The organism is Trinickia violacea (assembly GCF_005280735.1).
In the GTDB taxonomy this organism is placed as follows: Bacteria; Pseudomonadota; Gammaproteobacteria; order Burkholderiales; family Burkholderiaceae; genus Trinickia_A; species Trinickia_A violacea.
On record NZ_CP040077.1, the window covers coordinates 3943161 to 3999547 of the forward strand.

The window sequence follows — 56387 nt, forward strand, 5'->3', positions numbered from 1 at the left end:
GTGCGCTGCAGCGCGGCGACGTCGCCCGCCGTGAACGCATAGCCGCTCTCGCCATCGACGATCAGCTCGGGCACGCAGCCGCAGCTCTCGCTGACCACCGCGGGGCAGCCGTGGCTCAGCGCCTCGTTGACGACGAGACCCCACGGCTCGCTGAGGCTCGGCAGCACCATGCAGGTCGCGCCGTAGTATTCGCGCGATAGCGGCTCGTCCTGCAGGCTGCCCACGAAATGCACGGCATCGTCGAGCCCGAGTTCGCTCACCCGCGCGAGCAAGGCGTCGTGCATCGGCCCGGTGCCGACGATGCGCAGTGTCGCATCGGGCATCCTGGCGCGAATCCCCACGAAGGCTTCGAGCAGCGTGCCGATGCCTTTCTCCTCCGACAGACGGCCGACAAAAAGAAACACCGGCTTATGGTCGGCGCGATAGTGCGTGCGTTCTTCGAGCACGCGCTCCGGCGAGAACGAACGCGGCATCGCGGCGGCCTGGCACGGAATGAAGATCTTTTCCTTCTTCGCGCCGAGCGACATCAGGTAGTCCCGGCTGCGCTCGCCGAAGCCGAAGTAGCCGTCGCACAGCGAAAAGAACACGCGTTTCGGAATCGACGTGACGAGCTTGCGCGGCCGGTCGCGCCCGGTCGAATCGCAGAACACCGCGCGGCGCTTGCCGGTCACGATGCAGGCGGCGAGCATCGCCCAATACTCCGGACGGTGGTAGCCCGGAAGCACGATCAGATCGGACTTCGCCCTGAGCACTTCCCATGTGAGGCGCGTGATCATCTTCCAGGTGGGCACGTCTTCGTAGCAGCCGTCGAAGAGCTTTTGCATCGGATAGCGATGGTACGAATAGTCGACGTCGGAGAAGCCGATCCGGTAGACCTCGGTATCGGCGATCTGTACCACCGAGTACTTGATCGCACCCGCGGCGGAGATGTTGTGCAACGCCGAAAACACGACCCCCTTGTGCCGCGACCACACGACGTTATGAAAAATCGTGACCGAAGCTGTCATGTCCGTTTGTCCCCTAAGTGTCGATGGAATCTCAAGCATGCGCAGGCACCCGAACCGCTTGCGCGCCGTAGCCCGCCACGAAGTCCTGATACGTTTGCCGGATTCCGTCCTCGAGTCCGATCTGAGCGCACCATCCCATCTCTGTCAGCCGCGACACGTCGAGCAGCTTTTGCGGCGTGCCGTCCGGCTTCGACGTATCGAAAACGAGTTGGCCGCGATAGCCGACGATGCCGGCAATGCATTCGGCGAGCTCGCGGATCGAGAGATCCACGCCCACGCCGACGTTGTAGAGCCCTTCCGTCACGTCGCGCTCGAGGATGAAGCGCGTCGCGGCCGCCAGATCGTCCACGTGCAGGAACTCGCGGCGCGGCGTGCCGGTGCCCCATACCGTCAGCGTTTCGTCGCCGTTCAGCTTCGCCTCGTGGGCTTTGCGGATCAGCGCGGGCAGCACGTGGCTGCTCTTCAAGTCGTAGTTGTCGTTCGGGCCGTAGAGGTTGGTCGGCATCACCGCGACGTACTTCGTCCCGTACTGCCGGTTGTACGACTCGCAGAGCTTCAAGCCCGCGATCTTCGCGATCGCATAAGCGTCGTTGGTCGGCTCGAGGGCGGAGGTCAGCAGGTACTCCTCGCGAATCGGCTGCGGGCACGCCTTCGGATAGATGCACGACGAACCGAAGAACACGAGCCGCTGCACGCCTGCTTGATACGCCGCGTGGATCACGTTGGTCTCGATCGCGAGGTTCTCGTAGATGAACGAAGCCGGCTGCGATGCATTCGCGAAGATGCCGCCGACGCGCGCCGCTGCCAGCAGCACCACGTCGACTTTCGCTTCGTCGAAAAAGCGCTCCACGGCGGACTGATTCGTAAGATCGAGTTCCGCGTGCGTGCGCGTCACGAGGTTGCCGTAGCCGTGCGCGAGAAGCTCGCGCACGAGCGCGGAGCCGACCATGCCGCGATGGCCCGCCACATAGATGCGTGCGTTCTTGTCCATGGCGCTCACTCGTGATGTTCGAGCGCCGTGAAGCCGGCGAGGGTCACGAGCGCATCGCGCCGCGCGATCTGATAATCGGAGCGCACCATCTCCTTGACGAGCGAGATGAACGGCGTGCGCGGCTGCCATCCGAGCTTCGCGTGCGCTTTCGACGGGTCGCCGAGCAGCGTCTCGACTTCGGTCGGCCGGAAGTAGCGCGGATCGACACGCACGATCACCTGCCCCGGCATCAGGCGCGTCTCGCGGCTTTCCACCTTTTCGACGACGCCGACCTCATCGACACCGCTGCCTTCGAAGCGGATCGTCACGCCCAATTCGGCCGCCGCGTATTGCACGAATTCGCGCACGCTGTACTGCACGCCCGTGGCGATCACGTAGTCTTCGGGCGTCTGCTGCTGGAGCATGAGCCACTGCATCTCGACGTAATCGCGCGCATGGCCCCAGTCGCGCAGCGCGGACAGATTGCCGAGGTACAGCTCGTCCTGCAGGCCCACCGCCATGCGGGCGATCGCGCGCGTGATCTTGCGCGTGACGAAGGTCTCCCCGCGCACGGGCGATTCGTGATTGAACAAGATGCCGTTGCACGCGTAGATGCCGTAGGCTTCGCGATAGTTGACGGTCGTCCAATACGCGAAGAGCTTCGCGACCGCATACGGGCTGCGCGGATAGAACGGCGTCGTCTCGCGCTGCGGCACTTCCTGCACGAGACCATAGAGCTCCGAGGTCGACGCCTGATAGAAGCGCGTCTTCTTCTCCATGCCGAGAATGCGGATCGCCTCGAGGATGCGCAGCGCGCCGAGACCGTCGGCATTCGCCGTGTACTCGGGCTCCTCGAACGACACCGCCACATGGCTTTGCGCGGCGAGGTTGTAGATCTCGTCGGGCTCGACGCGCTGAATGATGCGCAGCATGCTCGTCGAGTCGGTCAGGTCGCCATGATGCAAAAAGAGCCGTTGGTCCGGCTCGTGCGGATCGTGATACAGGTGATCGATCCGGTCGGTGTTGAACAGCGAGGTGCGGCGTTTGATGCCGTGTACTTCGTAGCCTTTATCGAGCAGCAATTCGGCGAGATACGAGCCGTCCTGCCCGGTGATGCCGGTGATCAAAGCGACCTTTCGATTCATCTTCCATTCCCCCAGTTGTGTCGATCGTCCGGCAGCGAGTTGCGCCACCCGCTGCCACGGCGTTGTCGATTACGTCTTAACTTCCACTGCGTTCATTGCGTTCATTGCTCGGCGATGCTGTCGTATCCGTAGTAGCCGCCACGATAGGCGCCGCCGATCAGCGGCGTCGCTTGCGGCACGTCGGTGAGCAGCACGCCCTTCAGGTTCACGCCGCCCGTTTGCAGGCGCTTCACCGTCTCGCTGATCTCGCCGATCGGATGACGCCCGTAGCGCACGACGAGCAGCGTCGTGCCCGCGTGCTTGCCGATCACGGTCGAGTCCGTGACCGCGAGCACCGGCGGCGTATCGATGATCACGAGGTCGTACTTGCTCTTGAGGTCGTCGAGCATTTCGCGGAAGCGGTCGCTCATCAGGAGTTCGGACGGATGCGTCGGCAGCGAGCCCTTGGCGAGCACGTCGAGACCCGGCAGCACGTCGTGCTGGATCACCGGCCCGGCATCGCCACCGCGCAGCACGTCGGAGAGGCCCGGCTGATGGCGCACGCCGAAGTGCGAGTGCACTTCGCCGCGCCGCATGTCGCCGTCGATCACGAGCACCCGCTTGCCCGCCGATGCGACGAGCGCCGCGAGATTGACCGACAGGAACGACTTGCCGGCGTCGGGGCGCGAGCCCGTCACCATCACGATGTTGTTGCGCGCATGATCGAGCGAGAGCTGCAGCGAGGTGCGCAGGCTGCGCACGCCTTCCACCGCGACGTCCTGCGGCGCTTGCGCGGCGAGCACGTGCAGGCCCTGGCGGCGCATCATCACGTTCTGTTGCAGACGCAACTGCTGGCCGGAGCGCGGCACAACCGCGAATACCGGCACGCCGAGCGCGTTCTCGATCTCGTCCGGACGCTCGACGCCGCCATAGAGCGACTTGCGGATAAACGCCACCACGACGCCGACGAAGAGGCCGCCGCCGAGGCTGAAGATCACGACGAGGAAACGCTTCGGCCACACCGGCTGATCGGGGGTTTCGGCGAAGTCGACGACGCGCACGTTGCCGACCTGCCCCGCCTTCACGATGCGCAACTGCTGCGCGCTGTTGAGCAGATTCGTATAGAGCTCGGTATCGACACGCACGTCGCGCAACAGACGCAGCGCGGTTTGCTCGGTATCGGGCAGCGTCGCGACGTTCTTTGTCATATCGCCTTGCTGGCCCTGCAGCTCGGCGATCTGCGCATCGAGCGCCGCAACCGCCGGGTGGTTCGCCGTAAAGCGTTGCGAGAGCTCCGCGCGTTGCTGCTGGAGGTCGGCGAGCTTGGTCTTGTTCGCGACGATCTGCTGCAGCAGCAGACGGCTTTCTTCGGAGAGATCGACCGTGCCGTGGTTGTTACGGAACGTGTTGTAGCGCTGCTCAGCGTTATCGAGCTCCTTGCGCAGTTGCGGCAGTTGCTGATCGAGGAACGCGAGCGTGTGCTCGGCTTCGGCCGAGCGCCGGTCGACGTCCTGCTGGATAAACTGGCGCGCGACGTTGTTGACGATGTTGGCGGTGAGCTTCGGGTCGCTGCCTTCGAGGCTCACGCTGATGATGCCGGACTGCAGCGTCATCTCTTGCACGAGCATCGCCTTTTGCAGCCGCTGGACGGTATCGAGCGTCGAGAAGCGCTGCAATTCGAACTGCGTGCCCGGACGGCCCGAGATCTGGTCGACATGCACGGTCACCGGCCCGGCCGAAGTCGTGCCGGTCACGTCCTGGCCGACCTTGCCGCTCGCGATTGCGATGCCGTCGGAGTTGTTCAGCGTAAAGGCGCCGTTCGGCCCCGCCGTCACCGTGAACTTCTTGCCGTACAGGTCGCTCGGCGTATCGAAGCGCGACACGCTGATCGTCTCGTTGCCCCATGCGTAGCCCGCGAGGTTCATGAACGGCGGCAGCGTGAAGCCCCACCGGCCGTTCACGAGGTCACCGACGAACCCGCCTACGAGCGGCAGCGCCTTCGGCGACGCCGAAATGTCGAGATGGAGGCGCTTGACCGTTTCCTCGGTGACGAGCCGCGACTTCAGCAGCTCGATTTCGGCCGCCGTCGTCGCCTTCGTCGCGAACATGCCGGCCAGCGGCTCGATCTGCTGACGGTTGTTGTTATTGTTGTTCTCGTTGTTCGAGTCCTCGACCTGGATCATCACGTCGGCCTTATAGACCGCGGGCGCAAGGAACGCATAGGCGAGCCCCAGCGTCAGCACGGCGAGCGTGATGAACAGGATCGTGCGCCAGCTCGCGGCGATTGCCGCCAGATAATCGGCAAGTCTTAGCTCATCGCCGGCCGCCACGTCGGTGTAGCGGTTGTCGAAGTTCATAGCCATGTCAGTCACTTACTCCAATCTCGTCACGTCGCGAGGGGCCGCCCAAAGGGCAAGGTGGGCGGCGTCACACTCATTTCGTCACGATGGCTGCGGTCAGCCCCGCGTTGATCGCAGGCAGGAACAGATTCAGCACGCGGTTGAATTTCACGAGCGCCCCGTTGTCGACGTAGACGACATCCTTCGGCTGCAGATAGAACTGGTTCGCGAGCACCATCGAAACCGGTGACGTCGCATCCAGGTGGTAGATCTGCGGGTTATCGCCGGTCGAGTCGCGAATCACGAACAGCTGCTGCGCCTCCGCCGTGTTCGGATTCAGGCTGCCCGCCTGCGAGAGCGCTTCGGCGAGCGTCAGCGTGCCGTTGCGCATCGGCATGATGGTGGCCGGCTTGTTCACTTCGCCCATCAGGTAGACGCCGTGCTCGTCACGCGAGCTCACGCGCACGAGGTCGCCGTTCTTCAGGACGATTTCATTCGGGCTGTGGCCGGTGCGGATCATCTCGGCGACGTTGAGCGGATACGTCTTGTCGCCGCGCACGAGTTCCACCTGGCTCTGGTCGGCGTTCGCCGTATAGCCGCCCGCGCGGCCCACCGCCTGCGTGAGCGTCATCGGGATGTCGTTCATCGTGAGCGCGCCGGGCAGACGCACTTCGCCGTCCACATACACCGTTCCCGAGCGGAACGACGACACGCGCACCGTCACTTCCGGGCTCTTGTAGACCTTGCTGATGCGCGAGACGACGATGCGCTGGATCTGCTCGACGTTCAGCCCGCCCACGTGCACGGTGCCCGCGTACGGGAACTGCACGTTGCCTTTCTCGTCGACGAGAAAGCCGGGCACGGCATCGCTCGTCGAGGTCGACTGGTTCGGCTGCCCAAGCGCGGCAGCGAGTTCGGGGTGATCCCAGACGGTGATCTGCAGCACGTCGCCGGGGCCGATCTGATACGGGCCGGCCTTGCCGAACAGGGTCTGCGTTTCCGTGGACACCTGCTGCATCGAAGACGCTTTCATCTGATGGATCAGGTTGAGGTTGATGTCGGTGATCGGCACCGGCACACCCTGCTCCTTCTCGGCGCTGTATTCCCCGCCGCTTTGCGCGACGGTCGGCGGCGTAATCATGCGCTGCCCCGGCACAATCGAGCAGGCCGACAGGACAGCGGTGATCATCATCAACATCCACAGGCGATAGCGCATATTCCGCATACTCATTAGGTTCATGGTCCGTCCCTCCGTACCGCTGTTGTTAGGTTCTTCATTTGGCTCACCTCTTCGCGTCAGTACGCGTTGCTGTGTACCAATCCCTTGACAATGGTCGCTGCGATGATCCGCATGTCGAGTCCGAACGACCAGTTCCCCAGGTAGTACAAATCGTGCGCGACACGCCGCTCCATCTTTTCGATGCGATCGGTTTCGCCCCGATACCCGTTGACTTGCGCCCAGCCGGTAATGCCGGGTTTGATGCGATAGCGGTGGATGTACCCAGCAACCACCTTTTGATAGAGATCGTCGTGTTCGATCGCGTGAGGCCGCGGCCCCACCACCGACATGTCGCCGCGCAGCACATTGAAGAATTGCGGCAGCTCGTCGAGGCTCGTCCGGCGCAGGAACGCGCCGAGCTTCGTGATGCGCGGATCGTTGCGCGTAGCCTGCTTCACGACGCCCTTTTCTTCTGTGTGCAGGCGCATAGAACGGAACTTGTAGATGGTGAAGACTCGGCCGTCGGCGCCCTTTCGCTTCTGCTTGAAGAACACCGGACCGGGCGACGAGAGCTTCACGGCGATCGCGATCGCAATGAGCAGCGGCGCCAGGCCGGTCAGCGCGCACAGTGCGAACACGCGATCGAACAAATCCTTCTTGAAGAGGGCGGACGGCGACAGCGGCGACGCGATGAGGTTGATCGCCGGCACGCCGAGCAAGTCGATGACGCCGCTGTTCTCGAACAGCGCAATGCTGCGCACGTCGGGCATGAAGCGGATGTTGACGAGGTCGTTGCGGAACTCGCCGACGAGCCTGAACATGACGCGTTCTTCGGACAACGGCAGCGCGAGCCATAGTTCGTGCACGTCGTTGCCGCGGATGTAGTTTGCGAACGCTTCGAGGTCGTCGAACGTGCTGACACGCGGATTGGAGGGCAGGTGCTGCTCCGGATGCGTGTTGTAGACCGCTGTCGCGCGAAAACCGGTGGCGGGCGCGCGTTCGATGCGGCGCAGGATCGCGTCGCAATGCGCGCCGCAGCCGACGATCGCCACTTGGTGCAAGTTCAAGCCGGCGTTGCGCAAGCGCGCAAGCACGGCATGGATCATGATCCGGTACGCGATCAAGAGGCCAGCCGCCATCGCGGTCCAATACGCGAACCACAGGCGCGAGACCATATCGATCTGCCGCACCGAGAACATCGCCATCATCGCGCACGCCTGCACGACCAAGAAGGCCAGCGAGACTTGTCCCGCCAACACGAGCTTCGAGCGGCCGCGCCACGACTCGTAGACGCCGAACACCGGAAACAACACCAGCGCGAACGCCGCCGAAAAAATGACGAATGCGGAATAAAAGCCGCTTTTTTCCCAATCTTCGAAGCGAATTTGCGACGCCACGGCCGCGCCCGTGATGATGAGCGCCACGTCGACAATCCTCGCCAAAAAACCTTGCAAGTCACGCATTTTCTTACCCCGCACTTCCGTCTTTCACTACTTGAGCGGTACGACCGCCACGACGTTATCGATGCGACGCCCCGAGCCACGCCCACCGGCACAATTGTTCTCAGCCGGTGGAGCATTCCGCAGACTTTTAGGCCTACGGATTACGGCTTAGCCGCGTCTTTTCCGCAACGTCCATAGGTGTCGTCGAAACGCACGATGTCGTCTTCACCCAGATAAGCTCCCGATTGCACTTCGATGATTTCGAGCGGCACCTTCCCCGGGTTTTCGAGGCGGTGACGCGTGCCGAGCGGAATGTAGGTGGACTCGTTTTCACTCAGCAAGAACTGCTCCTCGCCGCGCGTGACGAGCGCCGTGCCGCGCACGACGACCCAATGCTCGGCGCGGTGGTGATGCAGTTGCAGCGAGAGGCGCGCACCGGGCGTGACGACGATGCGCTTTACCTGGAAGCGCTCGCCGTGATCGATGGAATCGTAGAAACCCCACGGACGGCGCACCTTGCGATGCGTATCCGCTTCGGGTGCGTGCTGCGCCTTGATGCGCGCCACGAGCCCCTTCACGTCCTGCACATGCGAGCGGTCCGCGACGAGCACCGCATCGGCCGTCTCGACGACGACGACATTCGTCGTACCTACACAGGCGACGAGCCGGCCGTCGGAGTGCGCGTACGTCGACGTGGCGCCTTCGAACACGACGCGTCCGCGCGCGACGTTGCCGCAATCGTCCTTATCGAGCGCGTCCCACACGGCATCCCACGAGCCGAGATCGGACCAGCCCGCCACCAGCGGCACGACGACGCCCTCGCACGGCGCCTCGGCGCCGCCCAGGCGTTCCATCACGGCATAGTCGATCGAGTCGGACGGCGCATGCGTGAAGGCTTCGGAATCGGGCTTGAAAATCTTACCGTCGGCTTCGCCTTGCACGATGGCCGCGAGGCAGGCGGCGTGCATGTCGGGCTGCAGGCGCTGCAATGCGTCCAGCCATACCGACGCACGCACAATGAAGATCCCGCTGTTCCACCAGTACGTGCCCGCAGCGACGTACTGCGCCGCGAGTTCGGCGGCGGGCTTCTCGACGAAGCGGTCGATCAGATGCGCGCCGTCGTCGAGCGCGCTGCCGATGCGGATATAACCGAAGCCCGTGTCGGGGCGCGTCGGCGGCACGCCGAGCGTCGCGATCGCACCACGTTCCGCGTGACGCGCCGCGGCTTCGATCGCGCGCTGCAACGCGGGCACGTCGGCAATCGAATGGTCTGAAGGCATCGCGACGAGAATCGCATCGTCGCCGGCCGCGCAAGCGAGCGCCGCGGCGAGCGTCAGCGCCGGCGCGGTATCGCGCCGCGCGGGTTCGACGATCAGGCGCGCTTCCACACCGCTCGCGCGCAACTGCTCGTCGATGACGAAGCGGTGCTCGTCGCCGCACACGATCATCGGCGACGCCGCGACTTGCCAGCCGGAAGGAAAGCCTTCCATACGGCGCACGGTGGCTTGCAGGAGCGAATCCGAGCCGACCACGCCGATCAGTTGCTTCGGATAGTGCTCGCGCGACATCGGCCACAGCCGCGTGCCGGAGCCGCCCGCGAGCACGACGGGCAGGAGCCGCGTACAAGGCGTTGCCGCCAGCGCAGCCAGGTCGGGAATGTCAGACGAATGAGCCGGCCCGTTCCGAGCCGACGCATCACGTGCCGCCGTCGCTTCCGGCGACGGCACAGCAGGTGCCGCCTTCATCGCGGCCACTGCTCCATGTCCATGACCCCCATCGTTCTGTTGTTCGTGAAACGCCATATCGTGACTCCCCTATATGTGCATCTCGTAGATCTGAGCCTGCGCCCGGCCTCGCGCCGAGCGGCAATCAACGAGTTAACGTATCGCGGTCCTCGTTCGGGACCGCTGTCGCGCGTTCGTGCCGAACGCGTCGAAAGAGGCGCGACGGGCGCTAACCGCCGGCTTCGCGGCGGCTTTGTATGCGGAATTCCGTCGGCGAAATCATCATTCGCTTGCGAAAGATCTTCGCGAGCCGGTCGCCGTTGCCCATGCCGCTGCGTCGCGCGATCTTGTCGACGGGCAATTCGGAGTCGGTCAGGAGACTGCAGGTGATCGCAAGTCGCGCCTGCAATAGATAGTCCGAGGGCGTGATGCCCAGCTCGAGCTTGAAGCGGCGCAGGAAGTTGCGCTCGCTCATCGCCGCGACCTGTGCCGCATCCGCAATCGAAATCGGCCGTTCGCAGTTGTCCTGCAACCAGCGTGCCGCGGCGCGAATCTTGTCGCCCGCGCTCGCCGCCCCGGCGTCGCCGAGCAACGGCACAAGCCTTGCGCTCGAGCCCGGCATCAACCGTTCGGCCACGCCGCGCGCGACATCGAGGCCGAGGTCGCGCTTGACCATCGTGAGGGCGCTTTTCATCGATTCGAGACGATCGCCCGTATCGGCCGCGTGTTCTTCGTGACCCGCGTGGATCATGTAGGAACTGAAGTGACGCTGCAGCTCGTGGCTGCCGATGCCGGCCGCGTCGAGCAGCACGCAGCCTTCCGCGATCGAGCGCACGGAGGTCGTCTTCGTATGCACGCGGCGCAGCCAGCCGATCAGCCGCTCGTCGTTGGCCGCGGCGCGCGCGCCCTTGCCGCCGGCGACGAATAAAGCATCGAACCCCATGTAATGACGTGCGTCGAGGCCATCGGTCCACACGCGCACCGACGACGAGCACGTCACATTGCCGCCCTCGGCGGAGAGGAAGCAGACGTCATAGACCCAGTCGTCATTCGCGCCTGTCGACGCGAGTTCGTTGGCGACATGGAACACCTCTGCGACGAGCCCCGCTCCCAAAAGAGAGAAACCGTCGAAGAGCAGGATTGCGATCCGGCGCGTCACACACTTCGTGCTTTTGTTCGAAGCATGTAACCAGCCCATTAGTGCGGGCTCGATACTCGCATAAGGCATGGCCTTCCCCTCTAATTGTTGGAGACGCAATTGGCCGATCTAGCAATCTATTTGCAGTGCATCATAGTTATCTCCAAATCGGTTTGCGGACTCGCTGACGGAAATCAACGAGATGTTGGCGGAATAAATCCGCACTTGCCGCGCCGATTTTGGCAAACACTTATTTCGCCCGACGCATAAGCCAGACAAATCGGACAAATCCAGTCCTATGACGCAAAATCCATGCATTAATTAGCTAAAAATCGCCAATCCAACTTGGCAAAAAAGATGCCAAGACCGATCGACCCGATACGGCAGCCGACCCCGTTTTTGATTACCACTTATTATTCATACGAAAACCGGCTGCTCACTCGAGCCGGCCCGTTTGTCGATATCGCGCTCAAGCAAAAACGAATGAAAACGCGAAATATTCAGAGCGCGAGGGGATTCCCCGATACGACGTTCACCGCCTCGCGAGCCGCATGCCGGAAGGACGGACTTCGAAGCGCCCGCGTGAAGCCATGCGCCTTCGACGATCTCGCCTGCTTACGGCCGGGCATGTGCCCGTCAACTGCCTTTTGCTCGGTTCCAAACACAGCAGTTGCTGAATGCAAGGTAAACCCGAACCGAAAAATCGAGTGTGGCCCGGCCCACATTGAATGGCAGGTCGAACGCCTATCTGCGCCGACCCCAAATGAATCGAATTCCGATATTTGTCTTTAGTATTACGAGCGGCACCAGCAAATTACACCGCGACGTTACTAATTTGATTCATTTTCCTTAATCCGCATTTTCTAATATTTGAGATTGAGCGTTCCATATTATGAATGCCATATTTTCGCGAAATTGTCTAAAGAATAGCCGCTAATAGGCAAGATCGTGCAGTCCATTTCCCGATCGGCAATTGTGCAGCGCACCGAAATAGCCAATTCACCATGCCGAGAAATTCCGGATTTCCTCATTCGAATCTTTGCCGCAACGTTTCAGAGCGGAAACGTCTGCGCTCCGAAGCAATGAGGGCCAGCTCTGTAAGGCTTTCGCGACAGGCATCACGGCCCGCACGGTGAAAGTTCGCAGGTCTTACCGAAGAAAATGGCGAAAATCGGCTGGCGGAAAAAACCGATCCGTATTGGTGCGCCCCTCGCAAACCCAAGCAGGCACAGGCTTTGCGGATGCCCCGTTCGAATCCGCCAAAAAACTTGCGTAAAAAGACTAGATTGAACGCTCCCGGATTTTTCCGAAGGCCTGTAGTCTCTCGCCTGCGATTCGACCGGAATCAGGGTGTCGTCCGATGTTTACAGTCGCACGCCCTATCCTTCGCTCGTCTCTTCTGCTGATCCGGTGCGCCGTGGCCGCTGCCCGCCGCGCCGGAAATCTCGCTTGGCTCGACCGCCTGGCATCGCTTTGGGACTAGTGTCCGCCACGATGCACGCCGGCCCTGGGCGACCCAGCTGCCCGGTCCAGGCACGCGCCAATCCTTTTCACCGTCGCCGTAGGGCGACGCGCGCATCGTCGTTGTCTCGATGCGCAGCGCTAGCTATTGCCTGGCGCTCCAACACAACATGCGATGAACACAACGTTTCCGTTCCTAAAGGACCTCAAGGACTTCAAGGACTTCAACACAAGAAAACTGGCGCGCGCAGCGCGCGCGCGCAGCACCGGCGTCTTGCTGATCGCCTCGGCGGCCACGCTTGCCGCATGCGGCGGCGGTGGCGGCTCCGGCGGCGCCGGCGGCTCCGCCAACAGCGCGGCCGGACAATCGGCCTCGTCCAACTCGTCGTCGGGCGTGGCGGGCACGCAAGCGGTCGCATCCGCCGGCAAGTCGATGACTTGCGGCACGCCGTCCGCCGCCTCGAGCGCGGCCTCCTCCAGCAATCTGATTCAAGCCGACACCCCGGGCAGCGACGGCACGCGCCTGTTCGCGGTCAACAGCACCTTCAACATCGCGCTCACGACGCAAGCCGCGCAAAGCGACACGCTCAACTGGCAAGTGCTCGACAACTGGAACGTCGTCCGCGCGAGCGGCTCGTTCCCGGTGCAAAGCGGCGCGCAGACGGTGACGCTCTCGTGCTCGTCGTCGCTGGCGGGCTACTTCGCGGTCTCGGCGACGCTCTCCAACGAAGGCGGCCAGCTTCCGAACGCCGGCACGCGCCCGCAAGGCATCGCGACCTTCGGCATCCTGCCGGACGTGTCCGCGACGCTGCCCGCCGTGAGCTACGCGCGCCAGGACCAGCACCGCTTCGGCGGCCAGGGCACGGACTTCATCACGGCCGGCGGCAACGACGGCTACCACCCGGTCTACACGGATCTCGGCCTCTCGTGGGGGAACGACGACCGCAGCATGGGCACGGAAGAGCCGAACGGCCCGAACACCTTCACGCCGGGCACCAGTTCGCTCGCGTCGGAGCCGTACTTCCAGAAGGGCGACGTCATGCGGCTGATCACGCTCAACGGCATCCCTGCCTGGGCGAGCCCGACGGGCGCCGCGACGCAAAGCTATGCGCCGAGCTCCGAATCCGCGCTGCAGACCTATATGAGTCTCGTCGGCACGGATTCCGCGCAGATCCGCTCGGCCTACTTCCCGCACCAGTCGAAGAACTACTACCAGGTGACCTGGGAGCCGGACGGCGGCGGCCCGACGCAATGGCTCGACACGCAGGCGAACTTCGTGGCGATGTATCAGGCGGCCTACAACGGCCTTCACTCGACTGACCCGAACGCGGTCGTGATGGGCGTGACCGCCTCGCTCGTGCGCAACAACACGACGTGGCTGCGGAACTACGCATCGCTCGGCCTCGCGCAGTACCTGGACGGCCTGTCGATCCACGGCTACTACGACGCTGGCACCTACCCGTCGCATCCGCCCGAGCGCCTCGCGACCGATCCGAGCGCGGCCAACGCCGCCAACGCGCTGCCCGCATCGATGCGCGAACTGCGCGGTGCGATGAACACGTACCTCAAGCCGGCTTCGAAGCTCTTCGTGACAGAAACCGGCATCAGCTACGACTCGGGCACGTCGTATGGCGCGAACTATCCGACGCAGAACGAGCTCTTCGCGCACGGCGCGGTGGTCGCGCGTACGCACCTGATCCTGCTCGGCGAAGGCGCGGACATGAGCTACGTGTTCTACATGGCCGATCCGCCCGTCTCCCCGCCCGGCTACGGCATCTTCTTCGACCTCGCGGATGCGCAGGGCAACTATGGCGCGGGCAACATCAGCCCGAAGCCGGCCGCGATGGAAGTCGCCGCGATGACGCGGATCATCGACGGCACGAACACGCTCGGCTACGTCAACAACGTGCCGGCCGGCGTCTATGCGTACGCGTTCCAGCGCCTGGGCGGCGGCAAGATCGTCACCGCGCTGTGGACGCATAACAACGCCAACTGGAGCCAGACGGGCGGCTACAGCGCGACGTATAGCGCGCCGTACACGCTGACGGTCGATTCGCCGGGCACGTCGGGCAACGTGACCGTGCTCGACGTGATGGGCAACGCCTCGACGCTGCCGTACAGCAACGGCCAGGTGGCGCTCACGCTGACCGAATCGCCGATCTACGTCGTGTCGACGAATGCATCGGTGATGCAGGCCAATGTGACGACGCCGACGGGGTACGTGGCGAATTAAGCGCGTGATGTGAAGTAACGGGCGATCGATGCACCGCCCGGGGATTGAGCGGCCATGAGGGTCTTGATGACATCATGGCCGTTTTCACATTCACCGCGGAAAAGCATCGAGGGATTCACTCCTGATCGACCTCGGGCCAGAGCCTTGGGAACAGTTGTCGTCATGGCGGGCTGTCGGGTGCTATGTAGTGTTCCGTGTCCGCGATTACATCTTTCAATTTATTGATTTATATGGATTTTTATAAAATCGACCAGTGTTCCATGTAGGGTTTCCTGTTGCGTTGCGGCCAGCCCTCGTATTCGTTCTCAGTGTTCGCTAAAACACAGTCAACACCCCTGTCGCCGTGCTTCAGTTAAAGGTCTGAAATCCGCCGGCAACGCTGTCCATGCGCGCTACCCACAAGGAAACCTGCGCGGAGGCTGCCCGCTTCGCCTCCGTCACGCTCTGCGTCGCGTGCCTGCTGCTCGTCACCTGCAGCCGCAGCAACGGCAACGATGCGCCCGCTGCCGCACCCAACGCCGCCGCGGCCACGGCGCCCGAATCGGCATCGCTCGCGATGAAATGCGGCGTGCCCTCCGCGCCCTCGCCGGCCGCATCGGCCAACGGCGATCCAATCGAAGCCGACACGCCCGGCGGCGACGGCACACGCATGTTCGCTCCAGGCAGCACGTTCAACCTCACCTTCACGACCCGCGTCACCCAAGAGGACACCGTTCGCTGGCAAGTGCTCGACAACTGGAACATCGTGCGCGCGAGCGGGCAGTTCCCCGTCGCAACCGGCGCGCGGACGGTCACGCTCAGTTGCACCTCTTCACGCGCGGGCTACTTCGCGATTCAAGCGTCGCTCGCTCAAGCCGGCGCTCGACTGCCATCGCGCGGCACGCGTCCGGATGGCATCGCAACGTTCGGCGTGCTGCCCGACGTCAGCGCCACGCTGCTCGCCGCGAACTACGCGCATCAGGATCAGCACCGCTTCGGCGGCCAGGGCACCGCCTATCTCGCGCCGGGCCAACACTGCTGCGACGGCGACGGCTACCGCCCGCTTTACCCCGTCCTCGGTCTCTCATGGGCGAACGACAATCGCAACTGGTATATGGAGGAGCCCAAAGCGCCGGACACGTTCAAGCCGTCGCCCGACACGCTCGCCTCGTACTTCAGGAAGGGCGACATCCTGCGGCTGATCCAGCTCGACGGCATCCCCGGCTGGGCGAGCCCCGACGGCAAAGAGACCCATAGCTATGCGCCGGTTTCGCTCGATGCCTATCGGGACTACATGAGCCGCGTCGGTGCCGATTCCGCGCAGATCCGCGCGACGTACTTCCCGAACCAGTCGAGCAACTACTATCAGGTGACCTGGGAGCCCGACTACGAAGGCGGCCAGCCGTGGAAAGACACGGACGCGCACTTCATCGACATGTACCGCGCGACCTATCAAGGCATCCACGCGACCGATCCGAACGCCGTCGTGATGGGCACCGCCAACAACTCGGTGCGAACCAACATTCAATGGCTCGACCGGCTCGCGCCGCTCGGCATCGGCCGCTACCTCGACGGCGTCACGATCCACGGCTACTACGACATCGGCTGCTCGCCGTCGCATCCGCCCGAGCGGCTCGTCGGCGACAGCGACTCCGCCAAGGCCGCGCAATCGCTGCCTGCATCGATGCGCGAATTGAGGCAGCGCATGGTCAAGTACTTGAAGCCAGACGCCAAACTGTTCGCGACCGAAACCGGTGTCAGCTACGACATCGACACCGCGTACGGCCCGAACTATCCGACACAGAACGTGCTCTACGCGCAAGGCGCGGTCGTGGCGCGCACGCATTTGATTCTGCTCGGCGAGGGCGCGGACATGACCTACCTCTTCTACATGGCCGATACGCCCGACAAGCCGCCGGGCTACGGCGTCTTCTTCGATCTCGCCGACAGCCAAGGCGGGTACGGCCCGAGCCTCGTCAGCCCGAAACCCGCCGCGATGGCAGTGGCCGCGATGACGCGCATCATCGACGGCACGGTCACGCTTGGGCATCTGAACGACGTGCCGGGCGGCGTGTACGCCTACGCGTTCCAGCGCTTGAACGGCGGCAAGATCGTGACTGCGCTATGGACGCACGACAACGCGCACTGGAACGCAAAGGACGGCTTCAACGCGGGCTACGACGTGACCTATCGCTTGCACGTCGACGCGCCGCAAACGCAAGGGCAAGTCGCTGTGCTCGACGCCATGGGCAACGCCTGGACCCAGCCCTACACCGACGGGCAAGTCACCCTGACGCTGACCGAATCGCCGATCTACGTCGTCTCGGCGAACGCATCCGCAATGCGAGCCCATGTCACACCGCCGGCCGGCTACGCGGCACATTGACTGCGACACGGATAGCGCGACACCGAATAGCGCCTCGCCTGCATTTGACTGCACAAAGCGATATTTCGGCGCTTGGCGCCAGCGCCGTTGCGCGATTCTTGCGAGTACGCCGCGCTGGATTCGCAACACGCCGCGCTGACAACTTTGAGAGCCCCAATGCTTACCGAACTCGACTTCCTCGACGTGGTTCGCCTGACGCCGCTCGTGTCGATCGATTTGATCGCCACCGATGTTCACGGGCGCATTCTGGTGGGACAGCGCCGCAACCGTCCGGCGCGCGGCACGTGGTTCGTGCCGGGCGGGCGCGTGCAGAAAGACGAGACGCTCGACCATGCGTTTACGCGCATCGTCGAGAGCGAGCTCGGCATCTCGGGCATGGAACGCTCGGCCGCGCGCTTTTACGGCGTCTTCGAGCATAACTACCCGGACGACAACTTCGCGGGCGAGCCCGGTGTCTCGACGCACTACGTGGTGCTCGCCTACGCGATGACGATGACGGGCAGCGCGCCGATCGGCCGCTTCGACCAGCACAGCCGATACGAGTGGCTCACGCCGGATCAACTGCTCGCGCGCCGGGACGTGCATGAGAATACGAAGGCGTATTGCCGGTAACTCCGGTCGACTCACTGTGGGCCTGAAGTAAGCGCTAAAGCGCCAACATCAGGCAACCACAGCGTGGGACCCAAGTAAGCGCTGAAGCGCTAACTTGGGTCGCAAAAAAACGCCCGCTTCATTGGCGGGCGAAAGGACCATTTAGAGCGCCACAGGGGTAGCGCCGATTCCATTGAAGGCGACGGCTCGTGTCGATTCAATGTGCGCGCGCCGAACTGCCGGATGCGGAATGGATATTGTCGGAATTGGCGGCAAACCGAGCGCTGGCGCGAGTTTTGAATGAGCCACGGCAGGCCCGCGCGGCAGACGCCGCACGCACCGCCCGCCGCCCTCTCACGCAGCGAGCGTCGAAAGCCCCACCGGCGCATCGACCGGCCCGAACTGCGTGCGCAAATACGCTTCGAACGACGCCTTCAACTCCGGATGCCGCAAGGCGAACTCGACCGTCGCCTTCAAGTAGCCGAGCTTGCTGCCGCAGTCGAACCGCTGCCCCTGGTAGCGAAACGCGAGCACCTGCTCGTCGGAAAGCAGCGACTGGATCGCGTCGGTGAGCTGGATCTCGCCGCCCGCGCCCGGCTCCACGCGTCGCAAGTGCTCGAAGATGCCCGGCATCAGCACGTAGCGCCCCACCACGCCGAAATTCGACGGCGCCTCCTCCGGCGCCGGCTTTTCGACGACGCCATGCATCTTGATCACGCGCTCGTCCCACGCGCGGCCGTCGATCACGCCATACGAGCGCGATGCCTCGGGCCGGATCTGCTCCACGCCGACCACCGAGCAGTGGTAATGATTGAACACCTGCACCATCTGCGCGAGCACGGGCGGCGCGCCGTCGAGCAAGTCGTCGGCGAGCATCACGGCGAACGGGTCGTCGCCCACGAGCTTCTCCGCGCACAGCACGGCATGTCCGAGCCCGAGCGGTTCGGGCTGCCGCACATAGAAGCAGTCGACGTGGCTCGGCTTGATGCCGCGCACGAGCTCGAGCAAGTCGAGCTTGCCACGCGCCTGCAACTCCGCCTCGATCTCATAGGACTTGTCGAAGTGGTCCTCGATTGCGCGCTTGCTGCGCCCCGTGACGAAGATCATCTGCGTGATGCCCGCGGCCATCGCCTCTTCGACCGCATACTGGATCAGCGGCTTGTCGACGACGGGCAGCATTTCCTTCGGGCTCGCCTTCGTTGCAGGTAAAAAACGCGTGCCGAGACCCGCGACCGGAAATACCGCTTTGTTGACGCTAAGCATGGGTCCCCCCTTGCCTACCTCACGTTAAAAAACTTATTGGCCCAGCGTATTCCCCAGGTACCGATGGCATCTGCCAACATCTCGCCCTTTTCAGACGATAGGCCCATGGTGCCTGGGCCGCCGCGTATGATGCGACGCATCAGGCACCCGTTCCATTCCTGTCGCCTTGCTGTACGCCGAAGCGCTTTCGAAGACCACGAAGCGTCGATGCCTCATGGGCGAACGACGCGGCCGGGATTCCATCGGCGCGCAGATGTTCGTCCGCTCAACGACATCGTCAGAGCCGCTCACATGGCCAAACGCATCGCTATCCTGATCTTCGACGGGTTCTCGCTCGTCGAGGTCAGCTCGATTGCCGAGGTGTTCCGCCTCGCCAACGAAATGGAGATCGAGCGGGCGAGCGAAGCCGAACCGTATACGCTGGTCGTGTTCTCGAGCGCGGGCGGCAGCGTCGCGAGCAGCTGCTCGATGCGGGTCTGGTCGGAAAACCTCGATGCGCCGCTCCTGACCGGGTTCGACGCGCTCTTCATCGCAGGCGGCCCGGGCGCGCAGCAAGCGAAAGACGACGAGCACCTGGTGCGGCGCTTGCGCGCGATGCTGCAGAAGACGCGCGTCGTCAAAGCGATCGGCGAAGGCGCGGCGGTTCTCGCCGTGGCCAATCTCGCGCATGAGCGAAGCGGTGTCGAGTTTCCGTCCGGTGCGGCGTTCGCGGCGCGCGATTCCCACGCTTCGCACGCGCCGCTGCATGGACAACCGCATGCGCTCGTCGCCGTCGAACAGCCCGCCGCCCTCGACGATCCGCTCGGGCCGATCGCCGCCGCGCTGTCGGTGATCAAGCGCGACTACGGCTCGGCCACGGCCCGCGAGATCTCGGAACGCTCGATGCCCGGCGCATGGCGGCGCTTGGGCGCCGTGCTCGGCGATCTCGACGAAGGCGGCGCGCGCGAGAAGATCAACGCGGCCGCGCGCTGGATTCGCGAGAACTACGGACGGCAAATTTCGGTGGCGGAAGCGGCGCAGGTCGCCGCGATGAGCGAGCGCAGCTTTCTGCGCCGCTTCAAATCGCAGATCGGGCTGACGCCGTCCGAATACCTGCTGCGCGCGCGGCTCGATGCGAGCTGCCTGCTGCTCGTCGCGACTGATCTACCGGTCGACAAGATCGCGCGTCGCTGCGGCGTGGGCAGCGGAGACGGTCTCGCGAAAATCTTCAGAAAGCGCTTGTCGATTTCGCCGACGGAATATCGGATCGCCGGACGGCGCCGCTCAGACGACGGCTGAACCCTTCTTCGCGCGCGACGTCAGCATCGTCGACACCGATGCCATCAAATCGCGCAGCCACTCGACATCGCTCGGCCGATCCGGCTGCGGATGCCACATCTGATAGCACTTGATGCGCGGAAACGGAATCGGCGCGTTCACGACCGCGAGCGGCAGCATGGCTGCGTAGTGCGTGGCGAAGCGGCGCGTCGTCGTGAAGATCAGGTCCGATTGCAACAGCACTTGCGGCACGAGGCCGAAGTAAGGCAGCGTGATCACGACGCGACGCGCGATCGCCGCACGCGCCAAGCCGATTTCGATCGCGTTGCGGCGTGCGCCGCTGTAGGGCGTCGGCGCGAGGTGGGCGGCGGCGAGATAGGCATCGCGCGTGAGCGGCTCGCGCGTGAGCGGATGGTCGTCGCGCATCATGCAGACGATCGTGTCGGAGAACAGATCGCTTCGCGCAAAGCGCGGATCGGGCTTCGGCCAGTTGCCGACGACCAGATCGAGCTCGCCCGCATCGAGCGCCGCTTCGTGGTCGAGCGTGGGGTTCAGCGAGTCGATCTCGAGATGCGCGTTCGGCGCGGCCGTTCTGAACTGCGAGATCAGCGTCGGCATGAAGAAGTCGTTCAGATAATCGGGCGCGGCGATGCGGAACGTGCGGCGCGAGCGCGACGGATCGAAATCGCCATGCGGCGTCGCGACGAAATCGACCTCGCGCAGCGCGCGCTGCGCCGCGCCGAGCAGCGACGCGCCGTACTCGGTCGGCACCATGCCGGATTTGCCGCGCACGAGGATCGGGTCGTTGAGCGTCTCGCGCAGCTTCCTCAGCGCCGTGCTGATCGCGGGCTGCGTCTGATTCAGGCGCAATGCCGTCTGCGTCACGCTGCGCTCGACCAGGAGCGTGCGCAACACGCGCACGAGCCAGATATCGAGGGTGGCGGGGCTGTCGTCGTAGTCGTCCATGCGATATCGAATTACCAAACGCGTAACGTTAGGCCCAATCGCGCGTGCCCGGCATAGCGGCGCCGGTATGGCCGGGATCAGGGGTTGAGACCTGATCCCGCCGATAGGATTGGCGGGTCTTAAGGCATGTCGCCGAACGGCAGCGTGCTGATGCGCTTCACCTCTTTCGACTCGAGCCAGTTCGGCGTGCGCGCGCAGTAGAGGACCATCGGCAGCGCGTCTTCGCCCCAGAACAGCTGGTCGTTGAAGCGGAAGGTCGGCACGCCGAAGATGCCGAGGCGAATCGCTTCTTCCCCATTGCGTTGCAACTGCGCCTTGGTTTCCTCGAGCGCGATCAAGCGTTCGCCATCCGGCACGCCGGCGTATTGGCACAGATCGGCGAAACCCTCGTCCGTCGAAGGGTCGCGCCCTTCGCGCCAGATGAAGCGGAAGATCGCGCGCGTGCAGGCCAGGTCGCCCTGCGCGGCGGTTGCGAGCAGCAGCGCCTTGGTCGAGTCGAACGGGTGCGCGGGCGGCATCTTGAACGGAATGCCCAGTTGCTCCGCGCGAAACAGCGCATACCGGAACGTGAAGATGCGCCGCTGCGGCACTTCATAGCCGGGACGCTGCCCCCAGTGGCGATAGAGACCGTAGAGCGAGATCGGCGTCAGCTCGAAGGGCACGCCGGGCCACTGGTCGTGTTGTTCGAGCAGCAGGTACGAGAACGGCGAGATGAAGTCGTAGAGCCACAGCGGCGGCGCGGCGTCTTTGCCATTGGACATGAGTGTCTCCCGGGTGGGATGTTGATTATGTTGGATGTGTCGGAGCTTGCCGGCTGGCTCATGCGTCGTGGCGTTCGGGCGCCGGCGGCTCGCCGCCAGCTGGCGAGTCGGGTTCCTCGTCCGCCTGCGCGCCGGCCTGCGCGCCGCTTTGGCCGCTTTGGCCGCTTTGGCCGCGCTCGTCCGCCGCCTGCCCATAGCCTGACGTGAGCCGTCCGCGCACGAAACCGATATGTTCGCGCAGCACGTAGAACTGGTCGGCATAGGCGAGCGGCATCTTGAGCTTGTTGACCGACTCCTCGATCGCGTCGAGCTTTTCGATCAGCACCGAGCGCTCGGCCTCCGAGGTCTCGGCCAGCGCGCCGCGCTCGATCGCGATCAGCGCGCCGTACCAGCGGTAGATCCGCGACTTCACGCGCCAGGCGTACAGCGACGGCACGAGCCGCAAGCCCGGAATCAGCACGACGATGATCGGCACGAGCAGCACGATCAGCCGGTCGGCAAGGCTTGCGAGCCAGAACGGCAGCGTGCGGTACAGGAAGCTCTTGCCCGACTTGTAGTAGCGCGCGGCGTCGTCGCTCAACGGGAAGTCGTGCACGAGCGGCGCCGGGAATTCGCCCGCGTGCTGCAGCAGATTCGCGCGGCCATGGACTTCGCGCGCCGCTTCGATCAGGAGATCGGAGAGCGCCGGATGGAGCGAATCGCGCGCGATCAGGTCGGCAGTCGGCGCGACCGTATGGATCGTCGCCGGCGGCAGGTTCTTGCCGAGATCGAACGAGCCCATCGGCAGGTCGATCTGCGTGAGGTACGGAAAGCGCCGCGCGTATGCCTCGGCCTGCGTGAAACTGTATTGGCGGATGCCGGGCGTGCGCGAGAGCGCCGCCATCACAGGCGGCTGCGCCGAATCGCCGGCGAGGAACGCGACGTCGATCTCGCCCGAGGTCAGCGCCTTCGCGGCGGCGTCGCCCGTCAGCGGCAAGAGCTCCGTCGGCCCGCCGGGCACGATGCCGTTCGCCTTGAGGAGCGTCAGCGCAAGCTGGCGCGTGCCGCTGCCTTCGGGGCCGATCGCGATGCGCTTGCCGCGGAACTCCGAAAGCCGCGCTTCGGGCTGCCCTGTGTAGAAGATCACGAGCGGCACGTACGACACGCTGCCGAGCGACATCAGGTCTTCGGTGTTGCCGGCGATGAGGCCCTTCGTGTCGGCTGTCGCGAGTCCGCTCTGCACGAAGCCCACGTCGACGTTCGACTTGGGATCGGCGAGGCGCTGCAGGTTCTGCATCGAGCCTTCCGACGGGAGCACGACGAGCGTGACGCCGTTGCGCGCGAGGATGGTCTTGTACTTCTGCGCCGCGTTCCAGAACGAGCTGCCGACCGGTCCGGCGGTAACGGTCATCGTGTTGGGCGGCGCGGGCTGGATCAGGCGGATCGCGAGCCAGATGGCGAGCGCGCTGACGAGGAGTATCGGGCCGAACGAGACCGCCAGATCGCGCCAGGAGATCGCGACGAAACGGGCGACGAGACGGGGTGCGGGTCGGCGGCGGCCGTTGGAAGGCTTCATCGGCAATTCTTGAGGCGGTGCGTACGAGGGAAAGGCGTGCTGTGGCAAGAGGCTGCGCGGGGCCGCGGCCGCCCGCGAACATCGGCTGGCGGAACACGGCAAATCCGCGCGCGCTTGGCGCCGATGGTACATGAGATTCGTGCGATCACGGCGCACGGCGGACTTGCAAGGCGCGCAAACTTGCAACAAAAATTTGCATGAAGTGTTGCAAGAAGCCTGCATCCTCTGCGTTGCCGCTGGTAAACCCTTTCGCCTGCCAGCAACCTGCACTAAATTGTGCGTCGCTGCCGCGCATTGAAGCCTCGCGACACGCGCGACCCGGCACGACTCAAAAGAACCGGGCGCGACGCAGGCGCCGCGGCGGGCCGGCCGGCGCAAGCCGTTCTTTCCGCGCCGCGGCCTTCTCTCGCCTCTCTCGCTTCACCGTGTCAAACCCGACGCCGGCGCACCAGGCAGCGATGCCTCGCGCGTTGCGCCGTGCCGCAGGTGTGGTACCGAAACCGCCTCGCTTGGGCGGTTCTCATCGATGTGAATGAAGTGAACTAGGAGAAAACATGAAAGCAGTGAATTATCTGAAGGCTTTGGGTGGTGTGGCATGCGTGGTTCTGGCTTGCAGCGCGTACGCGCAAGCCAGCGATACGAGCGCGGCGGCGACGGCGCCCGCAACCGCTTCGGCCCCGGCGGCCAAGGCAGTCAAGAAGGCCAACCGCCAGCTCGGCTACACCGTGCGCAAGGCGCTCGCCAAGGCGCAGGGTCTCGACGTGTCGAACATCTCGGTGCGTGCGCGCGGCGGTGCGGTGACGCTGACCGGCACGGTGCCGGACCAAGGCCAGATCGACACGGCCGGCGACACGGCGAAGGGCGTGAAGGGTGTCACGTCGGTGACGAACAAGCTGTCGGTGATGCAGCAGTAAGCCGGCCAGCGAGGGGTTTTTGGATCTCTCGCCGGGCAGCTTGACTTAAGCGGATTGAAAGGGCGAAGAGGTTATCTTCGCCCTTTCTGTTTTGCGAGGCATAGCGGCCAGATCAACCGGCTGTGCCAAGGAGTAGAAAATGGATCAGCAGTATGAGCAGTTTCAGGCCGACCTGTTGCAGTCGGTCAAGGATATGAAAGCAGGCCGCTCGGCCCGCGTCACGAAAGTACAGACAATGACGGCGTTGCTTGCTCCGGTGAAGGATGGCTCTTCACAAACTCCACCCCCAGCTGCGCCCGCACCTGCAACAACTGCGCGCTGACCGCCACCGCGATCGAAGCCGGCGCCTTGTCGACGATCCCCGCGACGCCGATCGGGCACGTCATCTCGACCAGCCGTTCCGGCTCCACACCGCGCTCGATCAAGCGCCGCTCGAACTTCACGCGCTTGGTCTTCGAGCCGATCATCCCGAAGTACGTGAAGTCGCGCCGCCGCATGATGCGCGCCGCCAGCGAGAAGTCGAGCGCGTGGTTGTGCGTCATGACGAGGAAGTACGCGCCCGGCGGCGCCGTATTGACGATGGCGTCGGGCGTGTCGGTGGCCTCGATCTGCACGTTGGCGGGCACTTCGTCCGGAAACAGCTCGTCGCGCTCGTCGACCCACTGCACGACGCACGGCAGACGTCCAAGCAGCGCGATCAGCGCATGACCCACGTGCCCCGCACCGAACAGCACCACGTGCATCGGCGGACGCTTCGGCTCGTCGGCGCCGCGGCGTCCGATGCGCACGTCCGACACACAGGGCAGCACGGTCATCACGATTGCGCTCCACGCGATGCACGCACCGCCCTCACCGCCTTCAAAATTTCCTCGGCGGTCGCCGGCGCGTTCATCGGCGGATTCACTTCGTAGTCGCCGACGGCCGCCACCGCATCGCGGATCGCGAAGAACACGGAGAACGGCAGCAAGAGCGGCGGCTCGCCGACCGCCTTCGAGCGGTGGATGCTGTCCTCGGCATTGCGATTCTTGAACAGGTTCACGCGGAAATCGGGCGGCGTGTCGTTGACCGTCGGGATCTTGTAGGTGGACGGCGCGTGCGTCATCAACTTGCCGCCCGGGTTCCACCACAGCTCCTCGGTCGTGAGCCAGCCCATGCCCTGGATGAAGCCGCCTTCCACCTGGCCGATGTCGAGCTGCGGATTCAGCGACGCGCCCACGTCGTGGAGCGCATCGGCGCGCAGCACGCGCATTTCGCCGGTCAGCGTATCGATCACGACTTCCGACACCGCCGCGCCATACGAGTAGTAGAAGAACGGCCGGCCTTGCAGCGTCTTCTGATCCCAGTAGAGCTTCGGCGTCGCGTAGAAGCCATCCGACCACAGTTGCACGCGCGCGAGGTAGGCGTTCTTGATGATCTCCTCGAACGGCACCACGACTTCGCCCACCACCACGCAATCGTCGGCAAAGCGCACGTCGTTCGCGCTCACCTCGCCCGCGCCGTACTTCATCGCCGCGAACGCCGCCAAACGCTGGCGCAGTTGACCGGCCGCATCCTGCGCGGCCTTGCCGTTCAAGTCCGAACCGGTGGACGCGGCCGTCGCGGACGTGTTCGCAACCTTGCTCGTGTCGGTCGCGGTCACGCGCACGCGCGAGAAGCTGATACCGAGCTCATGCGCGACGACCTGCGCAACCTTCGTATTGAGGCCCTGCCCCATCTCCGTGCCGCCGTGGTTCACGAGCACCGAGCCGTCCGTGTAGATGTGAACCAGCGCGCCGGCCTGGTTGAAGTGCGTCACGTTGAACGCGATGCCGAACTTGACCGGCGTGATCGCGATGCCCTTCTTGAGCACCGTGTTCTTCGCGTTGAACTCCCGCACGGCCGCGCGGCGGCTGCGGTAGCCGCTCGTCGCTTCGAGCTCGTCGAGCAGCTCGTGGATCACGTTGTCTTCGACAGTCTGGCCATACGGCGTCAGATTGCGCTCGGTCTTGCCGTAAAGGTTCTTGCGGCGCACGTCGAGCGGATCGAGCTTCAACGAGCGCGCGACGTTGTCGATGATGTATTCGATCGCGAACGCGCCTTGCGGACCGCCGAAGCCGCGGAACGCGGTGTTCGACTGCGTGTTGGTCTTGCCGCAGTAGCCCTCGATCGCGATGTCCGGGAAGTAGTACGCGTTGTCGAAGTGGCAGACGGCGCGCGTCATCACCGGGCCCGAGAGGTCCGCCGAGAAACCGCAGCGCGAAGTCATGTCGACCGAGACGCCGTCGATCACGCCGTCGTCGCTGTAGCCGACTTCGTACGCGTAGTGGAAATCGTGACGCTTGCCGGTGACCATCATGTCGTCGTCGCGATCCGGGCGCAGCTTCACCGGGCACAGCAGCTTCCACGCGGCCACCGCCGCGCAGCACGCGAACAGCGCCGATTGCGATTCCTTGCCGCCGAAGCCGCCGCCCATGCGCCGGCATTCGATCAGCACGTTGTGCGACGCCACGCCGAGCGCATGCGCGACGTGGTGCTGCATTTCGCTCGGGTGCTGAGTCGAGCAATAGACGTGCATGCCTTCGTCGTCCTTCGGCACCGCGTAGGAGATCTGGCCTTCGAGGTAGAACTGCTCCTGGCCGCCGAGCAGCATCTCGCCCGCTTCGCGATGCGCGGCATGCGCGATCTTCGCCGCGGCCGCGCCGCGCGCGAGCTTCATCGGCGGCAGCACGTACTGTTCGGCGGCGCGCGCCTGCTGCGCGGTCAGCACCGCGGGCAGTTCTTCGTATTCGATCGTCGCGCGGCGGGCGGCCAGGCGCGCGATGTCGTGCGAGGTCGCGACGACGATGAACATCGGCTGGCCGAGGAACTGCACGACGCCTTCCGCGAGAATCGGATCGTCGTGGATGATCGGGCCGCACTGGTTGTGGCCGGGGATGTCGTCGGCAGTGAAGACGGCGACGACGCCCGGGGTCGCGCGCACCGCGTCGAACGACATCGACACGATCTTCGCGTGCGCTTTCGTCGACAGGCCGAGCGCGGCATGCAGCGTGCCGGCGACGAGCGGGATGTCGTCGGTGTAGGTGGCGCGGCCGCTCGCGTGCAGGTGCGCGGATTCATGCGGACGCGAGACGTGGACTTGCTTGAAGTCGTCGAGTTCGCGCAGTTCTTTCAGGAACGGTTCGGCTTGCTGGTTCATTGGGGGTGTCTCCGGTTCCTTGATTCTTTAAACGCTCGCGGCTTCGGCTTCTACGAAGCGCACGTTGAGGGCTTCCGCCGTCAGCGGATCGATCGGGCGCGTTTCGAGCCAGAAGCGGTACAGCAGGTTCTGCGCAGTCTCCAGGCGATAGGCGTTGGTCGCGCGCATGTCGGTGAGCGGCGCGTAGTCCAGCGCGAGCGCCTGCATCGCTGCTTGCGCGGTGGCCTCGTGCCAGTCGGCGCCGTTCAGCACCCCTTCGGTGTTCGTCGCGCGCTTCGGGGTAGCGGCCATCCCGCCGAATGCGATGCGCGGCTCGCGGATCACGTCGCCGTCGGCGATGAACGAGAACGCCGCGCACACGGCCGAGATGTCGGAGTCGAAGCGCTTGCTCAGCTTGTACGTGCGGAACTGCAGGTTCTTGCGCGCGCCGGTGCGGGTCGGCACCTTCAGGCCGACGACGAACTCGTGCTCGGCCATGTCCTTCTTCTGATACGCGAGGTAGAGGTCTTCGAGCGGCATCTCGCGCTCGATCTCGCCGCCGCGCACGATCACGCGCGCGCCGAGCGCGATCAGGCCCGGCATCGAATCGCCGATCGGGGAGCCGTTCGCGACGTTGCCGCCGAGCGTGCCCGCGTTGCGGATCGGCAGCGACGCGAAGCGCTTCCACATCTCGGTCAGCTCGGGGTAGTGCGTGGCCAGCTCGGCATACGCGCGCTCGACCGTCACGCCGGCGCCGAGCTCGATCCAATCCGCCGACGTCTCCAGCTTCTGCAGCGCTTCGACCTGGCCGACATAAACGATGTCGCCGAGCTCGCGCATCTGCTTCGTCACCCACAGGCCGATATCGGTGCTGCCCGCGAGAATCCGCGTGGCGGGCTTCGCCTCCTTGATGCGGGCGAGTTCGGCGACCGTGCGCGGCGCGTCGAACGCTTGGGCCCCATGCTCGTAGTGGAACGTCTCGCCGCGCTGCAGGCTCGCGAGCTTGTGCGCGAGCGCGTCGACGTCGACGGGCGCTTTCGGCCGCGCGTCGAACATGCGCACCGCCGCATCGACGATCGGACGGTAGCCGGTGCAGCGGCACAGGTTGCCGGTCAGCGCGTCGTTGATTTCCTGGCGCGACGGAACCGTCTTACCGGCGCAGCTCGTCTCGCGCGTCTCATGGCCGTGCTTTTCGTAGAGCGACCACATCGACATCACGAAGCCCGGGGTGCAGAAGCCGCACTGCGAACCGTGACATTCCACCATCGCTTCCTGCACCGGGTGCAGCGAACCATCCGGCTGGCGCAGGTCTTCGACGGTGAACAGCGCCTTGCCGTCGAGCGTCGGCAGAAACTGGATGCACGCGTTGACCGCCTTGAAGCTCACGCCGCCCGCCTCGTTGCGCTCGCCCACGACCACCGTGCACGCGCCGCAGTCGCCTTCCGCGCAGCCTTCCTTGGTGCCGGTGCAGTGCGCGTCTTCGCGCAGATATTGCAGGACGGTGCGGGTGACGGGTGCGTCGCTGACTTCGCGGATCGCGTTGCGATGATAGAAGCGGATTGGCTGGCTCATGTCTCGTATCTCGTTTTGATGTGTTCAGTTGGGGGCTGAAACACGGCGTTGCAGTAACGGTTCGAACGCTATCACCGACAATTCCCATAACCCATAGGCACCGACACATGCAGGACATATTCTTGAATCCATATGTCGCCCGCCTTCGAAGCCATTTTGTCAGATCAAAAATCGGCCGAATCGCGACGATTTCGCTGCTTCTATTGAGATAGCGACATCCGTTCCATAGCTATCAGCTGATCCTAGCGATCGCCAGTGACGATCTCGGCATCTGTCCCCGTCCAATCGCTTCCGATACTGTTTTTTCTGTACTAAAAGGATAATTTTTCGATTCACGCAGAAACCGGTTCCATGGGAGAATTGCGACTTCTTGCCGTTTTCAAGTCTCGTTTTCCCTCATGCCCGCCGATTCCGCCGCCTCATCTCGCAAATCCGGCAACGACTTTGCGACGACCCTGAAGATCATTCCGGTCGTTTTCTTCACGTTTCTTTGCTATTTGACGATCGGCGTGCCGCTCGCCGTGCTGCCCGGCTTCGTGCACACGGATCTCGGCTTCAGCGCGGTGCTCGCGGGCGCGGCGATCAGCGTGCAGTACTTCGCGACGCTCGCCTCGCGGCCGCTCGCGGGCCGCTCGGCCGATACGCTCGGGCCGAAGCGGACGGTGTCGATCGGTCTGATTGGCTGCGGCGCGAGCGGCGTGCTGCTGCTCGCCGCCGTGCTGTGCAAGGACTGGCCTTTCGTGAGCCTCGCGATCCTGGTGCTGAGCCGCCTCGTGCTCGGCTTCGGCGAAAGCCTGTGCGGCACCGGGGCGATCCTGTGGGGGATCGGACGCGTCGGCACCTCGCACAACGCAAAAGTGATTTCGTGGAATGGCATCGCCACGTACGGCGCGCTCGCGATCGGCGCGCCGCTCGGCGTCGCGCTGTCGCATGCGTTCGGGCCCGTGACGCTCGGCGTCTTCATCACCGCGCTTGCCGCCATCGGCTACGCGCTTGCGCAGAGAATCGCCCCGGTGCCGCTCGTGCACGGCGAGCGCATGTCGTATGCGAGCGTGTTCACGCGCGTGCTTCCGCACGGCATCGGGCTCGCGCTCGGCTCAGCCGGCTTCGGTTCGATCGCGACGTTCATCACGCTCTTCTATGCGGCGCGGCATTGGCCGAACGCCGCGCTGTCGCTGACGGTGTTCGGCACGATGTTCGTCGGCGCGCGCCTCTTGTTCGCAAATACGATCAAGACGTACGGCGGTTTCCGCGTGGCGATCGTGTCGTTCTGCTTCGAATGCGCCGGCCTCTTGATGTTGTGGCTCGCGCCGGTGCCGCACGTCGCGCTCGCAGGCGCCGCGCTGACCGGCTTCGGCTTCGCGCTGGTGTTCCCGGCCCTAGGCGTCGAGGCGGTCGGCCTCGTGCCGCCGGCAAGCCGTGGGGCGGCGCTGTCGGCGTACTCGGTGTTTCTCGATCTGTCGCTCGGGATTACGGGGCCGCTCGCGGGGTATGTCGCGGGCGAGTTCGGGTATGAGTCGGTGTTCCTGTTCGCGGCCATTGCGGCGGCGGCCGCGGTGGTGCTGTCGACGAGCCTCTATCTGCGCAACGCGCGCGTGCCGAATGCGCCTGCGGCGCTGTGAGCCACTGTGAGCATTACGCCGCGCCATAGTGCACGGCGAGCCAGATCGTCGGGATGTCCTCATCGGTCCACTCCACCCGATGGCGGCAATTGGCCGGAATATCGACGTAATCGCCGGCATGCAGCACGCGTTCTTTAGTCTCCCCCTCCAGCAACAAGCCAGCCGAGCCCGCGAGCACGACCACCCACTCGCCCTGCGGCTGGCAATACCAAAATCCCGGCGGACTGCACTGGCCGCCCGACACGATGCGCTCGATGCGCACGCCCGGCCGGCTCAGCAATTCCTCGAACGTTTCTTCGGCCGCCAGATCGACGGCCGACGGAAGCCCGCTGAATAGGTTGGTGAGCATGGCTGAATCCCCTTCCGGCAAGCGAGGCGAGATGGAAACGTGTCACCCGCGTTCCGGCGGCCACTGCCGCGCGCCGTGCAGAACCCGGATGACGCTGATGACCGACCGCTCGAGATCGAGCGCATAGACAGCGATATACGGCGTGCGGGCAACCACGAGTTCGCAGGTACCCGGCACCCGTCCACGCCGGCCCAGTTCCGGAAAATGGATCAGGCTCTCGACCTGCTGTTCGATCGCTTCATCGATATCAATCGCAGCCGACGGGCTGTCTTGCGCGACGTACTCCATGATCTCCGACCGGTCGGCAATCGCTTGAGGCTTCCAAACGAGCCTCAATCTTTTTTCCCCAGCTCATCGCCGATCAGTTTGCGCAGCGCGGCGCGACGCTCCGCGAAATCCGTGCGAACGTCTTCATTCGCGATGCCGGGATGCGGATCGTCGAGTCCCCGTTGCACCTGCTCACGAAACCACTTGTCGTGCTCCGCCGCTTCGTGCGCACGTTTCATCCGTGCTGACGCCGGTGCGTAGCGCGTCTTGCGCTCCGCAGGTTCGAAACCGCCGCTGTCGACTTCGTAGTGCGTGAGATGCACCCGCGTACGCAAAAAATTGTCGACCGAATCCAGGGTGGCGAACACGCGAATGCTGAGCTCGCCCTTATTGCTGCGCGCGGCGACCGTCCGTTCGACGGCCCCATATTTGACGATGACGACGTACCCGCCCTTTTCGCCGTGAACCACTGCACCGAAGGCGGTGTTGGCCTCGATCAGCTCTTTCAGTGTGTTCGGGGTAATCAATTCAGACACGTTCGGCCCTCACTGCATTGAAGCAAAAAATCACTTTATCTACTAAAGTGATTTTTTGTCAATATGCCGATCGGCCGAGGGCCAGCGTTCAAACTGCGCCGGTAGGGACGGACAGCTAAGCCGCCACCCCGCGCCCATTCTCCGCCAGCGACCGCTCCAGCGCCGCCACGCCCGCGGGCAAGTCCACGCGCACGCCGAGATCCACCATCGTGCGGCCGAACGCATGCAGCGTCCTGAACAAGTTGTGCTCGCGGCACTGCTCGCCCATCTGTCCGATGCGCACGATCGGCAAGCCGAACGAGCCCGAGATCTCGACCTGATGCTGCCGCGAGATGTGTCCGCAGATATCCGCGGGGCTCAAACCCTTGGGCACTTCGATGCCGACCACCGAATTCAACCTGCACGGCTCGGGTGCATATAGCTCGAGGCCGAGCGCCGAAATCCCGGCCTGCAGCGCAAGCGAGCATTTCAAGTGCCGCGCGAACCGCTTTTCGAGCGTCTCGGCACAGACGAGCCGCAATGCCTCATGCAGCGCCAGCACGCCCGACACCGGCGCCGTGTAGTGATACCCCGCGTTGTGCCAGAAGTTCTCGGCGAGCGACGCATCGAGGCACCAATGCGCGTTCGCATGGTCGCGGCCCTTCACGCGCTCCCACGCGGCGTCGGAAAACGCGATCAGCGACACGCCGGGAATCGACGACAAGCCCTTTTGCCCGCCGGTAATCACGGCATCGATGCCCCACGCATCCATCTCGAGCGGCATCGTCGACAGCGTGCACACCGCATCGACGACCACCAGCGCGCCCGCCGCCTTCGCGAGCGCGGCAATCTCCTTGAGCTGATGGTTCCAAACGGTGTTCGACGTCTCGCCCTGCACGATCGTCACGATATCGGGCCGCTCTTGGCGCAAAGCCGCCTCGACGTCTTCCAGCCGCGCGACCGAGCGGTCCGCCACGTCGAGCGTCACGACGTGCGCGCCGGTGCGGCGGGCCATCTCCGCCATCCGCTCGCTGAAGAAGCCGTTCTTGATCGACAGCACGCGCGTGCCGGGCCAGGCGAGATTCGAGATCGCCATCTCCATCGCGGCCGATCCCGGGCCCGCGACGCCCAGCACCCACTTCGAGCGCGTTTGGAACACGTAGCGCGCCATCTCCTTCACCTGGCCGATCACCTTGACCATCGTCGCGCCGAGATGGTTGATGACGATCGCGTTCGCCTTGGCGACGGCGGCCGGAATCGGCACGGGGCCGGCGCCCATCATCAACAACGGTTCTTCGGGGAGAATCTCGTCGAGCGAGACGACGTCGGGGCAGACGATGGGAGTGGACGGCGTGGACATGATCGATGAAGTGGGTTGTACGGATTCTGGTCTTGCGGTTCAAGGCGCCGCGCGGGAGGCGGAGGCGTCGAGAGGGAGTCCGAAGAACACACACTCGCGGCCCGCAGCGGGTCTTCGATCATTCCCCCTTCTGCGCGATTGCGCAAGTGATTTGCCCGCTCGGGTATCGATTCGCGGCTCGCGTGCGGGCCGCTCTGCACGGGACAAAAAAACGCCCGTGACTTGCGCCACGAGCGTCATAAGCCACGGCCGCGATGCCGTGACTGAGGGGCAACCTATAAATGGGAAGTGCCGATAAATCCGAGTGCGAGAATGAAGCGTGCAAAAGCAATATTTTTCGGATTGGGGCTATTGCGGGCACCGGGTTGCCCTGGCTTCGGCGCGACAATCAACGTGCCGCAAGCGCCGCCGAGCTGAATCTTTCCAACCTTGAACGAACCAATTAGATAACTCAGCGCGAGATTGGCAAACCACGAAAATTCGGGCCGATTCCTTAACAATTCGCCGATCATTCAGGCGCTCCCCGCGACATAATTCAATTGAATCAGGCGTCCGGCGGATTAACTAGACAGTCACATGTTGGGACGGACTAGTTTGAAAGCAGACGCACGATCAGCAAAAGCAAATTCATCATCGAATTTGATATGGCCTATCGCGGCAAAGAGAGACCGCACAGCGACACTGCGCAAGCGCCCTCCGCACAAGGCGTATAGACGTACACATCAGTACGCCGCTGATTCATCTCACCTTCTGGATTTCAGTCGAATTAAACGCCAGTGCTCCTATTGCTCCGATTTTTATATTGAGTAGGGCGTAACTTTTATTCTGATTTCAAGATAATGTCAACGTTATTTTTTGCATTGAGTAACCATTGACGAAATGTCGAATTGCTGCAGGAATACAGCGTCTCCGACATCCATGACGCGATCCAGTCAGTCAAATAGCCAGACTATTTTGCAAAAAACCATGAATCAAATTCAAGCCATGCGAGTCTTTGTCCGCGTTGCTGAAACGAAGAGTTTCCGCGGTGCCGCACGTCAATTCGAAGTCTCGAATGCGTTTGTTACGCGCTGCATCGCCATGCTCGAATCGCATTTAAATACGCGGCTTATCAATAGAACGACGCGAAATCTTTCGCTGACCGAGGCGGGAAACCGCTATCTGGAGGGCTGCCGTTCGATGCTGGAGGAGCTCGACCAGCTCGACGCCGCGGTGGCGAGTGCCGAGCACGGCCCGAGCGGCACGTTGCGCGTCGCCGTATCCGCGGCGCTGCCGCCGTTGTGGGTGACGCCGCTCGTCGACGGCTTTCGCCGCCGCTATCCGTCGGTCAAGATCCGCCTGACGCTCGCAGAACAGCCGGCCGACCTCTCGAACGACAACTATGACGTCGCCATCGTAACGGCCTTCCGGGCGCAGAACCCCACGCTAGTCGAGCATGCGCTCGGCTTTCACGCGCTTGTTTCGTGCGCGTCGCCGGACTATCTCGCGCAGCACGGCGAACCGCTCGCGCCCTGCGAGCTGTCAGGGCACGCTTTCGTTTCGCTGCCCGCCGACCAGCACGAGCCGACCTGGCGTCTGATGGACCGCAACGCGCGCGTGCACGAGGTCAGCCTGCCGCCCGTCTACACCGTTAACAGCGCGCCGATGGTGCGTCTCGCGGCGCTAGCCGGCATGGGCATCGCGATCCTGCCGCTGCCGTTCGTGGCGGACGACTTCGCGGTCGGCGAGCTGAAGCACATCATGGAGGACTACGTGATCGACGCCCCCGAAGCCAAGGTGTCGATCGTCTATCCCGAGCGCCAATTCCTGCCCGCGAAAACGCGCAGCTTCATCGACTACACGCTCGAGCATTACGCCAACGGTGAGACAATCGAGCGAAGCCACGTGAAGGCAAGACGGATTCCCGTGACGGTCCATGACATGCCCAGCGTGCCGTCGTAACGGCGGCGCGCCTCCGATGATGGGAGGCACACCGTGCGTGTGATTTTGTTCAGCAGCCGCCAATACGATCGCGATACGTTCAACGAAGTCAACGCCGCATACGGCTTTCGCCTGCACTTCCAGGAATCCCGGCTGGACGCCGAAACCGCCATCCTCGCGCACGGCTATGAAGTCGTCTGCCCGTTCGTCAACGATACGGTCGATGCGGCCGTCCTCGAAAAACTCGCGGACGGCGGCACCCGCCTCATCGCGCTGCGTTCGGCGGGCTTCAATCATGTCGATCTGGCCGCGGCCGCGAGGCTCGGCATGACGGTCGCGCGCGTGCCGGCCTACTCTCCGCACGCGGTCGCCGAGCACGCCGTCGGCATGATCCTCGCGCTGAACCGGCGCTTGCCGCGCGCGGTCGCGCGCACGCGCGAAGGCGACTTTTCGCTCGACGGCCTGCTCGGCTTCGATCTGTACGGCAAGACGGTGGGCGTGATCGGCACGGGTGCGATCGGCTGTACGTTCGGCAGGATCATGGCGGGCTTCGGCACGAAGCTGCTGGCCTACAGCCCGCCCAAGCCCGCCGACGACATGCTCGCGCTCGGCGCGCGCTATGTGCCGCTCGACGAGCTGCTCGCCGAGTCGGACATCGTGAGCCTGCATTGCCCCTTGCTGCCCGATACCTACCACCTGATCGACGAACGCGCGCTCGCGCGCATGAAGCGCGGCGCGATGTTGATCAATACGGGACGCGGCGGGCTCGTGGAAAGCAACGCGCTGATCGGCGCGCTAAAGAGCGGCCACCTCGGGCATCTCGGGCTCGATGTGTATGAGGAAGAAGGCGGGCTGTTCTTCGAAGACCATTCGGACAGCCCCTTGCAAGACGACGTGCTCGCTCGCCTCTTGAGCTTTCCGAACGTGATGATCACCGCGCACCAGGCGTTCTTCACGCGCGAGGCGATGATGGAAATCGCGCGCACGACACTCGGCAACGCACGTGACTGGCACAACGGGTCGCCGAGCAACGTGGTGCGGGAAGGCTAGGGCCTGTTCACGCCGCACAGGCTGATCAACAGCTCGGCTTCGCGCTCCGCCACTTCGACCGGAAAGATCTCGGCGCCGGCGTACGCCAGGTAGCGCGCGCGGTGCTGTCCGTTGCGAAACGCGACCACGCCTTCGTGCTCGATGCCGAGCCAGCCCATGAGGCTGCGCCGCTTGCGCTGAGTGATCGTCACATAGGGCATCTCGGGAATCCGCGCGTTGTCGGGATCGAGAAACTCGCGGATGCCCCTGACTTTGCCGGCATGCCAATCGTCGACGGATTTCAGGACGTAGTCCGTATCGTCGCGGTTCGCGCATTGCAGAAGCTTGGATGCGTCGACCATCACAACCTGGTGGCGCGTGCCGTCGTCCACGAACACGCGCTTCAAGCGGACGTGGTCATAGTGCGAATGACGCGGCAGCGGAACGATCCAGACGGGATCGCCGTCGGTGGCGACTTCGCTATGGGGCTCGGGGGATAACATGGACGGACACTCGAAAAACTGCGCGCAACGCACCAAAAAGCAGCGTTCGCTAAAAAATGGCGTTGCAGCCTAGCAAGCCATTATGACGCTTGCATGACAATGCAGGTAAGCATCTGCCGACCAGGAGACCGACGTGAGCACACAGTACGCCGCCGAACATTTCAGCGAGTCCGTGCGCCTCGAAGCGCAGGACGCCGTCGCCACGATCGTGCTGGACCGGCCCGCTCGGCGCAATGCCGTCGACCGGCCGACCGCCGACGCGCTGCGCGCCGCGTTCGAGCGTTTCGAAAGCGAGCCTGGCTGGCGTGCCGCCGTCCTGTTCGGCGCCGGCGGCACGTTCTGCGCGGGGGCCGATCTCACCGCGCTCGGCGACGACGCGCGCCGCAACGAACTCCATGCCGACGGCAGCGGTCCCGGGCCGATGGGACCGACACGCATGGCGTTCACGAAACCCGTGATCGCGGCGATCGCGGGACATGCGGTGGCGGGCGGGCTCGAGCTGGCGGCGATGTGCGATCTGCGGGTCGTCGAGGAAGACGCGGTGCTCGGCGTGTTTTGCCGCCGCTTCGGCGTGCCGCTGATCGACGGCGGCACGATCCGGCTGCCCCGGTTGATCGGCTTGTCGCGCGCACTCGACCTGATCCTGACCGGACGTGCGGTCAATGCAGGCGAAGCGCTCGCCATCGGCCTCGCCAACCGGGTGGTGCCGCCGGGCACGGCGCGCGCCGCAGCCGAAGCGCTCGCCGCCGAGCTTGCCGCGTTTCCGCAGGCGGCGTTGCTTGCCGACCGGCGTTCGGCGCTCGAAAACAGCGCGCTCGGCGATCTCGCCGAAGCGTTGCGGCGCGAAGGCGCAGGCGGCTACCAGGCGGCCCTGGACGAGGGCCTCGCGGGCGCCGCGCGCTTCGCCCGGGGCGCGGGGCGGCACGGGGTTTCAGCATCCTAGCAACAGCCCCCCTCGCGCCCCAGCACGCCCATTTCGGTTTAGGTAGAATCCCCTAGCTGTTTTCCCTAGCCGGCGCTCGCGCTCTCGTTCCGAAACGCGCGCCGGCAAGTTCTGCCTGAGTTCCCCCGCCATGCCGTTGCCCCTTCTCGCCCTCGCCGTTGCCGCGTTTGGAATCGGTACCACCGAGTTCGTCATCATGGGGCTCCTGCCCAACGTCGCGCGCGATCTCGGCGTGACGATCCCCGCGGCCGGCATGCTCGTCTCCGGCTATGCGCTCGGCGTCACGATCGGCGCTCCGATCCTCGCGATCGCCACCGCGCGCATGCCGCGCAAGAAAGCGCTGATGAATTTGATTGGCGTGTTCATCGTCGGAAACCTGCTGTGCGCGGTCGCACCGCACTACGCGGTGCTGATGGCCGCGCGCGTCGTCACCGCGTTCTGTCACGGCGCGTTCTTCGGCATCGGGTCGGTGGTCGCGGCCGGCCTCGTCGCGCCGAACCGCCGCGCTCAGGCCATCGCGCTGATGTTCACGGGCCTCACGCTCGCGAACGTGCTCGGCGTGCCGCTCGGCACCGCGCTCGGCCAGGAGTTCGGCTGGCGCGCGACGTTCTGGGCCGTGACGGGCATCGGCATCCTCGCCGCCGGCGCGCTCGCCGTCTGCCTGCCGGCGCAAATCGACATGCAGGAGACGAGTCTCGTGCGCGAGTTCAGCGTGCTCAAGGACCCGCAGGTGCTGATGGTGCTCGGCATCAGCGCGCTCGCGTCGGCGAGTCTCTTTTCGGTTTTCACCTACATCACGCCGATTCTCGAAGACGTGACCGGCTTCACGCCGCACGCGGTCACCTTCGTGCTGCTGCTCTTCGGGCTCGGCCTCACCGTCGGCAGCACGCTCGGCGGCAAGCTCGCCGATTGGCGCCTGATGCCGTCGCTGCTCGCGTTTCTGCTCGCGATCGTCGTCGTGCTGACGATCTTCGCGGGGACCATGCACTCCGCCTACCCGGCGATGGCGACGATCTTTTTCTGGGGCGTGCTCGCGTTCGCGATCGTGCCGCCGCTGCAGATGCTGATCGTCCATCGGGCGAGCCATGCGCCGAACCTCGCGTCGACGCTCAATCAAGGCGCATTCAACCTCGGCAATGCGACGGGGGCGTGGCTCGGCGGCACGGCGATCGCCGCGGGCGCGCCGCTCACGTCGCTGCCGTGGGTTGGCGTGACGATGGCCATTGCGGCGCTGGCGTTGACGCTGTGGTCGGTGCAGCTCGAGCGCCGCACGCGGCGCGTGCCGGCCGGCGCACCGGGTTGAGGCGCGCCTGAACTTCCCGCCAAACCTTCCCCCTTTCCCGCCAATAGCTTCGGCAGTGGGCAATCCGTCTCGCGGCGCGGCGGGATAATCGGCGCACCGATATCGATTCCGCCGGCCCCGCTTGTTCACCAGCGAGGTAGGTTCGCAAGCCTGTTACCAGCGTGAACAGGCTCTAGCGTTGGGGGAGCGCACATGAGACGCCCGAGTTACGTGCAGCGCGTGCTCGCGTTGCTGATCGTCGCCATTTTCGCCAACTGCAGCGGCGGCGGAGGCGGAGGCGGTTCCAGCTCCAGCACCGGTTCCGGCTCGTCCGCCGGAAGCGGCTCCGGTTCGGGATCGGGATCGGGCTCCGGCGGCAGCTCGTCGGGCGGAGGCACCTCGATGGCCGCCGACGTCGTGACCTATCACAACGACATCGCCCGCACCGGCCAGCAACTCGCCGAGACGACGCTCACGCTCGCCAACGTGAATTCGGCGACGTTCGGCAAGATCGGTTTCGACACTACCGACGGCAAGGTCGATGCCGAGCCGCTGTATCTGTCTCAAGTGACGATCGGCGGCAGCAAGCACAACGTGCTCTACGTCGCGACCGAAAATGCGAGCGTCTTCGCGTTCGACGCCGACAACGGCGCCGTGCTCTGGCAGGTTTCGACGCTCGGCAAGAACGAGACGCCGAGCGACGACCTCGGGTGCTTCCAGATCTCGCCGCAAATCGGCATCACGTCGACACCGGTGATCGATCGAAGCAAAGGGCCGAACGGCGCGATCTACGTGGTCGGCATGTCGAAAGACACCTCGAGCAACTATCACCAGCGCATCCACGCGCTCGACATCACCACGGGCGCCGAATTGTTCGGCGGCCCGACGGAAATCAGCGCGTCCTATCCCGGCAACAGCACCAACGGCTCGGGCGGCAAGCTCACGTTCAATCCGAAGCAATACGCGGAGCGCCAGTCGCTGCTGGAGCTGAACGGCAACATCTACACGGGCTGGACTTCGCACTGCGACGACCAGCCCTACAACGGCTGGGTGATCGCCTACAGCGCCGACACGCTCATGCAGACGAGCGTACTGAGCCTCACGCCGAACGGCACGGAAGGCTCGATCTGGATGAGCGGCGCGGGCATGGCCTCGGACGGCCAGTCGATTTACTTCATGGACGCGAACGGCACGTTCGACACGACGCTCACGGCCAACGGCTTCCCCTCGCAGGGCGACTACGGCAACGCGTTCCTGAAGCTCGGCACGACGAACGGCCTGACCGTCTCCGATTACTTCAACATGTCGAACACGCTCGCCGAATCGCAGGCCGACGAAGACCTCGGCTCGGGCGGCGCGCTGGTGCTGCCGGATCAGACCGACGCGAGCGGCGCCGTCCACCATCTCGCAGTCGGCGCGGGCAAGGATTCGAGCATCTACGTCGTCAACCGCGACTCGATGGGCAAATACAACGCGAGCACGAACAACATTTATCAGCAGATCAACGGACAGCTCGTCGGATCGGAGTTCGGCATGCCCGCGTACTTCAAAGGCACGATCTACTTCGGCTCGATCGGCGACAAAATCAAGGCGTTTCCGATCAGCAACGCGCAGGTGGCGACCGCGCCGACCAGCCAGTCGGCCGAATCGTTCGGCACGCCGGGCGCGACGCCGAGCATCTCGGCGAACGGCACGTCGAATGGGATCGTGTGGGTGGCGATGAACGGCGATATCGCCGGGCTCTATGCCTACGATGCGACGAATCTCTCGCACGAACTCTACAACAGCACGCAGGCGGCGAATGCGCGCGATCAGTTCGGCCAAGGCAACAAGTTCATCACGCCGATGATCGCGAACGGGAAGGTCTACGTGGGGACGGCGACGGGCGTCGGGGTGTTCGGGCTGCTGGGCGGCGGCTAGCCGCCCGCAGCAACCTGGGCGCGTTACGACGAGCGCGCAGGCACGATCGTCCCTTCGCACAAGCCGAAGCCGACGCGATAGCCGTCGCCCTGGCACCACCCGGCAAGCGTCAGCGCGTCGCCGTCGACGATGAACGCGCGCGTGCCGCCGCTCGCCAACTCGAGCGGCCGCTGACCGTTCCAGGTCAACTCCAGCAGACTGCCGAACGAATCGGCCGTGGGTCCGCTGATCGTGCCCGAGCCCATCAGGTCGCCGACGCGCGTGTTGCAGCCGGCCACCGTGTGATGCGCGAGCTGTTGCGCCATCGTCCAGTACATGTGCTTGAAATTGGTCCGCGCGATCGTAGTCGCTTCGCCCGCATCGGCCGGACGCAAGCGCACTTCGAGCTCGATATCGAACGCGTGCCGGCCGTCGTGCCGCAAGTACGCGAGCGGCTGCGGTTCCTGCTCGGGCTGCGCGACGCGAAACGGCTCGAGCGCATCGAGCGTGACGATCCACGGCGAGATGGTGGTCGCGAAGCCCTTCGAGTTGAACGGGCCGAGCGGCACGTATTCCCATTGCTGGATGTCACGGGCGCTCCAGTCGTTCAAGAGCACCATGCCGAAGATGTGATCCTCCGCGTCAGCGCAGGCGATCGGCTCGCCGAGCGCATTGCCGCGCCCGACGATAAAGCCCGTCTCCAATTCGATATCGAGCTTGCGGCACGCGCCGAAGACCGGGCGCTCCTGATCGGGCAGCTTCAACTGACCGTTGGGCCGCCGCACCGGCGTACCGCTCACGACCACTGACGACGCGCGCCCGTTATAGCCGATCGGCATCTCCGACCAATTCGGCAAGAGCGCGTTCTTCGGATCGCGAAACATCGAGCCGACGTTCGTCGCGTGTTCCTTCGACGAATAGAAATCCGTGTAGCCGGGAATGTCGACCGGAAGGTGCAGCGTGGCGTCGGCCTGCGCCACGAGCACGCGCGCGCGCAGCGCGGGGTCGTCGCGCAGCGTCGGGCAGCTCGCTTCTAAAAGCGTGCTCAGTTGAATTCGCACGCTGCGCCACGCGTCTTTGCCGAGCGCGATGAAGTCGTTGAGCGCCGGCTTCGCGAACACGCCGCCGCCTGCGCCAAGCGTGAGCTTGCCCGCGTCGGCGAGCGCGGCGAGATCGACGATCGCATCGCCGATCGCCACGCCCGCGCGCGGCGCGGCGTTTCGTTTATCGCTGAAGATGCCGAACGGCAGGTTCTGAATCGGGAAATCGCACTGCGCGTCATTGGACGACGCGAGCCAGCTCTTTCTCGACGCGTCGCGAGTGGCCTGAAGATCGGCTGGGTCGATGGAAGTGGGGTTCATGACGCCTCCTGCCGGGCCGCCCCAAAGGAGGTGTCCGCCCCCTTGGGGGGAGCTTTGCATGGGACCGGAGTAAGCGCTAAAGCGCCAACTCCGGTCGACAGTGAACGAATGCGAGCGTGGGGGTAGTTCATTTCTTCTCCGGATTGAAATGCTTCTTGAGGCCCTGCCAGCACTCGTAGTAATTCGCCTGCAGTTGCGCGGTTTCGAGCGCGAAGCGCGTCGGGCGGATCAGCGTGCGGGTCTCGAACATGAACGCCATCGTGTCGCCGACCTTGTGCGGCTTGGCCGTATCACCCGCCGATGCCTTCTCGAAGGTCTCGGCATCCGGCCCGTGCCCCGACATGCAGTTGTGCAGGCTCGCGCCGCCCGGCACGAAGCCCTCGGCCTTCGCGTCGTAAACACCGTGCACGAGCCCCATGAACTCGCTTGCGACGTTGCGGTGGTACCAGGGCGGGCGGAACGTGTCCTCGGCCGCGAGCCAGCGCGGCGGGAAAATCACGAAGTCGATCGTATCGACACCCGGCGTATCGCTTTGCGACTGCAGCACGAGGAAGATCGACGGGTCCGGGTGGTCGTAGCTGATCGAGCCGATCGTGTTGAAGTGGCGCAGGTCGTACTTGTACGGCGCGTAGTTGCCGTGCCACGCGACGACGTCGAGCGGCGAATGGCCGATGTCCGCGCGCCACAGAAGGCCATTGAGCTTCGCGACCAGTTCGAACGCGCCTTCGCGGTCTTCATAGGCGGCATGCGGCGTCAGGAAGTCGCGCGGGTTGGCCAGGCCGTTCGAGCCGATCGGCCCGAGATCCGGCAGCCGCAAGAGCGCGCCGAAGTTCTCGCAGAGGTAGCCGCGCGCGCGGCCGTCCGGCAGTGCGACGGCAAAGCGCACGCCACGCGGAATCACGGCGATCTCGAACGGCTCGAGGTCGAGGCGGCCCATCTCGGTCGCAATCTGCAGACGCCCTTCCTGCGGCACGATCAGGAGCTCGCCGTCGGCGTTGTAGAAGAAGCGGCCTTCCATCGACCGGTTCGCGGCGTAGAGGTGAATTGCGCAACCGCTCATCGCATCGGCCGAGCCGCTGCCCGCCATCGTCACCCAGCTGTCGACGAAGTCGGTCGGTTCGGACGGCATCGGCAGCGGGTCCCAGCGCAGCTGGTTAGGCGGGGTCGGCGGGACGTCGTGGAAGTTCGCGACGAGCTTGTGCGACTCGAGCGGCGTGAACGGCTGATGGACGGCCGCGGGACGGATGCGGTACAGCCACGAGCGCCGGTTGTGTCCGCGCGGCGCGGTGAAGGCGGTGCCCGAGATCTGCTCCGCATAGAGGCCGTATGGCGCGCGCTGCGGCGAATTGCGGCCGCTCGGCAAGGCGCCGGGCAGCGCCTCGGTCGCGAGCTCGTTCGCGAAGCCGGACTGGTAACCCGGTTCGATTTCGGGGCGAGAGGAAGTCTGCATGTCTTGTCTCCAAAGATTCCTGAGCGGCAGCGAGGCGCTCGCGCCGATCAAACGCAAGCTCGCCGTCGTCTGCCCAGAATTTACGCATAGTAAAACCAATTACGGATAGTTAAATTAACGTAAACCCTGAGTCGCCGAGGAAACGCTCAAGATCGATATCTGTATTTTTTTCAAGACAGCACCGCACAGGCTGCTACCATCAGTTGATGCGGCGAGTTGCCGCACTTTTGCGCCTTTTCTGCTCCTCAATGATCCCGTCGACCATTCCCGCGCTCGTCGCCCATGCAGCCGGCCACCCGTTCCTCGGCCAGCATCTGGTGATGGGCGAAGGCGAACACAGCGGTTCGGCCTGCGCACGGTTTCGCAACATCGAGATCGGCAGCGCCTACGAGCCGATCTTCGATGTCAGCATGCACGGCATCCCGCAGACGCTGACGTCGTCGCCCGAAAGCGCCGACCGCTTCGGCGACGAACTGGGCTTCCAGGCGATCACGCAGCGGCTCGACGGCACAACCTTCGATCCGTTCGACACCGCCACGGACGACCAGGAACTCGTCGCGCTGGATCGTCTTTCCCGCGCGCTGCACGCGATCAATTTCTTCGGTGCGCGGCGGCACGGGCTCTTGTTTCTGCGCGTGCACGAGCGATTGCTCAAGAGCGTGAAGTACGACCACGGCCGGCACTTTTCGTCGGTGCTGGTTTCGTTCGGTCTGAACCCCGCGCGAGTCGTGATCGAACTGCCGAGCGTCGCGGTCGGGCACCGGACGTTTCTCGGCTATCTGACGAAGAGCTACCAGCTCTATGGCTTCAAGGTGGCGGGGAATCTGCCGAACGCGGGACACATTCTGTCGGTGTCCGATATGGCGCGGCTCGATTTCATCAAGATGGATGCGGGCGCGGCGCTGCGTGATTCGATGGTGAAGCCGCTCGTGGGCTACGCGAACCGGCTCAAGATTCCGCTCATCTTCAGTCGCGTCACCGACGAAGCCCAGTTCGACGCGCTCCAGCAATACGACGTGCGCTTCGTGCAAGGGCCGTTGTTCGCCACGCACGACCGGGCGGTCTAGGGCCTGTTCACGCTAATAACGGGCTTGCGCTGGCCGCCCTATTCCGCCTGTCCGAGGCGCCGCGCCAACGCCTTGAGCTTCGGCGCGACGCGCTCGCGAAACACGTCCTCGCCCATCGACGACGCCGGTCCGCTGCAGCTCAGCACGAGCCAGCGCCCGTCGCGCGGCTCGCGAAACGGCACGGCGACCGCATTCACGTCTTCGTGCCAATCGCGAAACGAATAGCAGCAGCGCTCTTCGCCGAACGCTTCGATCGCGCGCTCGGCCGCGCTGGCGAGCGCGGCGGCGGCGTCGCCGGCGGCGCGCTTCAGGTCCGCGAAGAGCGCCGCCCGAACCTCCACAGTCTGCACCGCCAGATAGGCACGCCCCATCGAGCTCGTGAGCATCGACAGGCGCGAGCCCGACGCCAGCCCGAGCGTCAGTGCGGTTTCGCTGCGGATCGTCTCCAGGTAGATCATGTCGAGCCCATCGCGGCATCCGAGCGATACCGCGGCGCCGACCTCGAGCGCGAGCGCCCGCATATGCGGCCGCGCGAGCTCGAGCGTATCGGCGCCCGCGAGCAGCGCGTAGCCGAGCGACAGCACGCCCGCATCGAGTGCGTACTTGCCGAGCCCTTCGTCGAAACGCAGGTAGCCGAGCACGGTCAGCGTGTAGGCGAGCCGATTGACCGTCGCCTTCGGCAGCCCCGTGCGCGCGACAAAATCGCGGTTGCCGAGCATCGTCTCGCCGGGCCGGAATGCCCGCAGCAGATCGAGCCCGCGCGCGAGCGCGACGACGAACTTGCGCTCATCGATGGAATCGGCGGAATCGTCGAAATCGGAAGGAGTGGAAGCGGACATGACAGGGTGATACACTCGATCGTGGTTTGCAAAACATTGTTCCGCATCGCGGAACTACAGTCAAGACCCGATCAGGAGATACCGCCATGGCCGACGCCGCCCAGTTCCAATGGGACGACCCGCTGCTTTTGAACCAGCAACTCACCGACGAAGAACGCATGGTGCGCGACGCCGCCCAGGCGTACTCGCAGGACAAGCTCCTGCCGCGCGTCACCGAAGCCTTCCGCCACGAGCGCACGGACGTCGAAATCTTCCGCGAGATGGGCGAACTGGGACTGTTGGGGCCGACCATCCCCGAGCAGTACGGCGGCCCGGGCCTGAACTACGTGAGCTACGGACTGATCGCGCGCGAAGTGGAGCGCGTGGATTCGGGCTACCGGTCGATGATGTCGGTGCAATCGTCGCTCGTGATGGTGCCGATCTTCGAATTCGGCTCCGACGAGCAGAAGGCCAAGTACCTGCCGAAACTCGCGACCGGCGAATGGATCGGCTGTTTCGGCCTCACGGAGCCGAATCACGGCTCCGATCCGGGCAGCATGGTGACGCGCGCCAAGAAGGTCGACGGCGGCTACTCGCTGTCAGGCTCGAAGATGTGGATCACGAACTCGCCGATCGCCGACGTGTTCGTCGTCTGGGCGAAGCTCGAGGAAAACGGCAAGGACGCGATCCGCGGCTTCATTCTCGAGAAGGGCTGGAAAGGTCTCTCCGCCCCGGCGATTCACGGCAAGGTCGGCCTGCGCGCTTCCATCACCGGTGAGATCGTGCTCGACGAAGTGTTCGTGCCCGACGAGAACCTGATGCCGAATGTGAGCGGGTTGCGCGGCCCGTTCACCTGCCTGAACTCGGCGCGCTACGGCATCGCGTGGGGCGCGCTCGGCGCGGCGGAAGCCTGTTGGCACACCGCGCGGCAGTACGTCCTCGACCGCAAGCAGTTCGGCCGCCCGCTCGCCGCCAACCAGCTGATCCAGAAGAAGCTCGCCGACATGCAGACCGAAATCACGCTCGGGCTGCAAGGCGTGCTGCGCTTGGGGCGAATGAAGGACGAAGGGACGGCGGCCACCGAAATCACGTCGATCATGAAGCGCAATTCGTGCGGCAAGGCGCTCGACATCGCTCGGCTCGCGCGCGACATGCTGGGCGGCAACGGCATCTCGGACGAATTCAACGTTGCGCGCCACCTCGTCAATCTCGAGGTCGTGAACACCTACGAGGGCACGCACGATATTCACGCGTTGATTCTCGGCCGGGCTCAGACGGGAATTCAGGCGTTTTTCTGACCGGTTCGCGTGTTTCCGGCGGATGCGGGCCTAATGCACGCATCGTGCACGCATCCGCCGAACCGACAACACGCCGTTTTACTTGTTCGGCTGAGGCGTGAGCCGCAGATACGGGCGCAGCGCCTTGTAGCCCTTCGGGAATTTCTGCTTGATGACCTCCTCGTCCTTCAGCGACGGGACGATCACCACATCGTCACCCTGCTTCCAGTTGCCGGGCGTCGCGACCTGGTAGTTGTCGGTCAACTGCAGCGAATCGATCACGCGCAACACCTCATCGAAATTGCGGCCGGTGCTCGCCGGATAGGTGATGATGAGCCGCACCTTCTTCTTCGGATCGATCACGAAAAGCGAACGCACGGTGAGCGTCTCGTTCGCGTTCGGATGAATCATGTCGTAGAGCTGCGAGACCTTGCGGTCGCCGTCGGCCAGGATCGGAAAGCCGACGCTCGCGGCCTGCGTCTCGTTGATGTCCTTGATCCACTCGACGTGCGATTCGGCGGAATCGACCGACAGCGCGATCGTCTTGACATTGCGTTTCTCGAATTCGCTCGCGAGCTTCGCCGTCAGGCCGAGTTCGGTCGTGCAGACGGGCGTGAAATCCGCCGGATGCGAAAACAGCACGCCCCAACTGTCGCCAAGCCATTCGTGAAACGTGATGCGGCCAATGCTCGATGCCTGCTCGAAATCGGGCGCGATGTCGCCAAGACGTAGACTCATAGGGGCTCCTTGAAGGTTCGGGGTAACCGCGCTCGCGCAAAACGAAGGGCGGCTCGTCGAAACGACGAATATACGGAAATCAACATGCCAGGCGAACAAATATTCCGTCACATCGACATTATTTTTTGTTATTTCCGTGTTTTTGAGAGAAACTTTTCGCGCCACATCAACTCAACTCCAACCGTGCTCAGCTCGCCGACGTGGGCCGTCGTCCCGGGAACAGACCGTGCAAGAACGGTACACATCAGGCGTGCCAGGCTCGCCAGCCGCCGCGTCTTTGGTTACGATGCTCGCGTGGCACGACAAAAGGGAGCTGTAATGTCAGAAGTCAACAAGGAGAGATTGATGTCCGATATCAAAACCGTCCTCGCGGACGCCGAGGACCTGTTGAAGCAAGCCGCGAGCGCTACGGGCGAACGTGCGTCGGAACTGCGCGAAACCGCGCTTAACCGCCTCAAGCAAGCCAGGGAAAAGGCCGCGGACGTACAAGTCGTCGTCGTCGAAAAGGGCAAAAAAGCAGTCCGCGCCACCGACGACTACGTGCACGAGCATCCGTGGACGTCCATCGGCATCGCTGCCGGCGTCGGGGTGCTGGTTGGTTTGTTGATCAATCGCAAATAAAGCCATCAAGGCCAAGCGGGCGCACGCCTGCCAGGCAAGTCCGACCATCGAATGGCTTGCTTGAAATCACAGGCGAACCGGCGCACCGACAGCCGGTCGCCTTCTCTTGGTGCATCTGCAGCACGCCTCGCGCACAAGCCATGTCAAACGAAGAATCAGAAACGCAACACGCGCAGCATCGGCCGTTGCGGCGAATGTTGAGTTCCGTGTTTGCGCTGTTGCAGACCCGGCTCGAGTTGCTCGGCATCGAACTCGCGGAGGAAAAGGAACGCCTGCTCGTGGTGCTCTTCCTCGGCCTGGCCGCGATGATGCTCGGCATGATGGCGCTCGTCAGCCTGACCGTGCTGATCGCGATCGCGTTCTGGGACACCTATCGCTGGCAGGCGCTGGCCGGCATTACGCTCGTCTATGCCTTGGCCGCGCTGGTTTGCATGCTGCGGGCGCGCTCCGGGTTGCGCGACGCGCCGCTCGTCTTCGACGGCTTGCTCGAAGAGTTCGAGAAAGACCGCGAAGCATTCCGCAAGCCGTGAGAGCAGGCTTCGCCTCCCCCGAATCGTTACGCACCCGCCCATGAGCCAGAACCCGCCGGAATCCGCAGTTCGCCGCAAACGCACCTTCTCGAAAGACTTGAGCGCGCCGCAACTGCGCGCGGTACGCAAAGAGATATTGCTGTTGCGCGCTGACGTCGAACGCGCCGAGCTCCGGCAAGCAACCGCCGACCTGCGGCGAAACGTTTCGAATTTCAGTTGGCTCAAGGTGCTGGTGCCGGGCTTCGCCTTCAGGCAACGAGGCAGCTCGGGCAAAGGCATCAACGCGAGCCTCAGCGAACTGGTCGCGCAACATCCGCTCGTCAGTTCGATCGCTTCGATGGTGCTCGCGAAGCCGCTTCGCGGCGCTCTCAAGGCAGGCGTGAAGCCCGCGCTGAAGTGGGGCGGCCTCGGACTCGCGCTTTGGGAAGCGTATCGAATCTGGCGGCAAATCAAGCAAAACAAGGTCGATCAAGACGACGATGGGGTCGCGTCGTCTTCGTAATTGCCGCGGCAATCTCGCCTTCGGCATACGCCTGCTTTCAGCGCGTATGCCAACAATCGTCTGTGTTTAGCGCGCCGTCTTTGGAGACGAACCGATTCGACCGCGCGCCGGTTGCATCGAGCACGTATGCGCCGCACGCGTCGTCACGCATGGGCCCGGTATCGACGGCCGTTGCTTCCACGGCATAGCCTCCGTTGCTTTCGTCTCCCGGCAGAAGCCGCAGCCGGTAAATCGCCGTGCCGAATTGCGGAGACTGGTCGAGCCCGCTTGGCAACGTCGTGAGGCCGGCAAAGGCATTCGCTTCGACGTATTGCGCCGCGCGATACACCGCGGCAGCCGCATCGATTCGGTATCCGCGCGCCATGTGACTCCGATACGAAGGCACCGCATACGCAGCCAGAATCGCGACGATCGCCAGCGCAATGATCAGTTCGAGCATCGTGAAGCCGTGGGCGCGCCGCCGGTTCGGCCCGGCCCTCATGAGGGACTCGCGACGACGCGGCGCCAACGCACCTCGGTCATCGCCCCTTCTTCGAAAACGACCTCGAGCTGTAGCCAGACCTGCGTTGCCGCGCTCGCGCCGAAGCCACGCGCTGTCAGCAGATAGGCCTCTGCTTGCGGGCGGCTAATGAGCTTCCATGCTTCGATAAGACATTGCGGCGCTCTCGCCGAGCCCGGCCATTGCGGATGCGGCGTAAGCGCGAACGGCCCGTCGAACGCGCTCACGTGCCTCCATCCGGCTGGTTCGCGGTCGACGGCAGGTAGGGTCGGCGCACTGCCTGCACGCAGTGCTCGGGTGCAGAGCTTGAGCGCGCCGTCCGCTGCGTGGAACGCTTGCAGATAGTCGTGCATGTTGGCGGCGCGGCGGATGTTTGCCGTCGACGTTTCGAGCCATGCGGCCGAGGTCGCCAGCATCATCGAAGAAATTGTCAGGACGATCGGCAGCGCGGCGCTCATGACGATGACACCAGTTCGTTATTGCGCACCGCGACCCGGCGCCAGAACGCCTGCCGCGCGTGCCTGTCGGCGGCGAGCACGGCTGCGCCATCGCAATCGATATACTGCGCACGCCGCTGTGTCAGCGCGCCGCGCGCGAGCACGCAGACGTCCACCGCGACGACGTTGCTCCATTGCTCAGCGGCGACGAGGTTTGCAGCGACCGGTGTCGACGCCCCTTGAAGCCAATACTTGAAGCGCAGCCGCTCGATGCCCTCGACGAGCGGTTGCCCGACGCCGCCCCTGCCATTGCCCTCGCAATAGAGTTCCGGCTCACCGGTGGAACCGCTGACCCGGGCGTAGTAGCGATTGACGATCGGCTCGGCGGAGCCGGCAGATCCCACGCCTTGCCCTAGACAGTCGGTTGCGAGCCCCGCCGTGGTCGGCCATGTCGACACCGCGTCGCCGACATAACGCACGACGATCCCGTCGGACCGGCTTGCGAGCGGCTCGCAGTTCGGCGTACTGCCCGCGCCCACTGGCCGGGCACCGGAACAACCGAAGAGCGCCGGGACGAGTGCCGGACTGTCCGGCGATGCCGGCGAGCCGCTCGGCAACGCATCGATCGGCACGAAGCCGGCCATTTGCACCTGCTGGCCGATCAGCATCAACGCGGTCATGCCGGCATCCCGCATCGACGCCGCATCGGCCGCCTGCGTAAACGCCTGACGCTGCGACCGGTAGAGCGATACGGCACCTCCCGTCACAACCAGCCCCAGCATCATCGCGATCATCAATTCGAGCAGCGTATGGCCGCGTTGCCGATTCGCGCATTCTTGAATGCCGTTCATGTCGTGAATTGGCGCCTCATCGGACGAACGCGATCGACGCGCACGACAGGTTCGCGGAAGCGGCTGCCGCCACGTCACCACACCCCGCCGGCCGATGGACAGGCACTCGTGCGTCATGCCGCCAGGCCGCCCAGACCACCGTGGACAGAGCTAGGCCGCCGCCCTGCTCACGGACGCTCACATCGGCACTCGGCAACACGCTCGCGGCTTGCGCGCGCCATCGCTCAAGCGCTATGGCCTCCGACGTCGTACCGCGCGCCGCTTCGGCCATCGAGTCCGCGATCAGCGCAGCGCGCTCGCGCATCGCCACCACGGTTTCACCGCGCGCCATCGATAACTGCACGGAAATCACGCCAAGCGCGCTAACTGCCATCAGCGCGACCGCGACCAACACTTCGAGCAGCGTTCCGCCCTGCCCTTTACGCCACGACCGCACTTTCATGCCGCGCTCCCGCAACGGCCTTCGGTGAGCCTGGCGCGCCCGCCCGCGGCGATGCGGATGCAGCGTCGCCAGCCGTCGCCGCGCGTGCTGGCTCCGACCTCGCGCGGCGCCACCTCGAGACTCCGGAAACCGCCGATCACCTGTCCTGCAGGCGGAGTAAAAGCGATCTCAGCAGCGCTTCCCTGAATGGCAACCGCCGCCATGCGCGACTGCATGCGCAAAATGGAAGGTGCAACGCGCGCGTCGGCCATCACCGCCCATCCGCACGACCAATCGAGCGCACCGTCGTCGCATGGAGTTCGCGCCGCTAGACAACGGCGCGCCGCATCGATCCGGCAAAGCGTAACGCGCACGCCGCGCCGGATCGCTTCGCTGCGCGCGTAGGTCAAACTGGACACGAGCACCCTTGCCCGCGCATCGACTTGATCCCGCATTCGCCAAGCGATGAAAGACGGCATCGCCATCACGGCAAAAAGCGCAACGAGCACGGCCACGACCAACAATTCCACGAGCGTGAAACCCTTGCAGCAGCTCCCACGCGGCCCCGCTCTCGACACGATTTTGCTTTGCATTCCGAAATTTCCCAGCTGTCCGCACACGACGAATCTAGCGGCAACGCCGGGACGCCACAATCGGCCATTCGGCCTAGTGGCGCGCGAGCGCGATCACACGCAAGAATCGTGTGTCACAGCGAAAAAGCAGGCAGGAAATGCGATGAAGCGATATGAAGAATCAGCGCTTGCGCGACGATTTGGCCGGCGCTGCGGCGCGGCGGGCCTCTTCGATGATGTCAGCGAACTCGGAGACATCTTCGAATTGCCGGTAGACAGAAGCAAAACGCACGTAGGCGATGGTATCGAGCTGTCGCAACTCGCTCATCACGAGTTCACCGAGGCGATCACTCTTGACCTCGCGCTCGCCGCTACCAAGCAACTGATACTCGATGCGGGCGACCGCCGCGTCGATCGCATCGGCTGCCACCGGGCGCTTTCGCAGCGCCAGTTGCATGCTCGCGGCGATCTTGCGGCGGTCGAATTCGGTGCGGCTGCCGTCCTTCTTGACGACCGCCGGCAATGCCAGCTCGACCCGCTCGTACGTCGTAAAACGTTTGTCGCAGGCCGAACAGCGGCGGCGCCGCCGAATCGCGGCGCCGTCCTCGGATACGCGCGAATCCACCACTTGCGTATCGTCATGCCGGCAAAAGGGGCAGCGCATAGGCGATCAGCGGTAGACCGGGAAACGCTTCGTCAGCTCGGCGACTTGCCCGCGCACACGTTCGATCGTGGCGGCGTCTTCCGGGTTGTCGAGCACGTCGGCGATCAGGTTGCCCACTTGCTCGGCTTCCTTCACGCCGAAGCCGCGCGTCGTCATCGCCGGCGAGCCGAGGCGAATGCCGCTCGTGACGAACGGCTTTTCCGGATCGTTCGGAATCGCGTTCTTGTTGACGGTGATGTGCGCCGCGCCGAGTGCCGCTTCCGCCGCCTTGCCCGTGATGTGCTTCGCGCGCAGGTCGACGAGCATCACGTGGCTTTCCGTGCGGCCCGACACGATGCGCAGGCCGCGCTTCACGAGCGTTTCCGCCAGCACACGGGCGTTGTCGACGACTTGCTGCTGGTACGCCTTGAATTCCGGCGACAGTGCTTCCTTGAACGCGACAGCCTTGGCGGCGATCACGTGCATGAGCGGACCGCCCTGGATGCCCGGGAAGATCGCCGAATTGATCGGCTTCTCGTACTCGGCTTTCATCAGGATCACGCCGCCGCGCGGGCCGCGCAGGCTCTTATGGGTGGTCGTCGTGACGAAATCGGCGTGCGGTACCGGGTTCGGATAGACGCCCGCGGCGATCAGGCCCGCGTAGTGCGCCATGTCGACCATCAGGTACGCGCCGACCGACTTCGCGATCTTCGCGAGGCGCTCGAAATCGATGCGCAGCGCGAATGCCGACGCGCCCCCGACGATCAGCTTCGGCTTGTGTTCCTGCGCGAGCTTTTCGGCGGCGTCGTAGTCGATGTCTTCGGCTTCGTTCAGACCGTAGCTGACGACGTTGAACCACTTGCCCGACATGTTTACGGGCGAGCCGTGCGTCAGGTGGCCGCCGTGGGCGAGGCTCATGCCCATGATCGTGTCACCCGGCTTCAACATCGCGAAGAACACGCCCTGGTTGGCCTGCGAGCCCGAATTCGGCTGCACGTTGGCGGCTTCCGCGCCGAAGAGCTCCTTCACGCGGTCGATTGCGAGCTGCTCGACGACGTCGACATATTCGCAACCGCCGTAATAGCGCTTGCCCGGGTAGCCTTCGGCGTACTTGTTCGTGAGCTGCGAGCCCTGAGCGGCCATCACGGCGGGGCTCGTGTAGTTTTCCGACGCGATCAGTTCGATGTGCTCTTCCTGACGGTGGTTTTCCTGTTGGATCGCTTTCCAGATTTCTGGATCGACGTTGGCGATGGTGCTTTGGGCTCTGTCAAACATACGGGTTCCGTAAAGTGTGTGCAGGTTGACCGGAGCGTGCGCGGAAACGTACCGATCGTACGCTGCGCTGCTGGCGGCTGGGCCAGCCCTGACGTGGCGGATGAAGTCATGAGGATCCGTTACGCGGGGCGCGGCAGCCAGCAGCGGCGCAATCGACGATGCGCGACTCACGGCTGCCCAGGCGAACGGCAAAACGGCACCCTGCGCTTCACGGTGGGTGGCTCCACCTTGACCCCGATGGGGTGCTATCGCCAGTCACGCAGGGATGAGCGCGTTAGTTTATTGGAACCTCATTGAATAGGCAACCGCATGACGCATCCGGTTCGAACCATCGCGCGAAGCCCCCGCCCGGCGGGCTTCGCAGCCAATTTCAGGCCCTGCGGCAGATGCCGCAAAACGTCCGAATGGCGCCGTCCGCCGGGGCTTCGCCGGGCACTTCGCGCATCGCCGCCAAGCGTAATCGTTTGCGAACGCGCACGAGAGCCGGACCGCGGCTTTGCCACACCATCGGCCAAAGGCCATTCTTGCCGCGAAATCGCAATGGAAGTAGGCTCTCTAGCTTCCGTTTTTCCCATCCATCGACCCGACCAGGGACCAGCAATGATCGTGTTTGTCACAGGCGCCTCCGCCGGCTTCGGCGCCGCCATCGCCCGCGCATTCGTCAGCGGGGGCCATCGCGTTGTCGCCACCGCGCGCCGCAAAGACCGTCTCGACGCGCTCGCCGCCGAACTCGGCGACGCCCTTCTGCCGTTCGAACTCGACGTGCGCGATCGCGCCGCCGTCGAAGCCGTGCCGGCAGCGCTGCCGAAGGACTTCGCCGCTATCGACGTGCTCGTCAACAACGCCGGCCTCGCGCTTGGGCTCGAACCGGCCCAGCGCGCCAATCTCGACGACTGGCACACGATGATCGAGACCAACTGCACCGGTCTCGTCACCGTCACCCGCGCGCTCCTGCCGGGCATGGTCGAGCGCAATCGCGGTCATATCGTCAATTTGGGCTCGACGGCCGGGAGCTACCCGTACGCAGGCGGCAACGTCTACGGCGCGACCAAGGCTTTCGTCCGGCAGTTCAGCCTGAACCTGCGCGCGGACCTCGCGGGCACCGCGCTGCGCGTGACCGATATCGAGCCGGGCCTGTGCGGGGGCACCGAGTTCTCGAACGTGCGCTTCAAGGGCGACGACGAGAAAGCCGCGAGGTTCTACGACAACGTGGAGCCGCTGAGCCCCGAGGACATCGCCGACTCGATCTACTGGATCGCGACGCGACCCAAGCATGTCAACATCAACACGATCGAGCTGATGCCGGTTGCTCAATCGTTCGCGGGACTCTCGGTGCACCGGAGCTGACGGGCTTCGCAAGGAGGATGCCCAGAGTTTTGAGACGCGCTCGCGCGTTCCGGTAAAATGCCGGGTCATGAAACTGACCACCAGCCGTTCTGGGGCGGAAATCGGCTTCACGTGGCCGATCCGCGTGTATTACGAAGATACCGACGCAGGCGGCATCGTCTTCTACGCGAACTACCTGAAGTATTTCGAGCGCGCGCGCACCGAGTGGCTGCGCGCGTGCGGCGTCGACCAGTGCCGGCTTGCCGACGAGGACGGCGTGGTTTTCGTCGTCCGGAGCACCGCGCTCGACTATCACGCGCCGGCCCGCCTCGACGATGTCGTCACCATCGCGAGCCGCATCGAGCGGATCGGACGGGCGTCGGTCGACTTCACGCAAGAAGCCTGGCGCGACGACGTGCTGCTCGCGACGGGCCAGATTCGCGTCGGCTGCGTCGATCGCGGCGCGCTGAAACCCGCGGCGATTCCCGCGCCGGTGCTCGCCGCGCTGCGGCGCGGACCGGGTGTAAATCCAACGAACGTGTCAACGGCAAGTGCATAAACACCGTTGAGACTCTGCCAATGAACTTGTATCGCCCGCAACGATACTAAGCATGGTTCGGCGGGAGGCCGCGAACGCTTTCGAGTCCCCGACTGAAAGCCTGACAAAGCCTTGCAGCCGGACGCCCCAGCCGGGACGTTAAAGCAAACCTATATGAACAACGCACAAGATCTTTCGATCATTACTCTGGTTCTCAACGCGAGCGTGCTCGCGCAGGCGGTGATGGCGCTCCTGCTGTTGCTGTCGCTGATGTCGTGGACTTTCATCTTCCGCAAGTGGTTTGCGATTCGCCGCGCACGCGCGCAAACTGAACGTTTCGAACGCGATTTCTGGTCGGGCGGCGACCTGCAGGCGCTCTATCAAAGCGCCGCCAACAACCGTCACACGATCGGCGCGCTCGAGCGTATTTTCGAGTCCGGCATGCGCGAGTTTCTGAAGGGCAAGGAAAAGCGTCTGAACGATCCGGGCTTGATCCTCGATGGGGCCCGCCGTGCGATGCGCGCCGCGTTCCAGCGGGAAATGGACGTGCTCGAAGCCAACCTCGCGTTCCTCGCGTCCGTCGGCTCGGTCAGCCCGTATATTGGTCTGTTCGGTACGGTGTGGGGGATCATGAACGCCTTCCGCGGCCTCGCCAACGTGCAGCAGGCAACGCTCGCCAACGTCGCGCCCGGCATCGCCGAAGCGCTGACGGCGACC

General features: G+C 64.3%; 52 protein-coding genes and 1 riboswitch (2 of these 53 cut by a window edge). Of the genes, 19 read left to right on the forward strand and 33 right to left on the reverse strand.

The features are described from left to right. The 8 genes from FAZ95_RS18000 to FAZ95_RS18035 all read right to left on the reverse strand — a co-directional run. Positions 1–1007 carry the 5' portion of a glycosyltransferase family 4 protein gene (locus tag FAZ95_RS18000; protein ID WP_137333685.1) on the reverse strand. The gene continues 136 nt to the left of window position 1, outside the view, so 1007 of the gene's 1143 nt are visible here — the first part of the coding sequence; its start codon is at positions 1005–1007; its stop codon lies off the left edge, out of view. A gap of 31 nt (positions 1008–1038) precedes the next feature. After that, a complete protein-coding gene (locus FAZ95_RS18005; protein ID WP_137333686.1) occupies positions 1039–1998 on the reverse strand; it encodes a GDP-L-fucose synthase family protein in 960 nt (319 codons plus the stop codon). Positions 1999–2003: 5 nt separating this feature from the next. Next, positions 2004–3122 carry a GDP-mannose 4,6-dehydratase gene (gmd, locus tag FAZ95_RS18010; RefSeq protein ID WP_137333687.1) on the reverse strand — a complete coding sequence of 373 codons (1119 nt, stop codon included), beginning with the start codon at positions 3120–3122 and terminating at the stop codon, positions 2004–2006. Positions 3123–3223: 101 nt separating this feature from the next. Beyond that, positions 3224–5464 (reverse strand): polysaccharide biosynthesis tyrosine autokinase, encoded by a 2241-nt coding sequence (locus tag FAZ95_RS18015; RefSeq protein WP_137333688.1) that lies wholly within the window; start codon positions 5462–5464, stop codon positions 3224–3226. Between the two features lie 70 nt (positions 5465–5534). Beyond that, entirely contained in the window at positions 5535–6671 is a 1137-nt protein-coding gene (locus FAZ95_RS18020) for a polysaccharide biosynthesis/export family protein (protein ID WP_254699941.1), read from the reverse strand. Between the two features lie 65 nt (positions 6672–6736). After that, positions 6737–8122 (reverse strand): undecaprenyl-phosphate glucose phosphotransferase, encoded by a 1386-nt coding sequence (locus FAZ95_RS18025; protein ID WP_137333689.1) that lies wholly within the window; start codon positions 8120–8122, stop codon positions 6737–6739. A gap of 140 nt (positions 8123–8262) precedes the next feature. Next, entirely contained in the window at positions 8263–9846 is a 1584-nt protein-coding gene (locus tag FAZ95_RS18030) for a mannose-1-phosphate guanylyltransferase/mannose-6-phosphate isomerase (RefSeq protein ID WP_137334621.1), read from the reverse strand. A 208-nt stretch (positions 9847–10054) separates the two neighbouring features. Further along, positions 10055–11053 (reverse strand): GlxA family transcriptional regulator, encoded by a 999-nt coding sequence (locus FAZ95_RS18035; RefSeq protein ID WP_137333690.1) that lies wholly within the window; start codon positions 11051–11053, stop codon positions 10055–10057. Positions 11054–12599: 1546 nt separating this feature from the next. Here FAZ95_RS18035 and FAZ95_RS18040 point away from each other — a divergent pair. The 3 genes from FAZ95_RS18040 to FAZ95_RS18050 all read left to right on the forward strand — a co-directional run bounded on the left by FAZ95_RS18040 (position 12600) and on the right by FAZ95_RS18050 (position 17634). After that, positions 12600–14657 carry a hypothetical protein gene (locus FAZ95_RS18040; protein WP_254699744.1) on the forward strand — a complete coding sequence of 686 codons (2058 nt, stop codon included), beginning with the start codon at positions 12600–12602 and terminating at the stop codon, positions 14655–14657. A 385-nt stretch (positions 14658–15042) separates the two neighbouring features. After that, the gene (locus FAZ95_RS18045; protein WP_254699745.1) at positions 15043–17022 is read left to right on the forward strand and encodes a hypothetical protein; all 1980 of its coding nucleotides are present in this window, start codon (positions 15043–15045) and stop codon (positions 17020–17022) included. Between the two features lie 156 nt (positions 17023–17178). Beyond that, complete coding sequence (locus tag FAZ95_RS18050) at positions 17179–17634, forward strand: GDP-mannose mannosyl hydrolase (protein WP_137333691.1); 456 nt, start codon at positions 17179–17181, stop codon at positions 17632–17634. A 333-nt stretch (positions 17635–17967) separates the two neighbouring features. On the opposite strand, the gene galU is transcribed toward FAZ95_RS18050, so the two are convergent. After that, entirely contained in the window at positions 17968–18876 is a 909-nt protein-coding gene (gene galU, locus FAZ95_RS18055) for a UTP--glucose-1-phosphate uridylyltransferase GalU (protein WP_137333692.1), read from the reverse strand. Positions 18877–19167: 291 nt separating this feature from the next. Here galU and FAZ95_RS18060 point away from each other — a divergent pair, with 291 nt between their 5' ends. Beyond that, positions 19168–20154: a GlxA family transcriptional regulator gene (locus FAZ95_RS18060; protein ID WP_254699746.1), complete on the forward strand. Its 987-nt coding sequence runs from the start codon at positions 19168–19170 to the stop codon at positions 20152–20154. Here FAZ95_RS18060 and FAZ95_RS18065 read toward each other — a convergent pair. The 4 genes from FAZ95_RS18065 to FAZ95_RS39375 form a co-directional block, all read right to left on the reverse strand. Next, positions 20140–21099, reverse strand: coding sequence for a LysR substrate-binding domain-containing protein (locus tag FAZ95_RS18065; protein ID WP_137333694.1), 960 nt, complete (start codon positions 21097–21099; stop codon positions 20140–20142). The two genes, FAZ95_RS18060 and FAZ95_RS18065, sit on opposite strands and share 15 nt — an antisense overlap. 119 nt (positions 21100–21218) lie before the next feature. Continuing rightward, complete coding sequence (locus FAZ95_RS18070; RefSeq protein WP_137333695.1) at positions 21219–21860, reverse strand: 2-hydroxychromene-2-carboxylate isomerase; 642 nt, start codon at positions 21858–21860, stop codon at positions 21219–21221. Between the two features lie 58 nt (positions 21861–21918). Next, positions 21919–23415 carry a TAXI family TRAP transporter solute-binding subunit gene (locus FAZ95_RS18075; RefSeq protein WP_137333696.1) on the reverse strand — a complete coding sequence of 499 codons (1497 nt, stop codon included), beginning with the start codon at positions 23413–23415 and terminating at the stop codon, positions 21919–21921. A 145-nt stretch (positions 23416–23560) separates the two neighbouring features. Beyond that, complete coding sequence (locus tag FAZ95_RS39375) at positions 23561–23710, reverse strand: hypothetical protein (RefSeq protein ID WP_175425638.1); 150 nt, start codon at positions 23708–23710, stop codon at positions 23561–23563. A 259-nt stretch (positions 23711–23969) separates the two neighbouring features. Here FAZ95_RS39375 and FAZ95_RS18080 point away from each other — a divergent pair, with 259 nt between their 5' ends. Continuing rightward, complete coding sequence (locus FAZ95_RS18080) at positions 23970–24329, forward strand: BON domain-containing protein (protein ID WP_137333697.1); 360 nt, start codon at positions 23970–23972, stop codon at positions 24327–24329. A gap of 218 nt (positions 24330–24547) precedes the next feature. On the opposite strand, the gene xdhC is transcribed toward FAZ95_RS18080, so the two are convergent. Genes xdhC through xdhA form a run of 3 tightly spaced genes read right to left on the reverse strand, consistent with a single transcriptional unit; the run spans position 24548 to position 29055 of the window. After that, positions 24548–25144 carry a xanthine dehydrogenase accessory protein XdhC gene (xdhC, locus tag FAZ95_RS18090; protein WP_137334624.1) on the reverse strand — a complete coding sequence of 199 codons (597 nt, stop codon included), beginning with the start codon at positions 25142–25144 and terminating at the stop codon, positions 24548–24550. Next, complete coding sequence (gene xdhB, locus FAZ95_RS18095) at positions 25144–27504, reverse strand: xanthine dehydrogenase molybdopterin binding subunit (RefSeq protein WP_137333698.1); 2361 nt, start codon at positions 27502–27504, stop codon at positions 25144–25146. Before xdhB ends, xdhC begins: the two co-directional genes overlap by 1 nt. A gap of 27 nt (positions 27505–27531) precedes the next feature. Further along, complete coding sequence (gene xdhA / locus FAZ95_RS18100) at positions 27532–29055, reverse strand: xanthine dehydrogenase small subunit (RefSeq protein WP_137333699.1); 1524 nt, start codon at positions 29053–29055, stop codon at positions 27532–27534. 398 nt (positions 29056–29453) lie between these two features. Here xdhA and FAZ95_RS18105 point away from each other — a divergent pair, with 398 nt between their 5' ends. Next, on the forward strand, positions 29454–30677 hold the full coding sequence (locus FAZ95_RS18105) for an MFS transporter (protein ID WP_137333700.1): 1224 nt from the start codon (positions 29454–29456) through the stop codon (positions 30675–30677). A gap of 13 nt (positions 30678–30690) precedes the next feature. Here the strand turns inward: FAZ95_RS18105 and FAZ95_RS18110 are convergent, their stop codons facing one another. The 5 genes from FAZ95_RS18110 to FAZ95_RS18130 all read right to left on the reverse strand — a co-directional run bounded on the left by FAZ95_RS18110 (position 30691) and on the right by FAZ95_RS18130 (position 33680). Further along, complete coding sequence (locus tag FAZ95_RS18110; RefSeq protein ID WP_137333701.1) at positions 30691–31026, reverse strand: cupin domain-containing protein; 336 nt, start codon at positions 31024–31026, stop codon at positions 30691–30693. Between the two features lie 42 nt (positions 31027–31068). Then, positions 31069–31314, reverse strand: a complete 246-nt coding sequence (locus FAZ95_RS18115) for a type II toxin-antitoxin system RelE/ParE family toxin (RefSeq protein ID WP_254699747.1) — start codon at positions 31312–31314, stop codon at positions 31069–31071. A gap of 44 nt (positions 31315–31358) precedes the next feature. Then, positions 31359–31829 carry a hypothetical protein gene (locus FAZ95_RS18120; RefSeq protein WP_137333703.1) on the reverse strand — a complete coding sequence of 157 codons (471 nt, stop codon included), beginning with the start codon at positions 31827–31829 and terminating at the stop codon, positions 31359–31361. Between the two features lie 115 nt (positions 31830–31944). Beyond that, a complete protein-coding gene (locus FAZ95_RS18125) occupies positions 31945–33168 on the reverse strand; it encodes a pyridoxal-phosphate-dependent aminotransferase family protein (RefSeq protein WP_137333704.1) in 1224 nt (407 codons plus the stop codon). A gap of 275 nt (positions 33169–33443) precedes the next feature. Beyond that, the gene (locus FAZ95_RS18130; RefSeq protein ID WP_137333705.1) at positions 33444–33680 is read right to left on the reverse strand and encodes a hypothetical protein; all 237 of its coding nucleotides are present in this window, start codon (positions 33678–33680) and stop codon (positions 33444–33446) included. 454 nt (positions 33681–34134) lie between these two features. Between FAZ95_RS18130 and FAZ95_RS18135 the strand changes: the two genes are divergently transcribed. Both FAZ95_RS18135 and FAZ95_RS18140 read left to right on the forward strand, forming a co-directional pair. Continuing rightward, positions 34135–35109, forward strand: a complete 975-nt coding sequence (locus FAZ95_RS18135; RefSeq protein ID WP_175425639.1) for a LysR family transcriptional regulator — start codon at positions 34135–34137, stop codon at positions 35107–35109. A 33-nt stretch (positions 35110–35142) separates the two neighbouring features. After that, positions 35143–36138 (forward strand): 2-hydroxyacid dehydrogenase, encoded by a 996-nt coding sequence (locus FAZ95_RS18140; protein WP_137333707.1) that lies wholly within the window; start codon positions 35143–35145, stop codon positions 36136–36138. On the opposite strand, the gene FAZ95_RS18145 is transcribed toward FAZ95_RS18140, so the two are convergent. Further along, positions 36135–36620: a plasmid fertility inhibition factor family protein gene (locus FAZ95_RS18145; protein ID WP_137333708.1), complete on the reverse strand. Its 486-nt coding sequence runs from the start codon at positions 36618–36620 to the stop codon at positions 36135–36137. The two genes, FAZ95_RS18140 and FAZ95_RS18145, sit on opposite strands and share 4 nt — an antisense overlap. Positions 36621–36753: 133 nt before the next feature. Between FAZ95_RS18145 and FAZ95_RS18150 the strand changes: the two genes are divergently transcribed. From FAZ95_RS18150 to FAZ95_RS18160, 3 genes are all read left to right on the forward strand, one after another. Further along, positions 36754–37563: a crotonase/enoyl-CoA hydratase family protein gene (locus FAZ95_RS18150; RefSeq protein ID WP_137333709.1), complete on the forward strand. Its 810-nt coding sequence runs from the start codon at positions 36754–36756 to the stop codon at positions 37561–37563. Positions 37564–37693: 130 nt separating this feature from the next. After that, complete coding sequence (locus tag FAZ95_RS18155) at positions 37694–38866, forward strand: MFS transporter (protein ID WP_137333710.1); 1173 nt, start codon at positions 37694–37696, stop codon at positions 38864–38866. A 192-nt stretch (positions 38867–39058) separates the two neighbouring features. Next, complete coding sequence (locus FAZ95_RS18160; RefSeq protein ID WP_137333711.1) at positions 39059–40765, forward strand: PQQ-binding-like beta-propeller repeat protein; 1707 nt, start codon at positions 39059–39061, stop codon at positions 40763–40765. 23 nt (positions 40766–40788) lie between these two features. Here FAZ95_RS18160 and fahA read toward each other — a convergent pair whose 3' ends face one another. Then, a complete protein-coding gene (gene fahA / locus FAZ95_RS18165) occupies positions 40789–42105 on the reverse strand; it encodes a fumarylacetoacetase (protein ID WP_137333712.1) in 1317 nt (438 codons plus the stop codon). Between the two features lie 127 nt (positions 42106–42232). Further along, positions 42233–43555, reverse strand: coding sequence for a homogentisate 1,2-dioxygenase (gene hmgA, locus FAZ95_RS18170; protein WP_137333713.1), 1323 nt, complete (start codon positions 43553–43555; stop codon positions 42233–42235). A gap of 248 nt (positions 43556–43803) precedes the next feature. Between hmgA and FAZ95_RS18175 the strand changes: the two genes are divergently transcribed. Then, entirely contained in the window at positions 43804–44622 is an 819-nt protein-coding gene (locus tag FAZ95_RS18175; RefSeq protein ID WP_137333714.1) for an EAL domain-containing protein, read from the forward strand. 38 nt (positions 44623–44660) lie between these two features. Here FAZ95_RS18175 and FAZ95_RS18180 read toward each other — a convergent pair whose 3' ends face one another. Further along, the gene (locus FAZ95_RS18180; protein ID WP_137333715.1) at positions 44661–45461 is read right to left on the reverse strand and encodes an IclR family transcriptional regulator; all 801 of its coding nucleotides are present in this window, start codon (positions 45459–45461) and stop codon (positions 44661–44663) included. 86 nt (positions 45462–45547) lie between these two features. Here FAZ95_RS18180 and FAZ95_RS18185 point away from each other — a divergent pair, with 86 nt between their 5' ends. Continuing rightward, positions 45548–46738, forward strand: coding sequence for an acyl-CoA dehydrogenase (locus FAZ95_RS18185; RefSeq protein WP_137333716.1), 1191 nt, complete (start codon positions 45548–45550; stop codon positions 46736–46738). Positions 46739–46816: 78 nt separating this feature from the next. Here the strand turns inward: FAZ95_RS18185 and FAZ95_RS18190 are convergent, their stop codons facing one another. Next, the gene (locus tag FAZ95_RS18190) at positions 46817–47455 is read right to left on the reverse strand and encodes a peroxiredoxin (protein WP_137333717.1); all 639 of its coding nucleotides are present in this window, start codon (positions 47453–47455) and stop codon (positions 46817–46819) included. Positions 47456–47773: 318 nt separating this feature from the next. Here FAZ95_RS18190 and FAZ95_RS18195 point away from each other — a divergent pair, with 318 nt between their 5' ends. The 3 genes from FAZ95_RS18195 to FAZ95_RS18205 all read left to right on the forward strand — a co-directional run bounded on the left by FAZ95_RS18195 (position 47774) and on the right by FAZ95_RS18205 (position 49108). Further along, positions 47774–48076: an ElaB/YgaM/YqjD family protein gene (locus tag FAZ95_RS18195; protein ID WP_137334625.1), complete on the forward strand. Its 303-nt coding sequence runs from the start codon at positions 47774–47776 to the stop codon at positions 48074–48076. A gap of 140 nt (positions 48077–48216) precedes the next feature. After that, positions 48217–48606 carry a phage holin family protein gene (locus tag FAZ95_RS18200; protein ID WP_137333718.1) on the forward strand — a complete coding sequence of 130 codons (390 nt, stop codon included), beginning with the start codon at positions 48217–48219 and terminating at the stop codon, positions 48604–48606. 40 nt (positions 48607–48646) lie between these two features. Further along, on the forward strand, positions 48647–49108 hold the full coding sequence (locus FAZ95_RS18205; RefSeq protein ID WP_137333719.1) for a DUF3318 domain-containing protein: 462 nt from the start codon (positions 48647–48649) through the stop codon (positions 49106–49108). A gap of 37 nt (positions 49109–49145) precedes the next feature. Here the strand turns inward: FAZ95_RS18205 and FAZ95_RS18210 are convergent, their stop codons facing one another. The 7 genes from FAZ95_RS18210 to glyA all read right to left on the reverse strand — a co-directional run bounded on the left by FAZ95_RS18210 (position 49146) and on the right by glyA (position 53806). After that, positions 49146–49589: a type IV pilin protein gene (locus FAZ95_RS18210; RefSeq protein ID WP_137333720.1), complete on the reverse strand. Its 444-nt coding sequence runs from the start codon at positions 49587–49589 to the stop codon at positions 49146–49148. Next, the gene (locus FAZ95_RS18215; RefSeq protein ID WP_137333721.1) at positions 49586–50065 is read right to left on the reverse strand and encodes a pilus assembly PilX family protein; all 480 of its coding nucleotides are present in this window, start codon (positions 50063–50065) and stop codon (positions 49586–49588) included. Before FAZ95_RS18215 ends, FAZ95_RS18210 begins: the two co-directional genes overlap by 4 nt. Continuing rightward, positions 50062–50895 (reverse strand): PilW family protein, encoded by an 834-nt coding sequence (locus FAZ95_RS18220; protein ID WP_137333722.1) that lies wholly within the window; start codon positions 50893–50895, stop codon positions 50062–50064. Before FAZ95_RS18220 ends, FAZ95_RS18215 begins: the two co-directional genes overlap by 4 nt. Before the next feature lie 16 nt (positions 50896–50911). Continuing rightward, positions 50912–51337 (reverse strand): type IV pilus modification PilV family protein, encoded by a 426-nt coding sequence (locus FAZ95_RS18225; protein ID WP_137333723.1) that lies wholly within the window; start codon positions 51335–51337, stop codon positions 50912–50914. Beyond that, positions 51334–51909 (reverse strand): GspH/FimT family pseudopilin, encoded by a 576-nt coding sequence (locus tag FAZ95_RS18230; RefSeq protein ID WP_137333724.1) that lies wholly within the window; start codon positions 51907–51909, stop codon positions 51334–51336. Before FAZ95_RS18230 ends, FAZ95_RS18225 begins: the two co-directional genes overlap by 4 nt. A gap of 160 nt (positions 51910–52069) precedes the next feature. Next, positions 52070–52552, reverse strand: coding sequence for a transcriptional regulator NrdR (gene nrdR, locus FAZ95_RS18235; RefSeq protein ID WP_137333725.1), 483 nt, complete (start codon positions 52550–52552; stop codon positions 52070–52072). A gap of 6 nt (positions 52553–52558) precedes the next feature. Further along, positions 52559–53806: a serine hydroxymethyltransferase gene (gene glyA, locus FAZ95_RS18240; RefSeq protein WP_137333726.1), complete on the reverse strand. Its 1248-nt coding sequence runs from the start codon at positions 53804–53806 to the stop codon at positions 52559–52561. A 168-nt stretch (positions 53807–53974) separates the two neighbouring features. Next, positions 53975–54075: riboswitch (ZMP/ZTP riboswitch) on the reverse strand. A 331-nt stretch (positions 54076–54406) separates the two neighbouring features. Here glyA and ydfG point away from each other — a divergent pair. From ydfG to tolQ, 3 genes are all read left to right on the forward strand, one after another. Continuing rightward, a complete protein-coding gene (gene ydfG / locus FAZ95_RS18245) occupies positions 54407–55153 on the forward strand; it encodes a bifunctional NADP-dependent 3-hydroxy acid dehydrogenase/3-hydroxypropionate dehydrogenase YdfG (protein WP_137333727.1) in 747 nt (248 codons plus the stop codon). Positions 55154–55220: 67 nt separating this feature from the next. Next, a complete protein-coding gene (ybgC, locus tag FAZ95_RS18250) occupies positions 55221–55691 on the forward strand; it encodes a tol-pal system-associated acyl-CoA thioesterase (protein ID WP_137333728.1) in 471 nt (156 codons plus the stop codon). A gap of 153 nt (positions 55692–55844) precedes the next feature. Beyond that, on the forward strand, positions 55845–56387 hold the 5' portion of the coding sequence (tolQ, locus tag FAZ95_RS18255) for a protein TolQ (protein ID WP_137333729.1). 135 nt of this gene lie beyond the right edge of the window; the window shows 543 of its 678 coding nt (coding positions 1–543); its start codon is at positions 55845–55847; its stop codon lies beyond the right edge, outside the window.

Bases quoted from the DNA above. Each gene is read 5' to 3' on its own strand.
- FAZ95_RS18005 (WP_137333686.1), bottom strand. From the start codon at position 1,998: ATGGACAAGAACGCACGCATCTATGTGGCGGGCCATCGCGGCATGGTC.
- gmd (WP_137333687.1), bottom strand. From the start codon at position 3,122: ATGAATCGAAAGGTCGCTTTGATCACCGGCATCACCGGGCAGGACGGC.
- FAZ95_RS18015 (WP_137333688.1), bottom strand. From the start codon at position 5,464: ATGGCTATGAACTTCGACAACCGCTACACCGACGTGGCGGCCGGCGAT.
- FAZ95_RS18020 (WP_254699941.1), bottom strand. From the start codon at position 6,671: ATGAGTATGCGGAATATGCGCTATCGCCTGTGGATGTTGATGATGATC.
- FAZ95_RS18025 (WP_137333689.1), bottom strand. From the start codon at position 8,122: ATGCGTGACTTGCAAGGTTTTTTGGCGAGGATTGTCGACGTGGCGCTC.
- FAZ95_RS18030 (WP_137334621.1), bottom strand. From the start codon at position 9,846: ATGAAGGCGGCACCTGCTGTGCCGTCGCCGGAAGCGACGGCGGCACGT.
- FAZ95_RS18035 (WP_137333690.1), bottom strand. From the start codon at position 11,053: ATGCCTTATGCGAGTATCGAGCCCGCACTAATGGGCTGGTTACATGCT.
- FAZ95_RS18040 (WP_254699744.1), top strand. From the start codon at position 12,600: ATGAACACAACGTTTCCGTTCCTAAAGGACCTCAAGGACTTCAAGGAC.
- FAZ95_RS18045 (WP_254699745.1), top strand. From the start codon at position 15,043: ATGCGCGCTACCCACAAGGAAACCTGCGCGGAGGCTGCCCGCTTCGCC.
- FAZ95_RS18050 (WP_137333691.1), top strand. From the start codon at position 17,179: ATGCTTACCGAACTCGACTTCCTCGACGTGGTTCGCCTGACGCCGCTC.
- galU (WP_137333692.1), bottom strand. From the start codon at position 18,876: ATGCTTAGCGTCAACAAAGCGGTATTTCCGGTCGCGGGTCTCGGCACG.
- FAZ95_RS18060 (WP_254699746.1), top strand. From the start codon at position 19,168: ATGGCCAAACGCATCGCTATCCTGATCTTCGACGGGTTCTCGCTCGTC.
- FAZ95_RS18065 (WP_137333694.1), bottom strand. From the start codon at position 21,099: ATGGACGACTACGACGACAGCCCCGCCACCCTCGATATCTGGCTCGTG.
- FAZ95_RS18070 (WP_137333695.1), bottom strand. From the start codon at position 21,860: ATGTCCAATGGCAAAGACGCCGCGCCGCCGCTGTGGCTCTACGACTTC.
- FAZ95_RS18075 (WP_137333696.1), bottom strand. From the start codon at position 23,415: ATGAAGCCTTCCAACGGCCGCCGCCGACCCGCACCCCGTCTCGTCGCC.
- FAZ95_RS39375 (WP_175425638.1), bottom strand. From the start codon at position 23,710: ATGCGCGGCAGCGACGCACAATTTAGTGCAGGTTGCTGGCAGGCGAAA.
- FAZ95_RS18080 (WP_137333697.1), top strand. From the start codon at position 23,970: ATGAAAGCAGTGAATTATCTGAAGGCTTTGGGTGGTGTGGCATGCGTG.
- xdhC (WP_137334624.1), bottom strand. From the start codon at position 25,144: ATGACCGTGCTGCCCTGTGTGTCGGACGTGCGCATCGGACGCCGCGGC.
- xdhB (WP_137333698.1), bottom strand. From the start codon at position 27,504: ATGAACCAGCAAGCCGAACCGTTCCTGAAAGAACTGCGCGAACTCGAC.
- xdhA (WP_137333699.1), bottom strand. From the start codon at position 29,055: ATGAGCCAGCCAATCCGCTTCTATCATCGCAACGCGATCCGCGAAGTC.
- FAZ95_RS18105 (WP_137333700.1), top strand. From the start codon at position 29,454: ATGCCCGCCGATTCCGCCGCCTCATCTCGCAAATCCGGCAACGACTTT.
- FAZ95_RS18110 (WP_137333701.1), bottom strand. From the start codon at position 31,026: ATGCTCACCAACCTATTCAGCGGGCTTCCGTCGGCCGTCGATCTGGCG.
- FAZ95_RS18115 (WP_254699747.1), bottom strand. From the start codon at position 31,314: ATGGAGTACGTCGCGCAAGACAGCCCGTCGGCTGCGATTGATATCGAT.
- FAZ95_RS18125 (WP_137333704.1), bottom strand. From the start codon at position 33,168: ATGTCCACGCCGTCCACTCCCATCGTCTGCCCCGACGTCGTCTCGCTC.
- FAZ95_RS18130 (WP_137333705.1), bottom strand. From the start codon at position 33,680: ATGATCGGCGAATTGTTAAGGAATCGGCCCGAATTTTCGTGGTTTGCC.
- FAZ95_RS18135 (WP_175425639.1), top strand. From the start codon at position 34,135: ATGAATCAAATTCAAGCCATGCGAGTCTTTGTCCGCGTTGCTGAAACG.
- FAZ95_RS18145 (WP_137333708.1), bottom strand. From the start codon at position 36,620: ATGTTATCCCCCGAGCCCCATAGCGAAGTCGCCACCGACGGCGATCCC.
- FAZ95_RS18155 (WP_137333710.1), top strand. From the start codon at position 37,694: ATGCCGTTGCCCCTTCTCGCCCTCGCCGTTGCCGCGTTTGGAATCGGT.
- FAZ95_RS18160 (WP_137333711.1), top strand. From the start codon at position 39,059: ATGAGACGCCCGAGTTACGTGCAGCGCGTGCTCGCGTTGCTGATCGTC.
- fahA (WP_137333712.1), bottom strand. From the start codon at position 42,105: ATGAACCCCACTTCCATCGACCCAGCCGATCTTCAGGCCACTCGCGAC.
- hmgA (WP_137333713.1), bottom strand. From the start codon at position 43,555: ATGCAGACTTCCTCTCGCCCCGAAATCGAACCGGGTTACCAGTCCGGC.
- FAZ95_RS18175 (WP_137333714.1), top strand. From the start codon at position 43,804: ATGATCCCGTCGACCATTCCCGCGCTCGTCGCCCATGCAGCCGGCCAC.
- FAZ95_RS18180 (WP_137333715.1), bottom strand. From the start codon at position 45,461: ATGTCCGCTTCCACTCCTTCCGATTTCGACGATTCCGCCGATTCCATC.
- FAZ95_RS18185 (WP_137333716.1), top strand. From the start codon at position 45,548: ATGGCCGACGCCGCCCAGTTCCAATGGGACGACCCGCTGCTTTTGAAC.
- FAZ95_RS18190 (WP_137333717.1), bottom strand. From the start codon at position 47,455: ATGAGTCTACGTCTTGGCGACATCGCGCCCGATTTCGAGCAGGCATCG.
- FAZ95_RS18195 (WP_137334625.1), top strand. From the start codon at position 47,774: ATGTCAGAAGTCAACAAGGAGAGATTGATGTCCGATATCAAAACCGTC.
- FAZ95_RS18200 (WP_137333718.1), top strand. From the start codon at position 48,217: ATGTCAAACGAAGAATCAGAAACGCAACACGCGCAGCATCGGCCGTTG.
- FAZ95_RS18205 (WP_137333719.1), top strand. From the start codon at position 48,647: ATGAGCCAGAACCCGCCGGAATCCGCAGTTCGCCGCAAACGCACCTTC.
- FAZ95_RS18210 (WP_137333720.1), bottom strand. From the start codon at position 49,589: ATGAGGGCCGGGCCGAACCGGCGGCGCGCCCACGGCTTCACGATGCTC.
- FAZ95_RS18215 (WP_137333721.1), bottom strand. From the start codon at position 50,065: ATGAGCGCCGCGCTGCCGATCGTCCTGACAATTTCTTCGATGATGCTG.
- FAZ95_RS18220 (WP_137333722.1), bottom strand. From the start codon at position 50,895: ATGAACGGCATTCAAGAATGCGCGAATCGGCAACGCGGCCATACGCTG.
- FAZ95_RS18225 (WP_137333723.1), bottom strand. From the start codon at position 51,337: ATGAAAGTGCGGTCGTGGCGTAAAGGGCAGGGCGGAACGCTGCTCGAA.
- FAZ95_RS18230 (WP_137333724.1), bottom strand. From the start codon at position 51,909: ATGCAAAGCAAAATCGTGTCGAGAGCGGGGCCGCGTGGGAGCTGCTGC.
- nrdR (WP_137333725.1), bottom strand. From the start codon at position 52,552: ATGCGCTGCCCCTTTTGCCGGCATGACGATACGCAAGTGGTGGATTCG.
- glyA (WP_137333726.1), bottom strand. From the start codon at position 53,806: ATGTTTGACAGAGCCCAAAGCACCATCGCCAACGTCGATCCAGAAATC.
- ydfG (WP_137333727.1), top strand. From the start codon at position 54,407: ATGATCGTGTTTGTCACAGGCGCCTCCGCCGGCTTCGGCGCCGCCATC.
- ybgC (WP_137333728.1), top strand. From the start codon at position 55,221: ATGAAACTGACCACCAGCCGTTCTGGGGCGGAAATCGGCTTCACGTGG.